This is a genomic window from Paenibacillus sp. oral taxon 786 str. D14 (assembly GCF_000159955.1).
GTDB classification, from domain to species: Bacteria; Bacillota; Bacilli; order Paenibacillales; family Paenibacillaceae; genus Fontibacillus; species Fontibacillus phoenicis.
Map to the genome: position 1 here is coordinate 1 of NZ_GG695976.1, position 42,702 is coordinate 42,702.

At 48.7% G+C, this 42,702-nt stretch carries 34 protein-coding genes and 1 CRISPR repeat array; of the genes, 3 read left to right on the top strand and 31 right to left on the bottom strand.

Annotated elements, in window-relative coordinates:
• Nucleotides 1-149: 149 nt before the first annotated feature.
• Together POTG_RS10910 and POTG_RS10915 are read right to left on the bottom strand one after the other, a co-directional pair.
• Entirely contained in the window at nucleotides 150-2,567 is a 2,418-nt protein-coding gene (locus POTG_RS10910; protein ID WP_009224883.1) for a CRISPR-associated helicase/endonuclease Cas3, read from the bottom strand.
• A gap of 348 nt (nucleotides 2,568-2,915) precedes the next feature.
• Nucleotides 2,916-4,004: direct repeats of the CRISPR family, unit length 32 nt; unit sequence ATTTCAATCCACGCACCCTTACAGGGTGCGAC.
• Nucleotides 4,005-4,441: 437 nt separating this feature from the next.
• Nucleotides 4,442-5,278: a YitT family protein gene (locus POTG_RS10915; RefSeq protein ID WP_009224885.1), complete on the bottom strand. Its 837-nt coding sequence runs from the start codon at nucleotides 5,276-5,278 to the stop codon at nucleotides 4,442-4,444.
• A 420-nt stretch (nucleotides 5,279-5,698) separates the two neighbouring features.
• Here POTG_RS10915 and POTG_RS10920 point away from each other — a divergent pair, with 420 nt between their 5' ends.
• Nucleotides 5,699-8,761: an endo-1,4-beta-xylanase gene (locus POTG_RS10920; protein WP_009224886.1), complete on the top strand. Its 3,063-nt coding sequence runs from the start codon at nucleotides 5,699-5,701 to the stop codon at nucleotides 8,759-8,761.
• A 53-nt stretch (nucleotides 8,762-8,814) separates the two neighbouring features.
• On the opposite strand, the gene POTG_RS10925 is transcribed toward POTG_RS10920, so the two are convergent.
• The 17 genes from POTG_RS10925 to POTG_RS11000 all read right to left on the bottom strand — a co-directional run bounded on the left by POTG_RS10925 (nucleotide 8,815) and on the right by POTG_RS11000 (nucleotide 25,461).
• Entirely contained in the window at nucleotides 8,815-10,335 is a 1,521-nt protein-coding gene (locus POTG_RS10925; RefSeq protein ID WP_009224887.1) for an ABC transporter substrate-binding protein, read from the bottom strand.
• A gap of 27 nt (nucleotides 10,336-10,362) precedes the next feature.
• Entirely contained in the window at nucleotides 10,363-11,124 is a 762-nt protein-coding gene (locus tag POTG_RS10930; protein WP_009224888.1) for a response regulator transcription factor, read from the bottom strand.
• Between the two features lie 7 nt (nucleotides 11,125-11,131).
• Nucleotides 11,132-12,859, bottom strand: coding sequence for a sensor histidine kinase (locus tag POTG_RS10935; protein WP_009224889.1), 1,728 nt, complete (start codon nucleotides 12,857-12,859; stop codon nucleotides 11,132-11,134).
• Nucleotides 12,860-12,994: 135 nt separating this feature from the next.
• Nucleotides 12,995-14,506: an ABC transporter substrate-binding protein gene (locus POTG_RS10940; protein ID WP_009224890.1), complete on the bottom strand. Its 1,512-nt coding sequence runs from the start codon at nucleotides 14,504-14,506 to the stop codon at nucleotides 12,995-12,997.
• Between the two features lie 64 nt (nucleotides 14,507-14,570).
• Complete coding sequence (locus tag POTG_RS10945; protein ID WP_009224891.1) at nucleotides 14,571-15,500, bottom strand: carbohydrate ABC transporter permease; 930 nt, start codon at nucleotides 15,498-15,500, stop codon at nucleotides 14,571-14,573.
• A gap of 12 nt (nucleotides 15,501-15,512) precedes the next feature.
• The gene (locus POTG_RS10950) at nucleotides 15,513-16,457 is read right to left on the bottom strand and encodes an ABC transporter permease (RefSeq protein ID WP_009224892.1); all 945 of its coding nucleotides are present in this window, start codon (nucleotides 16,455-16,457) and stop codon (nucleotides 15,513-15,515) included.
• A 170-nt stretch (nucleotides 16,458-16,627) separates the two neighbouring features.
• The gene (gene ahpF, locus POTG_RS10955; RefSeq protein ID WP_009224893.1) at nucleotides 16,628-18,157 is read right to left on the bottom strand and encodes an alkyl hydroperoxide reductase subunit F; all 1,530 of its coding nucleotides are present in this window, start codon (nucleotides 18,155-18,157) and stop codon (nucleotides 16,628-16,630) included.
• A gap of 11 nt (nucleotides 18,158-18,168) precedes the next feature.
• Nucleotides 18,169-18,732, bottom strand: coding sequence for an alkyl hydroperoxide reductase subunit C (gene ahpC / locus POTG_RS10960; RefSeq protein WP_009224894.1), 564 nt, complete (start codon nucleotides 18,730-18,732; stop codon nucleotides 18,169-18,171).
• A gap of 334 nt (nucleotides 18,733-19,066) precedes the next feature.
• Nucleotides 19,067-19,213: an HNH endonuclease gene (locus POTG_RS23190; protein ID WP_009224895.1), complete on the bottom strand. Its 147-nt coding sequence runs from the start codon at nucleotides 19,211-19,213 to the stop codon at nucleotides 19,067-19,069.
• Nucleotides 19,214-19,333: 120 nt separating this feature from the next.
• A complete protein-coding gene (locus POTG_RS10965) occupies nucleotides 19,334-19,552 on the bottom strand; it encodes a hypothetical protein (protein WP_009224896.1) in 219 nt (72 codons plus the stop codon).
• A gap of 111 nt (nucleotides 19,553-19,663) precedes the next feature.
• Nucleotides 19,664-20,077 (bottom strand): monovalent cation/H(+) antiporter subunit G, encoded by a 414-nt coding sequence (gene mnhG, locus POTG_RS10970; protein ID WP_009224897.1) that lies wholly within the window; start codon nucleotides 20,075-20,077, stop codon nucleotides 19,664-19,666.
• Nucleotides 20,061-20,342, bottom strand: a complete 282-nt coding sequence (locus POTG_RS10975; RefSeq protein WP_009224898.1) for a Na(+)/H(+) antiporter subunit F1 — start codon at nucleotides 20,340-20,342, stop codon at nucleotides 20,061-20,063. The genes mnhG and POTG_RS10975 overlap by 17 nt, the downstream gene beginning before the upstream one ends.
• Nucleotides 20,339-20,818 (bottom strand): Na+/H+ antiporter subunit E, encoded by a 480-nt coding sequence (locus POTG_RS10980; RefSeq protein WP_009224899.1) that lies wholly within the window; start codon nucleotides 20,816-20,818, stop codon nucleotides 20,339-20,341. The genes POTG_RS10975 and POTG_RS10980 overlap by 4 nt, the downstream gene beginning before the upstream one ends.
• Before the next feature lie 13 nt (nucleotides 20,819-20,831).
• Nucleotides 20,832-22,307 (bottom strand): Na+/H+ antiporter subunit D, encoded by a 1,476-nt coding sequence (locus POTG_RS10985; RefSeq protein WP_036645050.1) that lies wholly within the window; start codon nucleotides 22,305-22,307, stop codon nucleotides 20,832-20,834.
• Nucleotides 22,300-22,638, bottom strand: a complete 339-nt coding sequence (locus tag POTG_RS10990; RefSeq protein ID WP_009224901.1) for a Na(+)/H(+) antiporter subunit C — start codon at nucleotides 22,636-22,638, stop codon at nucleotides 22,300-22,302. Before POTG_RS10990 ends, POTG_RS10985 begins: the two co-directional genes overlap by 8 nt.
• 2 nt (nucleotides 22,639-22,640) lie before the next feature.
• Nucleotides 22,641-23,063 carry a Na(+)/H(+) antiporter subunit B gene (locus tag POTG_RS10995; RefSeq protein ID WP_036645051.1) on the bottom strand — a complete coding sequence of 141 codons (423 nt, stop codon included), beginning with the start codon at nucleotides 23,061-23,063 and terminating at the stop codon, nucleotides 22,641-22,643.
• The gene (locus POTG_RS11000) at nucleotides 23,050-25,461 is read right to left on the bottom strand and encodes a Na+/H+ antiporter subunit A (protein ID WP_036645054.1); all 2,412 of its coding nucleotides are present in this window, start codon (nucleotides 25,459-25,461) and stop codon (nucleotides 23,050-23,052) included. The genes POTG_RS10995 and POTG_RS11000 overlap by 14 nt, the downstream gene beginning before the upstream one ends.
• Nucleotides 25,462-25,589: 128 nt before the next feature.
• Here POTG_RS11000 and POTG_RS11005 point away from each other — a divergent pair, with 128 nt between their 5' ends.
• Nucleotides 25,590-26,276 carry a universal stress protein gene (locus tag POTG_RS11005; protein ID WP_009224904.1) on the top strand — a complete coding sequence of 229 codons (687 nt, stop codon included), beginning with the start codon at nucleotides 25,590-25,592 and terminating at the stop codon, nucleotides 26,274-26,276.
• A gap of 93 nt (nucleotides 26,277-26,369) precedes the next feature.
• On the opposite strand, the gene POTG_RS11010 is transcribed toward POTG_RS11005, so the two are convergent.
• A complete protein-coding gene (locus tag POTG_RS11010) occupies nucleotides 26,370-26,933 on the bottom strand; it encodes a tyrosine-type recombinase/integrase (protein WP_009224905.1) in 564 nt (187 codons plus the stop codon).
• Between the two features lie 250 nt (nucleotides 26,934-27,183).
• Between POTG_RS11010 and POTG_RS11015 the strand changes: the two genes are divergently transcribed.
• A complete protein-coding gene (locus tag POTG_RS11015; protein ID WP_009224906.1) occupies nucleotides 27,184-28,002 on the top strand; it encodes a helix-turn-helix transcriptional regulator in 819 nt (272 codons plus the stop codon).
• Here POTG_RS11015 and POTG_RS11020 read toward each other — a convergent pair.
• The 11 genes from POTG_RS11020 to POTG_RS11070 all read right to left on the bottom strand — a co-directional run bounded on the left by POTG_RS11020 (nucleotide 27,992) and on the right by POTG_RS11070 (nucleotide 42,416).
• The gene (locus tag POTG_RS11020; protein WP_036645055.1) at nucleotides 27,992-28,849 is read right to left on the bottom strand and encodes a carbohydrate ABC transporter permease; all 858 of its coding nucleotides are present in this window, start codon (nucleotides 28,847-28,849) and stop codon (nucleotides 27,992-27,994) included. The genes POTG_RS11015 and POTG_RS11020 overlap by 11 nt on opposite strands.
• A 16-nt stretch (nucleotides 28,850-28,865) precedes the next feature.
• The gene (locus tag POTG_RS11025; RefSeq protein WP_050769747.1) at nucleotides 28,866-29,759 is read right to left on the bottom strand and encodes a carbohydrate ABC transporter permease; all 894 of its coding nucleotides are present in this window, start codon (nucleotides 29,757-29,759) and stop codon (nucleotides 28,866-28,868) included.
• A 97-nt stretch (nucleotides 29,760-29,856) separates the two neighbouring features.
• Nucleotides 29,857-31,212, bottom strand: a complete 1,356-nt coding sequence (locus POTG_RS22720; protein WP_009224909.1) for an ABC transporter substrate-binding protein — start codon at nucleotides 31,210-31,212, stop codon at nucleotides 29,857-29,859.
• Between the two features lie 380 nt (nucleotides 31,213-31,592).
• Complete coding sequence (locus POTG_RS11035; RefSeq protein WP_009224910.1) at nucleotides 31,593-32,234, bottom strand: polysaccharide deacetylase family protein; 642 nt, start codon at nucleotides 32,232-32,234, stop codon at nucleotides 31,593-31,595.
• A 66-nt stretch (nucleotides 32,235-32,300) separates the two neighbouring features.
• Nucleotides 32,301-33,785, bottom strand: coding sequence for an alpha-N-arabinofuranosidase (locus POTG_RS11040; RefSeq protein ID WP_009224911.1), 1,485 nt, complete (start codon nucleotides 33,783-33,785; stop codon nucleotides 32,301-32,303).
• A gap of 33 nt (nucleotides 33,786-33,818) precedes the next feature.
• Nucleotides 33,819-34,676: a carbohydrate ABC transporter permease gene (locus POTG_RS11045; RefSeq protein WP_009224912.1), complete on the bottom strand. Its 858-nt coding sequence runs from the start codon at nucleotides 34,674-34,676 to the stop codon at nucleotides 33,819-33,821.
• A gap of 8 nt (nucleotides 34,677-34,684) precedes the next feature.
• Nucleotides 34,685-35,554, bottom strand: a complete 870-nt coding sequence (locus tag POTG_RS11050; RefSeq protein ID WP_009224913.1) for a carbohydrate ABC transporter permease — start codon at nucleotides 35,552-35,554, stop codon at nucleotides 34,685-34,687.
• 69 nt (nucleotides 35,555-35,623) lie between these two features.
• On the bottom strand, nucleotides 35,624-36,943 hold the full coding sequence (locus tag POTG_RS11055; RefSeq protein WP_009224914.1) for an extracellular solute-binding protein: 1,320 nt from the start codon (nucleotides 36,941-36,943) through the stop codon (nucleotides 35,624-35,626).
• Nucleotides 36,944-37,050: 107 nt separating this feature from the next.
• Entirely contained in the window at nucleotides 37,051-38,637 is a 1,587-nt protein-coding gene (locus tag POTG_RS11060; RefSeq protein WP_009224915.1) for a response regulator, read from the bottom strand.
• Entirely contained in the window at nucleotides 38,625-40,448 is a 1,824-nt protein-coding gene (locus POTG_RS11065; protein WP_009224916.1) for a cache domain-containing sensor histidine kinase, read from the bottom strand. Before POTG_RS11065 ends, POTG_RS11060 begins: the two co-directional genes overlap by 13 nt.
• A 159-nt stretch (nucleotides 40,449-40,607) precedes the next feature.
• Nucleotides 40,608-42,416, bottom strand: coding sequence for a sugar-binding protein (locus tag POTG_RS11070; RefSeq protein WP_036645057.1), 1,809 nt, complete (start codon nucleotides 42,414-42,416; stop codon nucleotides 40,608-40,610).
• Nucleotides 42,417-42,702 lie beyond the last annotated feature (286 nt).

Below are 42,702 nucleotides of genomic sequence, written 5' to 3' on the forward strand. Positions count from 1 at the left end.
TACATTAATCAAGTCCTTATGAAATTAATCCTACTGAGGAAATTAATCCTACTGAGGTTCAACATTTGATTAGACTAGAGTCGCATCCTAGACGAATGCGTGGATTGAAATAATAATGAAGTATGTCAGAAGCCTGTTTAGGGATGGACTTACCAACCTATAAAGTCCATTCCCCCCTCCCCCTTCAAGTCCACACCGTACTCATCGCTGTACCAGTTCTCTCTCACTTCATAGATCATGCCATCTAGGTGCTCTACAACGGCATTATCCCGTTTTAATTGCTCCATCTCTTGCGAGTACAGGTTCACCGTAAACTGCTGCGCTTGTTTCAAAAATTTGGTTACATCTTCAAGCCAAGCTCCGCTGTTCAATTGAGCAATCAGTTCTTTGCCTCCTCCATAAGGCACGAGGACGGAAGTCGTTTTTTGATCAATGACCTGAAAATGCTCTGCTGCTGTTTTGTAGCTGCCATTTAAAATTAATGGAAAGCTTGTCCCATGTTTCTTTCGGTAGTGAGTCACATAATCATTTTCCTGGGAGAGCGACATCAGGAGCTTGGTCATCTCTTTATCTAATTTCTTAACGTAATAGTTTAAATTGGCCTCCATTCGATTGTAGTAATAGCGGAAATACTCACTCATCGCCTTTGGCAAAAGCAAGTTTCCTTCATATTGATCCGCTTTCTTCTTAAACCGCGCTAGTACGTGGCTGGACATCTCCTTTCCGACTTTAATCTCCTTCAGCTTCGAGACGGCTTCCTCCGCATGGTTAATAATGTATACATTCTGCGATTCATCTTCTCCATGCCGGTTGCATCGTCCAGCTGCCTGGGCAATCGAGTCCAGCCCGGCCAGAGAACGAATCACACATTTAAAGCTGACGTCAACCCCAGCTTCTATCAATTGTGTAGTCACACAGATGAAAGGGACTTGCTGATCCAGCATATCTCGGATTTCTTTGAGCTGATCTTTTCGGTGTGCCGCACACATGGACGTGCTGAGATGATAGACAGGCATAGCGGCATCCTTTAGCTTTTCATATAGATCCTTGACCACCTTTTTGGTATTCAGAATGATAAGTGTGCTGCCCCATCCGTTGATTTCCGACTTCACCCAATCGGCTAACGTCTCATTCGTCATAGGTTCTTCCGTTCGGTCAATAAGTTCAACTCGCTTAAACGCCTTCGCAACTTCAGTAAGATTCGACACAATCTCCCCATCCCGCTCCTTCAAGAGGCTATGCTTCACATTCTCCAGAGTAGGTTGAGTCGCCGTGCAAAGGAGGATGCTGCAATGGGCATCTTGTTTCAAGAAATTCAACGCCTCATTAAACAGGGATATGCAATGAATGGGAACCTTCTGTACTTCATCAAACACAATCACCGAATGACTCAAATTATGCAAACGACGAGTATTGCGGTTGCCTTTGGCATAAAAGACATTGAGAAATTGGACAAGGGTCGTAAAAATGATCGGGCTATCCCAGTTGTCGCGAGCAAGCCGGAGTTTCTCTTTGTCTGTAATGAGCCCGTCATCAGCTTCATCACCCTCCTCCATATCTTTCTGTTCTTCCTCGATAACATTGGAGTGGTGTTCTAAAATATGTTCGTTGTCCTGCAGAATTTTTCTGACCTCATCCGCGTTTTGTTCGATGATTGTCGTAAATGGTACGACATAAATGATCCTCTGTTTCTCGTACTTGCAGGCATGCCTGAGAGCATATCGCAGACTAGCCAGTGTCTTGCCTCCACCCGTGGGGATAGATAACGTATAAATGCCGGACGGACGTTCAGCAGCGAATACATCGCACTGTTCCGACATTTTGGCTCTTAGCACGTTGATCGGTTCGCTTGCATTACTTTTATCTTTTAATTTAGTCAGATGATTCATTAAACGACGATAGTAGGTTTCAAATAATTGAAGATGCTGGTTGGACTCCGCTACCTCAACCTGTTCTTCAAAACAACGTGTGTCGGTCCGATCCGCATCAATTAAACAGCTGAAAATATACTTTGTAACAAAGAAACTTTGTGCAGGCGTGCGATCCCAAAATTGTTCCAGTTCATTTACGGCAGCTTGAATATAACGAATAAGCTCTTCCTCGGACATCGTGTCCTGAAAAAAACGTTCAACAGCCAAATCGTATTCAGGAAGGTCCGTATCATGTACTCTTCTTAAGTAGTCAGATTTGATTTCAGGTGAGAGATAGTCTTGGAGGTTAGAGTGATGAGATATGATAGCATTGCCGACGATTTCAGCTAATAGCTTCTCTAGGAAGGTACTTTCTTTATGATGGAGCAGCGAAAACAGTAATCTGCCTCCAGCTGTAGAGTGATCAACCTCACCGCGCTTCGGTTGAGGCCATTCAGGGTGAAAGGCAACGACGTCTATATATTCTTGGAACTTATCGCTATATTTCCCCAGATCGTGAAGCAAACCGGCTAACCCTGCGACATGTTTCAGACCCAACTTTGCCCCGAATTGTTCCGCCAGTCGTTGCACTCCAAGTAAGTGTGCTTTTAACGGTTGGATTTCTTTATCACGTTCTCGTACATGAGCAATAAACACAAGCACATCTCCTCGCACATGATCATATACAATCTAGTTCTATTTTACCGCATTGATTGTCATATTTCACCAATATTCGGGCAAAAAGTACTATGATTACAAATAAAGGAGAAGTTGAATTGATAGAATGTGGAGAATAAGAAAGAAGCTGTTTGTCTCGGGGAGGAATGTTCGTATTCCATGAAGGACAAGCTGGGATTAGGGAAAGCTTGGTGACCGCTCTCCGGTGGATACCGGGAATCGATTTTGCTTAATATACCTCTTTTCTTACTGTCTACTTGTCGGAAACCTCCCGCTCCCATATAGGGTGCGACGTTTGAGGACGTGAAAGAGAATTCCTTTGCACGAATTTCAATCCACGCACCCTTACAGGGTGCGACTGTTGTCCTGAATCCCGTACTCTTTGTTGACTTGTTATTTCAATCCACGCACCCTTACAGGGTGCGACTCATTACTCGCGTGACGGTCAGGGGTATCTCGATAATTTCAATCCACGCACCCTTACAGGGTGCGACAATTGGCGGATGGTCAAGTTTGCATCATCCCGCAATTTCAATCCACGCACCCTTACAGGGTGCGACTCTGAACTTGAGGATATGAATGCCCGTCGGATCATTTCAATCCACGCACCCTTACAGGGTGCGACCTTTTCGATATTTGCGTCGATACCTTCGAGGAGATTTCAATCCACGCACCCTTACAGGGTGCGACGACGTATCCGGGTAGTTGCCGTCTAGCACGCGAGAATTTCAATCCACGCACCCTTACAGGGTGCGACCGTCGCTACGCAGAGCGGCGACGCGGGCCGATCGATTTCAATCCACGCACCCTTACAGGGTGCGACTGAATTGAGGGACGAGAGAGCCGATCTTATGGCAATTTCAATCCACGCACCCTTACAGGGTGCGACGACGGATATCCTGTCACGCCGAGAGGACGACGACATTTCAATCCACGCACCCTTACAGGGTGCGACCAAGAGCTAGGGCCCGGATTCGTAAACAACACGCCATTTCAATCCACGCACCCTTACAGGGTGCGACTTTATTGTGTCAATGTTGATCTTCCCGCACGAGTGATTTCAATCCACGCACCCTTACAGGGTGCGACCCACCTCGCCCCCTCGTTCATAGAGCTTTCTTCTATTTCAATCCACGCACCCTTACAGGGTGCGACCGTGGTCAGCGTGGTTTCAAATGATCCGGTCGGATTTCAATCCACGCACCCTTACAGGGTGCGACTTTTATGCATCGGTAAAAGAGTTAATTATTGAGGATTTCAATCCACGCACCCTTACAGGGTGCGACAAATGATATGCAGTTAATCATGCCGTATCTGCAATTTCAATCCACGCACCCTTACAGGGTGCGACGCTCGTAAACATGCTGGACGTCCTAAAATCGGCATTTCAATCCACGCACCCTTACAGGGTGCGACTGCGATTTCACAGATATTTTCAGCTAATTATCAACAGATTGTGTAAATATTGGATTAATTTCAATCTATATAATGTTTAATATTGGTAGAAATGGCAGTTATAAAAGAAATTTGTGGTGCGAACCCCCTAGGAGAATCATGTTCACTTCATATTCGCACCAAGTTAATAACATTCATGACGAAATGCCTAAAAAATTGTTCGCCATGAATCTCCTACTGTTTCATTTCATTTTAACTGCATATTGCGAACTGAAACCAAAGAAATATAACCCCCCCTCTTCTGTGACATCCCATAAAGCAGCTTCCACAGGTAGATTCACATCACTTTTGGGCAGCCCCTATTTATATGTGCATTATAGCATGAAACCCTGCCAGTTAATCTGCGGTTTATCGTGTTGAAGTAATTGGAGAAAGATCAGCCAATCAAACAAACACTCTCACTTCGATATATCCAAAAATCCCTCCCCAAACACATCCCGCACGTCGTGGATTGTCAGGAATGCGGAGGGGTCGATGGAGCGGACGATTTTTTTCAAGGTGGATACCTCTTGCTTGCTGATAACAATATAAAGGACCTCCTTCGGGTTCTTCGTATAGTAGCCATGACCCGACAGGACGGTTACGCCACGGTCCATTTCGGTGATGACCATTTCGGCGATGTCATTCTGCTTCTCGGAAATGATGGTGACGGCTTTCTTGGGATTGAGACCTTCGATCATGAAGTCCATCACCTTCGTGCCTACATATAAGATAACGATCGTCAGCATCAGCTTCTCCGCGCCAATGATGAAATAAGAAGAGAACGCCACGATCAGGTCAAAAAACAACAGCGCGTAACTGATATTCCAATCCAGATATTTATTGGCGATCCGAGCCAGAATGACGGTTCCCGCCGTTGTCCCGCCGACCCGTACGATCAAACCGATGCCAACTCCCACGATCACGCCGGCGAACACTGCATTGATGGTTGGCTCGTGCGAATCGATCCGCCAGCTCTCCGTCAAATGCAGGAACAACGAGTTGAACGCCACCGCAATGATCGTATAGATCGTCGTCCGCCGATCCAGAAATTTGTACCCGACAATCAGCAGCACCCCGTTGATCACGATATTCACCAGCGACGGCGACCACTGGAACAGGTAGTACAAAATGATCGTGACCCCCGTAACGCCTCCCTCACCGAAATCGTTCGGAATAATAAACAAATTGACGGCCAACGCAAATAAAAAAGCCCCAACAATTAAAACCGCGATATCCGCGATATACTTCTTCATCTTCATCCTAACTTTAAACCTCTCTCCACCATGTTTCTACCATAACAACCAGAACATCGTAGCGATTCGGATTTCGAAAGTCAAGATGACTTTAACACTTTATTTCTCTAGTCCGCTCGCGTGAATGCCTCCTGTGCGGCCGCTGTTGGAAGTTCCCCCTCTGCTACACCCACAAGCCATAAGCGTCAGGGAAAAATAGGCCAGCATTGAAATGAAAAAGACACCCATCCTAGAGCTCGCTCGGCTTATTGCGGCCATGTCAATCCAATTTATATAAAAAAAGTACGATATCCCCTTTAATTTCGAGAAAGCCGAGGCTGCCGGCGGGATGGTATGATTTGTGGCAGGAAAGGAGGAGCCTTCCAATAAAAAAATGAAAGCGCTTAACAAAACTATTCCAAGACAAAGGGGAGTGAGTCAATGAATCAAACGATGAAACGTATCTTCATGCTGCTGATCGCCGCTGTTTTACTGCTGCCTGCAGGATGGCCGGCCAAGGTCACGAAGGCCGAAACCTCGGCTTCGGACGGCACGGTGACGGTGTATCATGAGGACTTCGCGAGTGGAATTGGCAAAGCGGTTCAATCGGGGGGCGCGACCCTGACAAAGGTATCCGGCAAGGTGTTTAACGGCAACGAGGACGGAGGTGCCCTTTATGTTAGCAACCGGGTCAACAACTGGGACGCCGCCGATTTCCGGTTTAGCGACATTGGCCTCACGAACGGCAAGACCTATACGGCGCACGTTACGATTTTTGTAGACGCTAACGTTAGTTTGCCAGCCGGCGCAAAAGCCGCGCTTCAAACCGTGGACAGCTATGGCAATTATGCCGAGACCGACTATGTCGCGGGGCAAGCGGTGACGCTGACGAAGGAATTCACCGTGGATACGAGCGTGGACAAGGCGCTGCGCATTAACTCCAACGCAGCTGGCGCTGCGGTTCCTTATTACATCGGAGACATTCGCATCACGGAAAAAGACGGCTCCGGCGGCGGCGAACAACCGCCAAGAGATCCGGCCTTGCCTTTCTCCACGATCACCTTTGAAGATCGGACCACCGGCGGCTTCACGGGCCGGGCGGGTACCGAAACGCTGACCGTGACGAACGAAGCGAATCATACGCCGGGCGGCGCCTATGCGCTGAAGGTAGAGGGCCGCACCAACACCTGGCACGGGCCATCGCTGCGCGTCGAGAAATACGTGGACCAGGGCGCCGAATACAAAATCTCGGCATGGGTGAAGCTGATCGATCCCGCCAGCTCGCAAATCCAGTTGTCCACGCAAATCGGTGATGGCAGCAGCGCCAATTACGTCCAACTCTCCTCCAAAACGATCAGCACCGGGGACAATTGGGTTCTGTTGGAAGGCACCTACCGCTACAACAGCGTAGGCGGCGAATTTCTAACGATCTATGTGGAGAGTTCGAACAACGCCACCGCTTCTTTTTACATTGATGACGTCACCTTCGAACGCACCGGATCCGGTCCGATTGCGATCCAGAAGGATCTAGTCCCGATCAAAACGGCTTACCAAGACGACTTCTTGATCGGCAGCGCCATCTCGGCGGAGGATCTGGAAGGCGTACGTCTGGAGCTCCTTAAGATGCACCACAATGTTACCACCGCCGGTAATGCGATGAAGCCCGATGGCCTGCAGCCAACAAAAGGCAATTTCACCTTTACCGCAGCGGATGCCTTGGTGGATCAAGTTCTTGCCGAAGGCATGCAGATGCATGGCCACGTCTTAGTATGGCATCAGCAGTCACCGGCCTGGATGAACACAACAACGGATGCGCAAGGTAACACGGTGCCTTTAAGCCGGGCAGAAGCCTTGGCTAACCTGCGCACCCATATTCAAACCGTCATGGAGCATTTCGGCGACCGCGTCATCTCCTGGGATGTCGTGAATGAAGCGATGAACGATAACCCTGGAAACCCGACGGATTGGCAAGCCTCGTTGCGGCAAACCCCATGGAAAACCGCGATCGGCGCCGATTATGTTGAGCAGGCGTTCCTCGCGGCTAGAGAAGTGCTCGACCGCCATCCGGAATGGGATATCAAGCTGTATTACAATGATTACAACGAGGACAACCAAAACAAAGCCCAGGCCATCTATCACATGGTCAAAGCACTAAACGACAAATATGCACTGACCCATCCCGGCAAACTCCTCATCGATGGCATCGGCATGCAAGGTCACTATAATGTCAACACGAATCCGGAGAATGTGCGACTCTCCTTGGAGCGCTTCATCTCCTTGGGCGTAGAAATCAGCATCACCGAGCTGGACATTCAGGCCGGCAGCAACTATGAACTGTCGGAGAAGCTGGCTAATGCGCAGGGATATTTGTACGCGCAGTTGATGCAGCTGTTCAAAGCCCATGCGGATCACATAACGCGCGTGACCTTCTGGGGATTGGATGACGGCACAAGCTGGCGCTCCTCGACCAACCCGTTGCTGTTCGACAAGAACCTGCAAGCCAAACCAGCCTATTACGGCGTAATTGACCCCGCCAAATTTATCGAAGAGCACCAGCCGGACGTGTCGGAGGCGAATCAATCCACCGCCCTCTATGGCACACCTGCCGTAGACGGAGCCGTCGACGCGATTTGGAATCAAGCGCCGGCGATGCCGATCGAGCGGTACCAGACCGCTTGGCAAGGCGCAACCGGTACGGCCAAAGCGCTCTGGGACGACCACAACCTGTACGTCCTGATCCAGGTCAATAACGCGCAGCTGGATAAGAACAGCCCCAACCCATGGGAGCAGGACTCCGTCGAGGTGTTCCTGGACGAAAATAACGCCAAAACCTCGTTCTACCAATCCGATGATGGACAATACCGCGTGAACTACGCGAATGAGACCAGCTTTAATCCGGCGTCCATCGCTGAAGGCTTCGTATCGGCGGTCCGGGTCAACGGAACGAACTATACGGTGGAAATGAAGATCCCATTGAAAACAATCACCCCGGCGAATTATGTAAAAATCGGCTTCGACGCGCAGATCAACGATGCCAAAGACGGCGCGCGCCAAAGTGTAGCCGCCTGGAACGACGCCACCGGCAACGGGTATCAGGACCCCTCCGTCTTCGGCGTGCTAACGCTGACGGGCAAAGGCCCTGTCGATACGACGCCGCCGGTCTTGAAGCTGACCGTTAGCCCGTCCGTCCTTTCCACGCCAAATCACAAGCTAGTTCCGATCAAGGTCACCTGGAAAGCCAGCGACAAAGGTTCCGGCATCGATACGATCAAGCTGGTATCCATCACCAGCAACGAGAGCGATAACGGGCTGGGCGACGGCGATACAGCAAACGACATCCAAGGCGCAGACTACGGGACAGCGGATCAAGAGTTCTTGCTTCGGGCCGAGCGTTCGGGCAAAGGGAACGGAAGAATCTACACCATCACCTACGAAGCAACCGACAAGGCTGGCAACAAGACGACGGCCCAAACCACAGTCAAAGTCCCGAAGGGGAAAAAATAACACCAAAAACGGCGGTGCAGGATTCCAACTCCTTGCACCGCCGTTTTTCAGACTCACCGCTGATTCGAAGCCCGCCAGGCGTCCAGCTGCTTCTGCACCTCGGCCCGGACCTCGTCCAGCCCCGCCTGCTTCAGCTCCTCGTTAAACTTCGGCAGCTCGGTGTCCACGTCCACGCTGCCGGTCATGAGGCTCGGATAGTATTTTTGCCACACCATCTTGATGTTCTGGATCTGGATCGGCATCATCGATAAATCCGGCGTAAACCCCAACGTGCTTGATTTCATGGCCCGGGCGTTCGAAGCGCGGAACTCCTCCCATTTGTTTAACGGCTCCGGATCTTCTCCGCCTCGCGTCTTAAGAATGAACCAGTTGCCTTGCGTATATGTCACGCCCGTATACCCCGGCAAAGCGCCCGGGATCGGGTTGCCGTCGGCATCCTTCCGGGGAATCAGCACGATTTGACCGTTCTTGTCTAGGGTGTAATGCACACCTTCGATCCCATAGTTAAACAGGTTCCGCACCTCAGAATCGGTGTTCAGCAAATTCAGGAACTTAATACATTCAACCGGGTATTTCGTATCCGCGCTCACCGCCATAACGCCTCCCCGCACGTCTTCGGTCGTCACGACCTCCGTCGTTACGGGATGCGCCACCACTTTGTACCCGCGATCCTTGCTCCAGCTATGCTCGGACAAGGGGCCGCCGCTCGACGCTTTCCAGAACACCTTCTTCCCGCGCTCCAGCTCCTGGCTCTCCCGCAAGGCCGCATCCTCGTTGATGTAGCCAGCCTGATAATAACGTCGCAGCGTATCCATCACCTGACGGGCTTCCGCCGTTTCAAAGATGTTCACGACTTGAGGGTTTGGGTCTAAGGACCGCACCATCAACGGGAGCTCCTTGTCAATGACGTACTCATACCCATATAAAGCGAAGAAGTTATGGGAGTCCTTATCCAGCTCCATCGGCAAATACTCGGGTTCCTTCTGCTGAATCATCTGCAGCAACGGCTCCAGAGATTCCAACGTGTTGTACTTCGTAATATCGATGTTATACTTGCGGACCAGCTCTTCCGGATACATCCACTGTTGGCGCACCGCGAGTTCCTTGTTGGTCGGCACCCCGTAAATCCCCCCGTCGTCCATGCGCACCCCTTCCCAAAAGATCGGGTCGATCACATCATACATATCCTTGCCCGTACTGGACAGATAGTCATCCAGCCGCAGCCAGGCCCCGCGTTTGACATAAGTCGTGAATTCAGGGGCATAGGCGATGTCAAAGGGAGTCCCTGCCGATACCATCGTGTTCAGGCGGTTTTCGTATTCCTGCCATCCGACCTTGATATAGGTGATCGTGATGCCGATTTTCTTCGCCAACACTTCATTGATTTTGTCATTCACCTTCTCCAGATCCGGATCCGGCTCTCCAATCGTATAGTAAACCAGATTGACCATGTCCTTATGGGGCGCCGTATCCCCTTTATCCGAGAAAAGGGAACAGCCGACGGCAAACAAGGCCAACAAGCCGGCGACCACCGCGCATAGGGTCAGGCGACTGAACCAAGAGGGCTGCTGCATAACATCCTCCTTTCCGCTACGAGGAGCCTAGCTTTTTTTCCGCAGATCTGAAGGGGACATGCCAAAATATCCTTGAAACTGGGTATAAAAATAATTCAAATTCGGATACCCAACACGATGCGCAATGCTGGAGATTTTCTCGTTGGTGGTCAGGATCCGTTCCTTCGCTTGCAGCATCCGGTAAGCCATCAAATACTCTGAAAATTTCATGTGCGTTTCCTTTAGAAACAGCTGTCCCAGGTACGTGCTGTTCATGCGAAAACGCTCGGCCACCGACTTCAGTGTAATGTTCTGGGCGTATTCCGCCTTCACCATCAACAAAATGCGGTTGGTCAGCTTGGACAGCTCCTCGTAAGGAATCCCCAGGATCGGATCCGTGTTCAGGTCTTTCTTGTGGACCCCGTCCAATGCCCCGTTCAGGTCCTCCACAATGATCTTCTCAATCACCTTCTGCAGCTTGGAACGATCAACGGGTTTCAGCAGATAGTCCTTCACGCCGCAACGGATCGCCGCTTGAGCATATTCGAACTCGCTGTACCCGCTCATAATGATATATTTGGTTGGAAGACGCAGCTCATTGAGCTTTTGGATAATCTCATAACCGAGATCCGGGCCGATGCGTACATCGAAGATCGCGATATCCGGCATGATCTCTACGGATTTGGCGATCGCTTCTGCTCCCGTTTCGCACGTCTCGATCAGGTGGAAGCCGTACTCTTCCCAATTCAGGGTTCGCTTCATCCCCTCCAGAATCTGCGGTTCATCATCAACGATCAGAAGTTTGTACATCCTGCAGTCACCCCTTTGAGATGATCACGGTAATCTTGACTCCTGCTTCCTCGTTATTCTCGATTTCCATCCGAAAAGCGTCCCCATAGAAAAAGCTCAGCCGAGTATACACATTCCGCAGCCCAATGCTCCGAACAGGCGCATCATCTCTGCTGTAAAGACTGCCTCTTATTTCCTCCAAGCGCGCTTCAGGTATTCTTTTGCCATTATCCACAAACTCCAGAACGAAGCGACCGTCCTCCTCCCAGCCATTCACGACGAGCAAATTAAACTCACTGCTCGGATTAAAGCCATGAACGAAGAAGTTCTCCGCCAGCGGCTGCATCCAAAATTTCACCGTGGATATGGCCAACAGCGGCTCCTCCACATCAATTTGGTAATAGAACCTTCCCGGATACTTGAGCTCCATGATGCTCAGAAATTTCTGCAGTAACTCCAGCTCTTCGCCGATGGTAATAATATTATCTTTATGGACGATATCGCGGTACAAGGAGCCTAAGGTCGCGATAGCATCCGCGGTGTCCACGTCCCGGTGCAGCAAAGCAGTAGAGCGAATCGACTCCAGCGTATTATAGAGAAAATGCGGGTTGATCTGATGCTGAAGCGCTTTCATCTCGGTTTCCTGCTGCTTTAGCTTCAGCAAATATTCGGTGCGGATATGTTTGTCCAGCTCATGAACCATATCGTCCAATTCCCGGGCAATCATCCCGTACTCGTTGCGGCGATACCGGGCGGGGGAATTCGGTGTGAAATCCGCCGTTTTCACCCGTTTGATCGAATTTATAATGTGCCTCAAAAATCTGGCGTCATCCCGCATGTTGTAGCCGATGAGCAGCAGAACACTAATCATGGCCAGCAAGACACTGCCTACGATGGTGATCAGAATGCCCGCTTTCTGACGCATCAGGTGGGACAAATCTACAAGCATCACCAAACGGTAATCGAACTTCGTGGATTGGAAGTTCATGAAGAAGACATTTTTTAATCCGCCCAGGGAGGAAAATCCGCTGCTGCGTGTCTCTTCAGCGGCGCGCAGAACCATCTCCTTCGTTCCGTGATCCATCCCGGAGATCATGTACACTTCGCCCGAACTACTTACGGCGGCAGCGATGTCCAATTTATAACCAAGAATCTTCCGGAATAAGGGTTCACTGCCGATCAAGAAGCGAAATTCCCCAATCTGGCGAGAGATCTGGTTCGGATCAGACAGCTTCTTCCGGTACACAAAGCCCTTCTCTATCTTTTCACGAAAAATCTCATCCGTATTGGGAACGCCAAACCGGAAGCTAACATTGCCGCTGTCGCTAAACCGCACGATATTGGCACCGTTCTCGGTATGCAAGCTGACTTGCGTCAGATCCCCCTTCATCGAGCTGTATAAGAAGGCCCTCATATCTTCAGGGAAGGAGACCAGCGGCTCGTTATACAAGCTATATTCCAGCCTGCTCGTCAGGTACCCTTCCGCCGTGTTCCCCAGGAAATAACGGACATCCGTCATCAAGCGGTCATTGGAATAGATGCGCTGCATATACGCCTCAATGCGATCCGTATCATACTGCAGCTCACTCTCAACCCGACCAAAGGCGCTGACCGCCTCGTTTCGGGCACTCTCAATCCACTGATAGATGAGAACCGCGCAGGTCATGAGACCAAGCACCAGACCGATCGTTACGACAAACACCGTATAGGCAATGAATTTGCTGCGATAGATTTTAATCTGCCAAAAGGAACCCATTCTCGCGCCTCCTTCACCGTTAATGTTGCGGCGCTGATTCCATTGCCCTCATCTATCCCCATTATATCATCATATGGGAAAGCCCGAACGGAGAATACCTCCTCCGTCCGGGCTAACTCAATCGGGCTTTATTTCTTATTGAAAGAAGGCATCGATTTGCTCTTGTGCAGCCTTCATGATGGTATCCATCCCGGCTTTCTTGAGTTCGTCAACAATCTTCGGTACCATCTTCTCCGGATCGGATGCACCAGTCAGCAACTCATAACGGTATTTATCCCACGTTGCTTTCACGTTCGCAACTTCCGTTTGCAGGTTGGTCGTGTCGAGCGAGAAGCCCAGCAAGGTCGAAGCCGTTGCTTGTTCGTTCAGCTTTTGAACTTGTTGCCATTGATCTTCTGGGGCCCCTTTGGTTGTCGCCATGTTGAAGAAGGTGCCTTGCGTATAGGCTGCCAGCGGCCAAGTATCCGAGATCCGTTCAACCACTTTCTCTCCGTCTACTTTCACGTAGTCTACGCCTTCTTCACCAAAGGCCAGCATGTTACGCAGCTTCGGATCGGTATTAACGAGCTCCAAGTATTTCAGAGCTTCCTTCTTATACTTCGAATTTGCCGAGATTCCGTTGAGGGAACCTTGAATCGTAGCCGTCGTGTAGAGCGGACCGTAAACCTGCGTCATATCGTACTTCTCAACGCCTTCGTTAATTTGCCAAGTGATATCCGCCCCTGGGAAGCCTTGAGCACTAAAGAATGGACGGCCTTTGTCGGCTTCAGGCTTGGTCGGAGCATCCGGATTGATAATGCCGTCTTTGTACCATTGGTGCAAAATCTTCAATTCATCCATGATATCTTGCTGTTCCAGCACGGAAACTACCTTGCGGGAAGCGTCATCCACCTTCACGCCAATCGGAGGGAAGCCCAGCGCAAGATCGTCATACCGGTTGAAGAATCCGTTAAACCCATCGCCTTGCGTCAACGGCAATGGATAGAAGCTCTTGCCTTCTCCCGCCTTCATATCGTGGAACGGTTTATCCAGATCCTTCAGCGTCTTGATGTTGTTTAAGTCGATGCCGTATTTCTCAACATATTTGTGGTCGAACACCCAGTATTGGGTCATCGAGGAGTCCTTATAGGTTGGCACGGCGTAGATCTTGCCGTCGACCTTCGTCCCATCCCATACCTTCTCCGGAATGAACTTGTACAACTCCGGCGTCTCGCTTTGCACCAGCTCAGTGATATCCGCCAGCGCTCCCATCGTCACTTGCTGATTGTATTTGGAGACGTTGGTAAACAGAATGTCGAAAGGTTCACCCGTATTTACAATCGTATTGATTTTGGTGTCCCATTCACCCCAGCTAGCTACCTTGATATCCACCTTCACGCCAATTTTCTCTGCGGTGTACTCATTCATCGCTTCGATGGCTTTCTCAAAGTTATCCGGAATTTGTCCGCCAATCGTCCACCACACCAAAGTCGGGATTTCCCCCGAATCTGTTGTCGTAGAGTTATCTGTAGAGGTGCTAGAAGAAGTGTCCGAAGTATTGCTTGCCGACGAAGAATTGGAGTTCGAACCGCCGCCGCAAGCCGCAAGAACGGACAAGAGAAGCATCACAGCACATAGAGTAGAGATGAGCTTCAAAGACCTTTTCATAGATATTTCCTCCCTTTTGAATATGCTATATTCATAAACTGAGACAAGCTCAGCTTATTTCGAATTAGCCTTTGACCGCGCCTACCGTCAAACCGGAAATGAAGTAGCGTTGGAAGAAAGGATACGCAAAGGCCACTGGAAGCACGATGACGATGGCCACCGCCATACGGGCTGACTCTTTAGGCATCGTTGCCACCAGCTCGGCGTAGCTGATCCCCAGACTTGAAGCGTTTCGAGCCAGCGCGTCCACATTGCTCATCAGGTTGTTTAACAGCGCCTGCAAGGAATACAGGTCCTGATTGTTGATGTACAACATCGATTGGAACCAGTCATTCCAGTAACCAAAGCACAGGAATAAACCAATCGTAGCGATCACCGGCAACGAGATCGGCAGGATAATCGAGAAGAAGATCCGGAGCTGACCAGCCCCGTCGATTTCGGCGGATTCGATTAACCCGTCCGGGATCGTGCTTTTGAAGAACGTTTTACAAATGATGACGTTAAAGGAGGAGACCGCCAGGGGCAGGATCAACGCCCATACCGTATCTTTCAGCCCCAGCAGATTCGCATTGATATAGTAGCTGGAAACCAAGCCGCCGTTAAAGACCATCGGAATAAAAACGACCCAAGTCAGGAACCCCTTCAGCTTATAGTTCGGCCGGGAGAGAACGTACCCCATCGAGGTGGTGAGCAGAATTCCCAGCACGGTTCCGACGATCGTAACGAAGACGGAAATCCCTAGCGCCTGCAAAATGACCGTTCCTTGCTTGGCGATATAACCGTAAGCCTCTCCCGAGAACGCCGTTGGGATCAGGTGATAACCGTTCTCCCGGATCGATTGCTCACTGGACAGCGAGATGGACAACACCACCAGCATCGGCACGACGCAAATCAAAGCCAGGAAGAAGAAGAGGAGATGAAGGAGCACGTTCACCACTTTACTTGGACGATTAAATCGGTCCAGGCCGCTTTCATACACCGTTCTTGCTGCCATATCTGCACCTCCTTAAATCATCGCGCTGTCGGGATCGATTTTGCGAACCGTCCAGTTCGCGGCCAGAATCATCAGACAGCCCAGAACCGACTGCACGAAGGCTGCTGCCGAGGCCATGCCAACGGTTGCGGTTTTCAGCTGCTTGTAAACCATTACATCAATGGTCGTGGTCACATTAAACAGGGAATTGGAATCCCGCGGCACCTGAAAGAACAGCCCGAAATCGGTATAGAAAATACGTCCCACCGCCAGGATGAACATCATCACGATGACCAGCTTCATCAAGGGCAGCGTAATGAACCGAGTCTGTTGCCAAAGGGTGGCGCCGTCGATTACGGCCGCTTCGTAGTAGGTTTTATCGATACCAGCGATGGTCGCTAAATACACAACCATGCCGTACCCGAGTCCCTTCCAAACATTCATAAAGATCAAGAAGTAAGGCCAATATTTCGGTTCCATGTACCAGTTGATCGGCTCTACTCCCCAACCTGCCAGCATTTGATTGAGAATCCCTTTATCGAAGCTCAAGAACGCCCAGCCCACGGCCGAGACCACAACCCAGGAGAGAAAGTAAGGCAGGAACATCATTGTTTGGTAAGCCTTGCCTGCTCTGCGGTTATGGAGCATTCCGATCATTAACGCTAAGGCTACGGGGATCACAATCCCAAGAACGATAAAAATAATGTTGTAGCCGATCGTATTTCGGATAATGATCCAGGCATCGTTGGACTTGAATAAGAACTCAAAGTTCTTGAGGCCTGCCCATGGGCTCTTGAACACATTGCTCAGAAAACCGCCGGTGATTTTGAAGTTCTTAAAGGCGATGATGATCCCGAACATCGGCAGGAAGCTGAACAAGATGTACCATATCGTGGTTGGCAAAGCCAACAAAGTCAGCTCCGTGTCTTGCTTGCGCCAACGCGTTCGTAAGCGCTTTCCATTTATTTTCGAGTCCATACGCGGTCACCTCTTTCCACTTCAGCTTGTTTTGTTCTGGATACCCTCATTTTATTGGAAAGATAGCGCTTTCATCTAGACAACAAACTTGAGACTATAGTCAAAAAACGTTAGATTTGCACAGCAAGAAAGCCCGCTCAAAGAGCGGGCCTTATCCATAACGCAATATATTATTGATTGCGAATCAGGTAATCAAAAGCGCCTAAAGCTGCTGTCGCGCCAGATCCCATGGAAATGATGATTTGCTTGTAAGCCGAATTCGTGCAGTCACCGGCGGCAAATACGCCTGGAACGGTTGTAGCCCCACGGTTGTCCACAATGATCTCGCCCATCCGGGTGCGCTCCAGCGTGCCTTCCAGCCATTCGGTGTTCGGTACGAGACCGATTTGAACGAATACGCCTTCCAGCTCAAGATGCTTCTCTTCGCCGCTTTCCCGGTCGATGTAGGTCAGTCCGTTCACCTTGCTGTCGCCCGTGACTTCTTTCACTTGCGCGTTCTTGATCACAGTCGCATTCGGCAAGCTGTTCAGACGTTCCTGCAGAACCGAGTCCGCTTTCAGCTCAGACATGTATTCAAGCACAGTCACATGCGAGGCGATGCCCGCCAGGTCGATGGCTGCTTCTACGCCGGAGTTTCCTCCGCCTACAACGGCCACACGTTTGCCTGCGAACAGCGGACCGTCACAGTGCGGGCAATAAGCCACGCCCTTGTTCTTGAATTCCGCTTCGCCCGGTACATTCATGTTGCGCCAACGTGCCCCCGTGGATACGATAACGGTCTTGCTCTTCAGCACGGCACCGTTCTCCAATTCCACTTCAATCAGGTCATTCTTGCGAAGACTCTTGGCCCGTTGCGACGTCATGATGTCGATGTTATATTCCTTCGCATGTTCTTCCAAGCTTACTGCCAGCTTCGGCCCCTCGGTATATTTCGTGCCGATCAGGTTCTCAATCCCCAGGGTATCGTTGACTTGGCCGCCGAAGCGTTCTGCCACGATCCCTGTACGGATGCCTTTGCGTGCAGCATAAATCGCTGCGCTGGCACCGGCAGGTCCGCCCCCGATCACAAGCACATCGAATGGTTCTTTGCCTTCAAACGCCGACGTGTCCGAGGCACCCAATTTCGCCAAAATATCCTCGACGGACATCCGGCCATTGCCAAACAACTCGCCGTTCAAGAATACCGTAGGCACTGCCATAATCTCTTTGCTCTCGACTTCATCCTTATAAGCCGCGCCGTCGATCATGGTATGGGAAATGCCAGGATTTAGTACGCTCATCAGGTTCAACGCCTGAACCACGTCCGGGCAGTTGTGGCAAGACAAGCTCACATAGGTTTCAAAGCGGTATTCGCCTTTAATCGCTTTGATTTGATCAATGATATGTTGTTCCACCTTCGGTGGTCTTCCGCTGACTTGCAACAAAGCCAGTACCAGGGAAGTAAACTCATGGCCCAGAGGAACACCGGCAAAGGTGATGCCGGTGTCTTCCCCAACGCGATTTACGCTGAAGCTTGGGGTTCTGGGTAAACTCGTTTGCTCGACGGTAATTTTATCCGACATGCTGGACAACTCGTTGACGAGGTCCATCATCTCGTTCGAAACCGTATCGGTTCCGGCACTGACTTTCAGCAGAACATTCCCTTCCAGAAGCTGAAGATATTGCTCTAATTGTTGTTTAATGTCTGCATCCAGTTTCATAATGGTTCTCCTTAGATTTTGCCAACCAAGTCAAGGCTTGGTTTCAAAGTAGCGGCGCCCTCTTTCCATTTTGCCGGGCACACTTCGCCTGGATGGTTGTGAACGTATTGAGCCGCTTTGATCTTGTCGATCAGCGTGCTTGCGTCACGTCCGATGCCACCAGCTGTAATTTCAATCGCTTGAATCACGCCGTTCGGGTCGATAATAAAGGTAGCGCGGTCAGCTACGCCTTCTTCTTCGATCAATACATCGAAGTTACGGGAAATCGTGTGAGTTGGGTCACCGATCATGATGTAAGTAACCTTGCCGATCGCTTCGGAGCTGTCATGCCATGCTTTGTGCACGAAGTGGGAGTCCGTGGAAACGGAATATACTTCAACGCCAAGCTCCTTCAGAGCAGCGTAGTGATCTTGCAAGTCTTCCAGCTCGGTTGGGCATACGAAAGTGAAGTCCGCTGGATAGAAGCAAACAACGCTCCATTTTCCTTTGAAATCTGCGTCGGAAACCTCGATGAATTTCCCGTTGTGATAGGCTTGAGCTTTAAAAGGCAATACTTCTTTTCCAATCAACGACATGATTTGAACTCTCCTTTTATCTTTTTGTTTTCTACTAGTTATTTATATTAATTATTATATGCTAATGATTCTCACTGTCAATTCAGTTCATCAAGTCTTCATAATTAATATACCCGGAATAGCCGAATATAACCCTTAGGCCGACAGACGTTCATAATCCCCCATCGCCAATCGTTTTGATAACACAATACTGATTTCCACCCAGGGCCGCGAAATCCTTTCTTTCCGACTATAGATTTATTTAATGAGATCTTGGTTTGATCCTGGAACAGCATAAAGCTATCAAAATGTGAAAACCAAGCTTGATTGGACGGGGAATGGAACGCAGCTTCTCTTATTTCCGGAACAAAAAAGGGTTGTATAACAACTGAATGGTCTGCTCATCGATCCAGACGGCACGTGACCGATTCACCTCCCGCCAAGCTCGGTCCAGTGTACAAGGGGTTAATTCCTGGCCATCCGTATTTAGTACCGTAATCATCACCAGCTCCTCCTTAACGATAAGATCTCTCCGACAGAGCCAGGCATTCCCTTATCCCCTTGGAACTTCGTTCCAAAGAAAAAAGCACCCCTGCGGGTGCTATACATCAAGCGATTTCCTTTAATCGTCATCCGGCAAGCTCTCGACTGCCGTAAAGAAAACATCGAGCAGTTCCATACCAAAGTTCGCTTTAACGTATTCAGAGATTCGGTCCAGCTCTTCCCGGCTGTCGTATTCCAGGCAGGGTCGCCCTTCGCTCCACAACACCCGGCATGTAAATAAACTCTGAACCTTTTCAATGACTACGTCTTGATCTACGGGTCCCCGATGAACAGCCATGCTACTTGCCCCTTTTTAACCAATGTGATTCCTTTGGTGTGTGCCACTTCATTATTATCTAAAATTTTAACGACTGTCATCTATGACAATCCTCACATGGTCGAAAGGCGCTTAGGGTGTACCTTGAAGCATCGTCTCCTGCTCAACCGGCTCTACCTGATCTTCTCCCTCGAAATTCTCATCCGGCTGGTAGTATTCCCTGAGCTCATCCTCGGCGGTTCCCTCCGCTAACGGCACGCAATGTCGATAGGCGGCACGGCTGATCACGTGGGCAGACACCGGGGCTGTCAGAAAGACAAAGAAGATCCCCAAGATCAGGCGAATACTGAAGTAGCCATCGGTAATGATGAAATACAACAAAGTGCCAACCATCGCGCACAGCACGCCTAGCGTCGAACTCTTCGAGGCGGCATGAGATCTTGTGTACACATCAGGCAACCGTAAATTGCCAATCGCACTGATCAAGCTAAAGACAGCACCCGCGAGGATCAGAATCGCACCAACAACTTCACCGCTTCCGCTCAATGACCGCACCCCTTTCCATAAACCGGGCAAACGCCACCGTTCCAATGAAGGATAAGATCCCAATCAGCAAAAGAAGATCAAAGAAGGCATGAGTATGCAGCAATACCGAGAACACGGCGATACTCGAAATTAAATTGATGCCGATGGAATCCAGCGCCATGACCCGGTCCGCACTGGACGGACCTTTGACGACACGGTACAAGTTAGCTAAGATCGCCGCCAGCAACAAACATAAAGCGATGATCAAGATCGTATTAAAAATCATTTTCGAGTCACATCCTTTATCGCTTTCTCGAACACGGCTTTTGACTTCAGAACGGAATCCTTCGACTCCGGCATATTCAGTCCATGTATATATAATGTCTTCGCATCCGGGGTAATCTCCATTACGACGGAGCCCGGCGTCAGGCAAATCAGCAAGGACAACAGGGTCACTTCCAGATCCCCTTCCAAATCCGTCTCCACCTTGAAAATCCCGGGCTTCACATCGACTTTGGGACGAAGCACGTGCTTCATGACCGTCATCGACGAGATAATCAACTCATGAATGAAGATAATGAGCAGCTTCCCTACCGCCGCCAACGTAAATAGATAGAACGGCTTATTAAAGAAGCGACGTATGCAAAATAGAATTAACATACCGACGAAATAACCGCCAATAAAGTTGATGATGCTGGTTTCATCCTGTAGAAACATCCACAGGTAAGCTATAAAGATGTTGAGCAGCACCTGAATGGGCATGGCTGTCCCCCCTTTAGTCCATCACAGCATGGATATATCGATTTGGATCAAGCAATTCCTGTGCTGCTTGGGCCACATACCCAGCCGCCCCTTCAGCACCCAGCCCTAAAGCCAGGCTGGCAATGGTTAACAGTGCGATTGGAAGCAGGAGCCCCTGGGTCGTCCCCTTCTCATCATCTACGCTCAGAATGGTCTCGCCCCAAAAGACGCTCATGAACAATTTGATCATGGAATACAAGATAAACAAACTGGCGGCAAGCCCGATTCCCCCAAGCCAATAATCACCGGACTCGAAGGTTCCCTGAATCGTAAATACTTTGCCGAGAAAGCCGCTGAGCGGCGGAATTCCAACCATAGATAACGCGGCGATCAGAAACATCCAACCTAATTGCGGGTGAAGCCGAATCAGACCACTGATGTCTTGTAACCTGCTGGTCCCCGTAAGATAGATCACCGTACCGCCGATGAGAAAGATCAAGGCCTTGATCAGAATATCGTGCAGTAAATAGTAGATGGAGCCCATCATGCCTTCCTGTGTCATTGAGACCAGGCCAAGCAGGATAAACCCAACGCTGATAATCACATTGTAGGTGATGATTTTCTTCAAATCCCCGAAGCCCACAGCTCCAAGTCCTCCAAGAATCATCGTTGCAGCCGCCAATATTCCAATAATTAAATGAGTGATCTGCGGTTCATGATAGAAGATGAGCGTAAACATCCGAAAGATCGCGTAGATCCCCACCTTGGTGAGCAGCGCCGCAAAGATGGCCGCAATGGCAGTAGGTGGAACGCTATACGAGCCTGGCAACCAGAAGAAGAGCAATAATCCGGCCTTTAATGCGAACACGATCAGGAACAGCAAGGCTACCGTGGTGATCAACCCGTCCTGGCCTACCTCTGCGATCCGAATGGATAAGTGAGCGAGGTTCAACGTGCCTGTGATCGAATATAAATAGGCGACCCCCATCAGGAAGAACGCAGAGGCGATAATGTTCGTGAAAATATATTTTAACGCCTCGCGAAACTGCTGCCGTGCCCCGCCCATCGTGATCAATACATACGAAGCGACGAGAAATACTTCGAAGAAGACATATAAGTTAAATAAGTCCCCTGTCAGAAACGAGCCGTTCACCCCTGTAATCAAGAACAAAAACAACGGATAAAAGTAAAGCTTCTCCTGTTTCCGTCCGATCGACGGGAAGGCATACAGCAAACAGCCAATCGAAACCACCGAGGTTGCGAGCAACAGCAACGCGCTGAACATATCACCGACGAAGCTAATGCCGTAAGGGGCTTCCCAGCCGCCTAGCTGCAACGTCTGAATACCACCCGCATTGATCTGGTGAATGAGTAGAATGGAAACCAAGCACGTTGCCAACAGGGCAAGCAAGCTAAGGATCCGCTGAAGCCGGAGGTTTTGCTGAAAAACAATGAGAACCATCCCCATCATCAGGGGAATAATCACCGGACCGATCAACCAATTATTCATGCTCATGTCCCCTTAACTGCTCCATGTCATCCGTCCCAAAATGCTGATAGGCCCGATAACATAAAACTAAAACTAGTGCCGTCACGGCAAAGTTGATTACAATAGCCGTCAGGATCAAAGCCTGAGGCATCGCATCCGTAAAACCGGCTTGCTTCTCGCCCAGCAGGGGGGCGCTCCCCCGCTTCAGCCCGCCGGAGGTGATCAGCAATAAATTCACGGCATGACTCACAATAGACGCTCCCAGCACGATGCGAAGCAATTGCTTGGATAAGATCAAATAGGTGCCGATCGATACGAATATCCCGACGAGTATGACGATGAGTGTCTCCATATTTATCGATCCTCACTTATGCTTAGAATGATATTTACCGCCGTACCTATGACCGCCAGGGCAACCCCCGTATCAAAAATAAGAGCGGAGGCAAGCTCAGTATCCCCGAATACCGGTAACTCGACGTGGCCAAAGGTTTGGGTCAGAAATGGCTCTCCGAACACAACCCCGGCCATTCCGGTGACCACCGCGATCAGCACCCCAATCGCCGCGAGCTTCTTAAAATCCATGCGAATGTTCTCTCTCACCTTCTCGATCCCGTAGGACAGGTACAATAGAACAATTGCGGATGCCGTGCTCAGCCCGCCGATAAATCCGCCCCCCGGATGATGGTGGCCGTTCATGAACAGGTATATCGAAAAGGTCAAAATAATCACGGCGGCCACGCGGGTGACGCTTTTTAAGATCACATCATTCGTTTTCATTTGGTTCCCTCCTTTTGGAACGCTGATGAACCAAGAGATAGACGCCCAGCCCGGCAATCGTCAGCACGGATATTTCCAGCATGGTGTCAAAGCCGCGGAAATCCACAAGGATGGCGTTGACGATGTTTTTTGCCCCGGCCAGTTCATAGGCATTTTCAAAAAAAGAGGTAATTGGCGCGAACAGCTTATGTCCGTTCGCAGCTAGAGCCAGGAGACTTACCGTTAATCCCATCGCGATGGAAATGATGAGATTGGTCAGCTTAAACGATAGGCGTTCGATGCTCTTCTTCAGCTTCGGTAAATGGTAGAAGCACAGCAAGAACAGGACCGTTGTCACCGTCTCCACCACCATTTGCGTTAATGCCAAATCAGGAGCCCTGAAGATGACGAAGAACATCGAAATCATATAACCTATCGCCCCCAAAGCCACAATGGCGACGATACGATTCGGGGCGAACAAGACGACAAAGGCAGCGATGATCATCGCAACCACCAGTCCAGCTTCGAAGATCCCGATAGGAGCGTCCTTCGAGAAATCGAGTTGCAGGCCATGGAACCCTAACAGTGAAGCCATCAGCACAATCACAAAGAATGAAAAAGTGTAGATGAGGTAATGTCTCAGCGAACCTGTCATATATCGATTAGTCAGCGATCGCGAGAGCTTCTCGGTTCCATCCAGCCCTTGATTAAACCAGTGATTTAGCGTCAGCCTCTGCGGAAAGCTCCGAATCGGCGGAACCCAACGCTTCGCTGTCCGAAAGAGCAATAACCCAAAGAGGATGACGCCCACGGTCATCAGCAATTCGAGGTTCGGGCCATGCCACGCGCTGATTTTGAGATCATAGGCAGTCACGGACATCATCGGCAAAACCGCGTTCAAAGCGGGAGTTAGAATATATTTCCCAAGTACATTCGGGAAGAAGAAAATGAGAATCACGAGCACACCCAAAACGATAGGGGAGATCAACATCCCCAGAGGGGCTTCATGCACTTCTTTCATCAATCTTTCCGGGCGGAAGCTGCCTCCGAAGGTTTTGAAGATAAAGAGCATGCAATACACAAAGGTGAATATGCTCGCTACCCAAGCCAGGAGCGGGAAGATGAAGCCGATGTTGCTGAGCCCGAAGATTCCCGCTTGGGTAACTTCATTGACCGCAGCAAAAAACATCTCTTTACTCAAAAAGCCGTTAAACGGCGGCAACCCGGCCATCGATAAACCGCCGACCAAGGCGACCGTAAACGTCACCGGCATCACCTGCAGTAAACCGCCCAAATAGCGAATATCCCGCCGACCTGTCTCATGGTCAATAATTCCCACGACCATAAACAAGCTGCCTTTAAACGTGGAGTGGTTAAATAGATGAAACAGGGCGGCGAAGGTCGCTACCGTAAAGACTGTGCCGCTCTCACCGGGCCCAAAATAAACCGCCAGCGAGCCGATGCCAAGCAAACACATGATCAATCCTAATTGGCTGATCGTAGAATAAGCTAAGAGCGCTTTTAGATCTGTCTGTCTGAGCGCACTCAAGGAACCGTAAAGCAATGTAATCAGCCCCACACCGGCGACCAGCCAGAACCAAACCGAGCTGCCGCCGAAGATCGGCGTCATTCGCGCCACCAAGTAAATGCCAGCTTTCACCATCGTTGCGGAATGGAGGTAGCTGCTGACCGGGGTTGGTGCTTCCATCGCATCCGGCAGCCAAATGCTAAAGGGGAACTGTGCCGATTTCGTAAATGCACCCAATAACACGCATAGCATCGCCGGGATAAACAACACGTGATTTTGAATAATGCCCACATTCGTAATCAATTCTCGAATGCTATAGGTATCCGCCATAATGATCAACATAATAAATCCAGCTAACATGGCAAATCCGCCAAACACAGTAATCAGCATTGCCTTTAACGCGCCTTGCCGGGAGCTTCGCCGCTCAAACCAATAAGAGATCAATAAAAACGAAGACACGCTGGTTAACTCCCAGAAGCCGTAGAAGACCAGGAGATGATCAGAAAATACGACGCCTAGCATCGCACCCATGAACATGAGCAAATAGATATAGAAGTTATGGAGAGCCTCCCGCTCCTTGGACATGTAGAAGACGGAATAAAGGATCACCAGGGACCCCACACCCGAAATCAGAAGCCCGAATAAGAGACCCAGTCCATCCACATAAGAGGTCAACTGGATATCTAGCGTCGGAATCCACGGCAGCGTATAGACATAGGTTTTCCCGCCCGCAACATCGGGTATATATTGTAATAAATAGACGAAGATGGATAGGGGTATAATTAGCACAAACCATCCTGTATGGACTTGACGATTCAAGTACTTATACAGAAATGGTACGAGTATAGCACTTAACAACGGAAGAAAAATGAAGGTATAGAATGTAACCAAGCGCAATCCTCCTTACTTGAGAATCATTCTGTCGATAACACGATTTGACTGGAGATAAAACATCAATTATAGTCGTACGTAGTTTATTTAAGTGCTCTATTATTATCCTTTGAGGTGAATAATGTAAAATGGATAATCCATGCAATGAAAGTGTTCTGGTTTGCGTTTATTATGGTCCGAACGGGGAACGACTAATCAAACGCGGTTGCAAAATCGCTAACTTGATGAAGGCCCCGCTGTATATACTGACTGTGGATCCCAAACCTTTCGACGAATTGGATGCAGATAAAGTATTTCATATCGAACAGTGGAAAGAGTATGCCAATTCCCACCCGACAGCACAATTTATTATGAAGGACAATGAAAGCCGCCCTGTTTATAAGGTCATTGCTGAAGTCGCTAGGGAGAAGAACATTACTCAAATCATCCTTGGACAGACGGCCCAGAGCCGTTGGGAGCAAATGACGAAAGGGTCCATTATCAATGCCTTGATCCGGGAGATCCCCTTTGTGGACCTGCATCTTATTTCAGTTGCCCGTTATATTCCTGACGAGGAAGGGATTTACGAAAAGGGAGTTCGTGCTTACTTGATCAAGGACGGTGATCATTATACCTTAAGCTTTAACCACCTCAAGGATGCCGAATATGAAGGGATCTTCTTCAAAGAAGCCAATACGGATTTCGATAATGGCATTTTCCGCTTTATGAAGGACGCTGAAACGCTTCAGGTCCTGGTTAAGGACGGAATCGTCACCGAACTCAGAAATGTGGACATTCAAACCGCGATGAATCGGGTAGCCGCTGAAGAATCATAGGAAATGTGAATATCAACGAATGATGGAATGAACAGACTCTCCGCATGCTTCATGTGGAGAGTTTTTTTGTTTGTCATGTGCTAAATAGGAAATTTACAAATTGACGTCCACCTTGATCGGCAACCTTTCATTTTTATCAATCCCTAAATACTTTAAGGTTTCGGCGGTAGAGTGATGATGCAAGATCGATTTAATGATCGAGATGGCAACCCCTTTATAGTAGGCATGGTAACCGAAGGTCTTGCGCAACGTATGCGTTCCGATCTTCTCCGAAATACCAACCTCTCTGGCCGAACGATTAATAATGCGATAGGCCTGCTGGCGGGTAATCGGCCGGCAATCCTTCTTGGACTTGAACAAGTAGTCCCCTGGTTGCCAATCGATCATGCTCAAATACTCCTTCAAGATTTCCCCAATATTGCAGTTGAGATAATGCGCCTGGTCTTCCCCTGTTCGTTCATTCTTCACGTATAGGAACTGCTTCGGTTTCTCGCCGTCCCACACATCCTCGACAGTAAGACTTAGTAAATCAATTAAACTAATGCCGGTATTAATCCCCAGCACGAAAAGTAATAAGTCTCGAACCGAATGTTTACGCAACTCCTCCTTCATCGCCTGAATGGTTTCAAGGTCTCGAATCGGATTAACAAACTCCACAGAGAATCCCTCCGCATAATGTTACATAATTTAATACTAACATACATTAAGTAACATCTCAATGAATGAGTGACTCAGATTCACCACGCTGCCTATACCTTTAAAACAGGTTTAGACAAAAATGAAAGAGGCCCCTCCATGTTTCAGAAATGGCCTCAAAAAAGACAACGAACCGTTATTCATATTTCAATAGTTGTCCAAAAGTTGTCCCTTTATAATAGATAAAAACAAAATCACGAAGGTGAAAAGGATGACAAACATTTTTTATGTCGAGTACGATGCAACACATAACAGCCAGTTTGTCTTTGACATTCCGAATGGACATGATTGTTGGCTATTAGTCATCACGCAAACTCCCGCTCTCTTTTGGGTAGAGGGAAGTTTGAAGGAATACCCGCCTCACTGCGCAGTGCTTTATAAGCCGCATCAAAAAATATATTACCGGGCTTGTGCTGAACAATATATCAATGATTGGATCCGCTTTGAGACCGATGAACCCTACGTGATCGAATCCTCTTTACCCTTTGGAATTCCCTTCCCATTAGATGACCCTGAATATTGTCACAAGCTGTTCCAGCTGCTGGTCATCGAGAACACATTCAACAAAGACTACAGGAGATCGTCCATTGATCATCTGCTCCGAACGCTGTTTAATAAATTGCTGGAGTCTTACTTCCGCGAAGACATTGTTCCTCAGCACTATAACCTGATCAAGCTGCGGGCAGCTATTCATAATAACCCTGCCCACCCCTGGACCGTGTCAGAAATGGCTGAAATTTTGAGCATCAGCCCTGGGTATCTTCAAGTCATCTACAAGAAGACCTTCGGACTTTCTTGTATGGATGATGTGATTCAATGTCGAATTCGCTTAGCTAAAGAATACCTCATACATAGTCACTACACAGTTGCAGAGATTGCATACCGGTGCGGATATCGAAATGTAGAGCACTTCTGCAGACAATTCAAGCAAATGACCGGTACCTCGCCAAGGAAATATCCCAAGCTCAATACCGGTCCAGATATAAATAGAGATAATGATAAGACCAAATCATTGGAAATTAACCTTTGATGCCGGTCATGGTGATCCCTTGAACAAAATACTTTTGCCCGATAAAGAATAAAATGAGTACGGGAATAACCGTAATTAAGGATACCGCCATCAGCATCTGAATCTGTGAGGAACCGAAGGAATTCTGGAAAAATTGCAAACCGATTGCCAGTGTAAAGTTATGATCACTGTTTAAATAGATCAGCGGAGACATGTAGTCATTCCAATGGAAGGTCACCGACATGAGACCCACCGTAATCAAAGCTGGTTTGATAGCAGGCAGCAATATTTTGTAATAGATCTGAAAAGCATTAGCGCCGTCAATATATGCGGCTTCATCTAGGTCTTTCGGAATCGTCTTGAAGAATTGCCGCAGCAGAAAGATATTAAACGCACCTCCACCAAAAAAGGAGGGAATAATCAAAGGCATTAACGTGTCCAACCAGCCCAGCTTGGTAAACAAGAGGTAGGTCGGAACCAGAGTCACCTGACTGGGGAGCATCATCGTCGCAAGCACGACAGTAAACAGTACACCGTTAAACCGGGATTTAAATCGTGCAAAGCCATAAGCGACCAAAGAAGCCGAAATAACGGTTCCTAGCGTGGCAAGCACCGTTACGGTTAGGGTGTTCAATGTATACCGGGTGAAATCCGCATACTGCCAACCTTCAACGAAGTTATTCCATGTGAACGTCTTCGGAATGATTTTGGGAGGCAGGGTATAAGCTTCTGAAGGAATTTTAAGAGCAGTGGAAATCATCCATATAAATGGGAAGATAAAAATAACAGCTATGACCGTTAACACCAAATAACTTAAGACGGTGGTAATCCGGTCGGTGGTTTTTTTACTTCTATAATAAGCCTCCATGGCTGCACCTCTCATATTAGTTATCGTAATATACCCAGTGTCTGGAGGTCCGGTTTACGATTTGAGTAATGATCATGATGACGATAAACAATAACCAGGCCAAGGTCGAAGCGTAACCCATCTCGTAATATTTAAAGCCGCTGTTGTAAATATGCATCATATACGTATAGGTCGCATAGCTGGGACCGCCTTCGGTCAAAATGTAAGGCTGCATAAAAATTTGGAAGCCGCCGATGATCCCCATGACCAGGTTGAAATAAAGCGTTGGCGTTACCAACGGCAAAGTAATCCGGGTGATTTTAATGAAACTGCTGGCCCCATCTATTTCAGCACTTTCATACAGGGCTTCCGGTATATCCTGCAGTCCTGCGAGAGTAATGATAATGGAATTGCCGATCGTCCAAATCCCCATAATGATAATCGCCGGCATCGCCCATCTGGTATCGCTTAACCAGCTAGGCCCAGTGATGCTGAACAGAGATAGAAAATAATTCACAAGTCCAAATTGGGAGTTGAAAATCCATCCCCAGAGCAGCGTCACCGCAACACCAGAGGTGATATAGGGAATGTAGAAGCTGGTTCGAAAGAAGCCCACTCCCTTTAGCTTTTGATTCAGCAACAGGGCAATTCCAAAAGCTGCAAACAAGCTGAGCGGAACCGAAACGAGCACAAAGTAAAGCGTATTTACCAATGAACGGTAAAACAGAGTGTCCTCCTTGAAGGCCCTGATTAGATTAGCCAAGCCGATGAATCGGCCGGATCCGGTCATATCCATATTGGTGAACACTAAGATAATGGAGAAAACCATGGGATATAGGGTAAAGATCAAAAAACCCAAAAGCCATGGCGAAGTGAAGAGAAAGAAGTGCTTCTCCTCTCTTTTGGGGATTCTAATTTTTTGCACCTTCATTCTTTCGCCTCCGTGACTGCCTTCGCTTGAGATTATAGGAAGGGAGGATTCACGAATCCTCCCTTTCATCAACAGTTCATTCTTCTTTTGCTATGAATTATTTACTTTGATGGATCGAGTCAAAAGCGGCCTGGATTTGTGAAGCAAAGGCTCCTGCTGCTTCCTCTGCAGATTTTCCCTGAACCGTAACCTCCTGCCAGACCTGCTCATACAGATCGCCAGCTTTAGCGATGGATCCGCCCCAAGGGAACGTTATCGCATCCTGCAACCCCGTCACAAAATCCAACATGGAGATATCCGTTCCTTCAATCTTCAAGTTAGCGAATGTAGTATCGGCCGACTCCTTAAGTGCCGGAAGATTCACCTTACTGTACAGATCGCCTACCTCTTTATTGAGGGAAACCGTTTTAATATAAGCCCATGCAGCTTCTTTGTTCTTGGAGTCTTTGTTCATCGCAAATCCCGTTTGGAATTTAATGTTAACCGTTTTTCCGGACGGATCCTTTGGCGGCATGACAATTCCCCATTCGAAGTTGGATCCGATATTTTTAGCAATCGTCGAGGCTTCAAAGAGACCAAGTGGATACATCGCTGCTTTCCCCGCCGCGAACATCTGATCCATCGGCATACTCTTGGCGGCAGCATCATCCGGCATCGCTTTAGCTTTCACGAGGTCGCCAAACAATTGGTATCCCTTCAGTGTATTTTCATCATCCAGTGTCTGCTTGGTCCAATCTTCATTATACGGCGCTCCGCCGTAGACAAATGGGGCAAAGCTTTGCAAGATCCAGTGAGATACAATCCCATAAATTCGATTGGCTCCTTCACCTGAAGAAACCTGTTTTGCGATATTCGCAAAGTCATCCCAAGTCCAGTCGTTTGTCGGGTACGGAACACCTGCTTTGTCAAAAATTTCTTTATTATAGGCAATCATAAAGTCCGAAGCAGTTGCCGGCATGCCTTCGCGTTTTCCATCCGGATCCACATATCCTCCGTCAACGCCTTCTGTAAACAGGGCCTCAAGATCTAGCTGATCCCTTTCAATGTATGGGTTCAGATCTTCAAACCACTTGGTCCGCAGCCCCTTCCAGTCTGGAGACATCATGATCACATCACCGGCATTTCCTGCGGCCAGGGCTGCATCCAGCTTCACATCAACATTGTCCGCCGGAAGCCATACTTCATTCACCTTCACTTTAGGATATAGCTTCTTGAAGACCTTCGTAGCATCTTTTCGAGATTGAAGCTCCTCTCCGCCGCCCCATCCGAATACTGTAATTTCTCCGGAAATTTCTTGCTCTGAATTAGCACCATTCCCTGCAGCAGAGTCATTTCCTGTAGCCGTGTCACTTCCTGCAGCAGTGTTCCCCGCCTGATTACTGTTGCCGCCTCCGCAGGCGGTGAGTCCAGTCATGAAGACGACGATGAATAAAATGAGCAAATATTTTTTCATATGCAGATCCCCCTTTGCCGGATTCACGGATATGTGTTTCAAACGACAAATGAACATTAAGCCCTAAGTGGATTCCCTTGCATGATAATTGATCTATTCTTATTCCAGTACATTTAGCCTACGCCCCCGACCCAGCAGACACCTCCCATTTCATTAACTTGGTTATCCTTTTGCACTGATAGCGCTTCCAATGCTATTTAAAAAATAAAGCTTTTGCCTATTCGAAAACAATGATCTATCCTTATTGATTTTTGATATATAATCATATTTAAAATTTTACATTAATAGCAGCATTTCGGTTTTTTATAAAAAAGACGCCTCCGTTTCAGCAATATCTGCTGATCGAAGACGTCTATTTGAAGCAACTCAATTATCAAAATCTAGTTTAGCAAGCTGTTGCCAGCTAACTCCATTAACTCACGGATTGTCACAAACCGATACCCCTGGTCAGCCAATTCCGCAACAAGCACCCGAACGGCCTCAACTGTCTGAGTACGATCGCCATACCCGTCATGGAACAGGAAGATGCTGCCGTTATCAACAGTCGCCTTCGTCTGCTCCAAGATGTACTCTACGCCGGGTTGGGGCTGTTCCCAGTCCTTGGCCTCGCCATTGACGCAACCAATCACATCGTATCCGAACTCAGCTGCAAGCGAGAACACATCCTCATTCACGGCAAAATACGGTGGTCTGAAACTCGAGGGATGACGCCCGGTCACACGTCGAATCCGCTCGCTCGCCTGTTTGATTTCCCCGCGCGCTTCCCCTTGAGTCAACAGCGTTAAATCAGGATGCGAATACGTGTGGTTCCCAATCTCATGCCCAGCGGCATGAACTTCCTTGGCGAGTTCTTCAAACGCATCCATCTCTTGACCAATCATGAAAAATGTCGCCTTCCCATTCACCTTCCGGAAAATATCCAGCACTTGTCTCGTAAATACGGGATGGGGCCCATCGTCGAACGTAAAGGCGACGACCTTCTCTCGGGTGGGGACCCGATGCACCAACGAACCATTGGACATGATGGTATTCCTCCAATTATCCGCGTTTTAACTCGCTTAATGCCTTCTAACCTCTCTCATTTCTCTCTAGGAAAACGACAACACCACCACCGACATCGGCGGCAATTTGACCGACAAGCTGCCTTCATTTACGTCAGTAAACCCGTCAAAATCTTGCGGCTTCACCGTCTCTGGCTGATCAAAGGTATTGTGGGCATTCATATCCGTGTGGGTTAGGATGCGGCCCGTGACCTTCTTGGCCTCTCCCAATCCGCGCAACCGCAGCGTGACATCTGCCTGCTGATGCGGGTGAACGTTGCACAGACTGATGTCGATGGTGCCGTCTGCCCGTTTAGAGGCCGAACCGCTAACTTGAGGGATGGTATCCTCACCCATACGGTACTCATCTGTCTCAAGGTGAAGCGCGAGGGCTTCCGCATCCTGATGGACCTTGAACATTTCAAAGACATGGTAGGTCGGAGTCAGTAACATCTTCTCGCCTTCGGTTAAGATCATCGCCTGCAGGACGTTTAGGGTCTGGGCAATGTTCGCCATATGGACGCGATCGCAGTGACGATGGAAGATGTGAAAATGCAAGCCGGCGACGAGCGCATCCCGCATGGAGTTTTGCTGGTACAGGAAGCCGGGATTCGTGCCTGGCTCAACCTGGAACCAATTCCCCCATTCATCAATAATCAGCCCAATTCGTTTCTGCGGATCATATTGGTCCATAATCGCCGAATGGCGCTTGATTAACTCGTCCATATGAAGCGCCAGCTTCATCGTCTCAAACCATTCGGCCTCATCGAAGCCCAGCGCAGGGCGTTTGACCTCAAATCCACCCGGCACGGTATAGTTGTGCAAGCTGAGTCCATCCATCATCGGACCAGCTAGACGCATTAGCGTTTCCGTCCAATGGTAGTCATCGACATTGGCGCCCCCGGCTATTTTATAGATCCGGTTCTTCCCATAATTTCGGACATACGTTTGATACCGGCGATATTCGTCAGCGTAATACTCCGCCCGCATATTGCCGCCGCAGCCCCAGTTCTCGTTGCCGACGCCAAAGTACTTCAATTTCCACGGCTTCTCCCGCCCGTTTTCTCGGCGCCAGTTGGCCATTGGCGATTCACCATCGAAGGTCATATACTCGACCCACTCTTGCATCTCTTGCACGGTGCCGTTCCCGACATTGCCGCAAATATAAGGCTCTGCACCAAGCAGTTCACACAAATCAAAAAATTCATGCGTTCCGAAGTGGTTATTCTCCACCACGCCGCCCCAGTGGGTGTTCACCATCCGCTTGCGTTGCTCTCGCGGGCCGACGCCGTCCTTCCAGTGGTACTCATCGGCAAAGCAGCCGCCCGGCCAGCGAAGCACCGGGATGTTCAAACCACGTAATGCCTCCACCACATCGTTCCGGATGCCTCGGGTATTCGGAATCGGCGAATCCTCACCAACCCAGATCCCTTCATATATACAACGGCCGAGATGCTCAGCGAAATGTCCGTAGATATGGCGGCTGATCGTTCCAACGGCCTGGTCAGCACTTACCGTCATCGTTGCCTTCATCGCAAGTTTCTCCCTTCACGCCTGTAATTGTCCTTATCCTTTCACTGCACCTGCAATCATGCTCTGTTGTACTTGCTTGTTTAAGAGCAAATAAATGATCACCGTTGGGATGGTTGTGATCATAAGCCCGGCCCCAATAATGCCCCACTGCGTAATGTAGGTTCCGACCATCGACATCATTCCCACCGTCAATGTTTGATAATGTGTGTCATTAATGAATGTCACCGCAAACATCAGTTCATTCCAGCAGGAAAGGAAGGTAAAGATCGATACGGTGGCAATCGCCGGACGAATCAACGGAAGAATAATGGAGAAGTACGTTCTGTAGACACCGCATCCGTCCATCACCGCAGATTCTTCGAGTTCGCGAGGGACGCCTTTGAAGAAGCTTCCCAGAATGAACACCGCCATGGGAATCCCGAACGCCACATACGGGATAATCAGCGACCAGTAAGTATTCAGCAAGTGCAAGCTCTTCAACACCATGAACAGCGGCAGCAATGCCGCATGAATGGGAACCATCATCCCAAGCAGAATCAAGGTCATCGTTGCGTTGCTAAGCTTCCAATTCATTCTCGTGATGGCGTAAGCGGCCATCGAGGAGAGAATCAGCACCAGGATGATTGAGGCCGCAGTGACCAACACGCTGTTGCCGAAATAATTCATCACATTACCGTCAGATAACGCTTTGGTATAGTTACTCCATAGAAGCTTCTTCGGGAAACCCGCGACATCGCCGCTGAAGATTTCACTATTGTCTTTCAACGAGAAGAACGCCAGCCAAATAAGGGGATAGACCTGAACGAACGCTACGATGATGAGAAAAAATTGCAACAGGAATTTTCCCAAGAAGACTCGCTTGGGCAACCTTACTTCTGCAGTATTCAACATGCTCCCCCCTATTCGGTCTTGAAGAATTTATTAATCAGGATTGTAAACACCAAGCATTCTAGAATAATAAAGACAGACACCGCGCTGCCATATCCATATCTGTACGTATTAAAAATAGTCGTGTACATCAACGTGCTTGGTACCTCAGTAGCAAACAGCGGCCCGCCGCCCGTAAGTACATACACCAGATCAAAGACTTTGAAGGCTCCGATAATGGAGAAGACAAGACATACTTTCAATATAGGCTTCATCAGCGGGATTGTAATGGAGAAGGCCGTCCGAATACGGGAAGCCCCGTCCATTTTCGCCGCTTCGAAGATTTCCTGCGAGATCGATTTCGCTCCGGCATACATCAGGAGCATATGATAACCGACATACTGCCAGAGGGTTGGAATGAAAGAAGCCGCGAGTGCGGTCTTCTTCTGACCGAGCCAGTCCTGGGCTAATTCAGACAAACCAATATTCTCAAGCAATGTATTTAAAAGGCCGTAATCCGCATTGTAGATTTTGGACCATAATTGCGCGATCACAACGGTGGAGATCAGTACCGGAATGAAGTACACCGTTCTATAAAAGCCCTCGCCTTTGACCGAAGATGCCAAAATCAAGGCAAGCAACAGAGAAATCGGCAATTGAATGAAAACAGACGCTGCCGCAAACAGGAAGGAGTTCCGGATCGACAGTAAAGCCCGGGAATCCGTAAACATCTCCACATAATTATCTAGTCCAACAAACGTTCCCTTACCGACGCCATTCCAATCCAGTACGCTATAATAACTCGATACGAAAATCGGAATTAAGACGATCCCGCAAAAAATGAGAAGTGTAGGAAGCACAAATATCGCGATCGCTTTCTTATTGGAAAAAACTGTGTTCATGTGAGTTCTCCTCTCAAAGATGTGGTCAGGGATCCCCCTGACCACATCTGGTTTGAGATTATTCTAGAATCAAAGTTTGAGTTCCGTCGGTTGGAGCTGCGCCATCTGTTTACAGAACTCTTCCGGCGTAATGTCACCAGCAAGAAGCGATGCAATCAAGTTCTTATGCGTTTCCGCAGATTCGGCAGGGAGAATATTATCCCACCAGGTAATAAACGAAGTCGCTGTCGACATAATCTCGGCAGCCGAACGATCCAGCGAAGAGAGACTCGATGTGTCTAGTCCATCGATTTTCCAGCTTGGGAGACCCGCTCCGGCCAGATAGCCTTGCGTTCCGAGCTGTTCACTCAAATACATCAAGAAATCAACGGCTTCTTTAGGATGCTTCGTGTTGCTGCTGATGTAGAAACCATCCACCGCTCCGCCAAAAATCTCAGTAACCTTACCTTTACCATCTTCAAATACAGGGAATGGAACGACTTGAACCTTGCCTTTTGTCGCCGAGGACGGATCCTCAATGCCTGCATTTACCCAGTTCGCCTGGAACATCATCGCACCGCTGCCCGCATTAAATGCCCCCAGCATCTCGTCATAGCTCATGCTCAACATGCTGCTGTTGAATGCCCCAACCTTCGCGAGTTCCTGCATTTTGGCAGCTGCAGCGACGAAATCTGGCGAATCCCATTTGGATGGATCTTTGAAGGCTTCGATCACCGCATCATATCCTGCCTGACGCATCGCGATAATGTCATACCAATACATCCCCGGCCAGCGGTCTTTCTCGCCGATCAACGCCGGTGTAATTCCTGCTGCCTTCAATTTTTCTACCGCATCCAGCAGTTCGGTATAAGTGGTTGGAATTTTGGCTCCCGCTTTATCGAACAGCTCAGTATTCACATAGAGATTGGCAATATGGGTGTAAACGGGGAGAGTATAAATTTTGCCGTCGGTTTCAATCGCTTCGGCCATCCCCGGCCCCATCTTGGACTTGATTTCATCTGTCAAATAACTGGAGATTTCCAGCACGTTGCCGGATTCAATGTAAGGCTGCATGAAGCTTCCGCCGCCCATACCGTAAAAGAGGTCAGGTGCTTCGTTGGCCGCCAGCGATGTTTTGATTTTCGTCTTATACTGCTCGCCTGTCGTACCTGTTCGTTCAACCTGGATGTTGGGATGCTCTTTGTTCCACTTCTCAACAATTTCCGGCAGCAATTTTGCCGATGGATCCGTATTTCCTACGGATTGATCCCAAAGCGTCAACTTAATGGAATCGCTTCCACTTCCGCCCGAAGATTTCTCTCCGGAGGAATTGGATGAGCACGCTGCTAAGCTTCCTGCGAGACCTACTGCTAAAACGATACTCATGGATCTTTTTAATAACGCTTTCATCTCTTTGACCTCCCAATAGAATTCGATGCATCTAAAGCCATTTTAGGGAAGTCGGCGGGAATCCTCCATTCACAAAACGCACATCCCCTTATAAAATTCGATCATCCTTATTGGCATTTTCCAACCCGATACTCGTTCATTGATCTGCCCATGGCCTTCTTAAATAAGATGCTAAAATAATGTGGGTCCGTAATCCCCACCTGTGCCCCAATCTCGTAACCTTTTAAATCGGTTGTTTTGAGAAGCGTCTCCGCCTTCTTCATACGCAGGTTCGTCAAGTACTCGACGAAGGTCTGCCCCGTCTCCTTCTTCATCAACCGTCCCAAATGACCCGGACTCACAAAGAAGGCTGCCGCGGTACTAGCCAACCCCACCTCCGGATCTCCCAGATTTTCTTCCAGGTAGGCTTTCACCTGACTGATCAGGTTCCCTTCCTTGTCTTGCCTCTTCGACAAAATTGCCTCCGAAACCACAACGACGTAGCGCTCCAAGGTTTGGACTAGTTCCGGCAAATTGTCGGCTGTCATGACAGCGAGCATCGTTTCTTTAAGTAGCCCCTGTTCTTCCTCAATCCCTTGCTCTGTGATCGCACGCTGGCATTCATGGATCACATCCAACGCGGCCATACGGAAATCCGATTCACTTGAGAATGACAGATCAAAAATCTGGCTTAGCAGCTGCACTGCACGTTCGGACGATCCGACGCTAACATAAAACTGGAGCTGTCGCAGAAGCTCTGGATCGGATTGGTACGTCTCTTCCCGGTTCCCGATCATTTCTTCATAACATACGACTTGATTATTCCCGACGAAGGCTTTGTAGCGGATGGCTCGGCAGGCCTCTTGATAGCTCAGACGTGCGTCTTGCACATTCTCACGCTTTCGGCCGACTCCAATGTTGACCAAACATTGAGTGGAAGCGAGGAGATAAGCCATCAGTGATTCACAAGTCTCCGCGAGCTCTCTCCCCGGATAAAATGAGACGAGGATGAATTGATTACGGGTCTCGGATAAGATCTCAACCAGCGGATCGTTCTGGAAAAACAGCTCGATCTGATGCTTGCACACCAGCCCTAGCATAATCAGCTGCTCCTCAGTGTGTTTCTCAGAGACCGGAGCGATCTCGACAACCGCAACCTGAAACCCGCTGCTCTGCCGGAATGCAGGTAATTTGAAGTAATCGGCCTGCTCGACTATTTCCTCCCGGGACAACGCGCCGTTCAACCACTGAAATAGAAATCTTTCGCGCAGATAGGGCAAGTTCCGCTCCAGCTCTTCCTTCATCTTTGAGATTTCCTTGGCCCGTGTTCGCTCTTCATGAATTTTCTGCTTGAGATTCCCCGCAACATGAAGCAGGTCCGAGGCTCGGATGGGCTTCAATAGGAAGTCGAAGATCCCAATTTTGATGCCCTGCTGTGCGTATTCGAACTCGTCATGACCGCTCACAACCACGATTTTGATGTGCGGATACCTCTCAAGCACTCTTCGGCTAAGCTCAATCCCATCCATATTGGGCATATAAATATCGGTAAAGATAATATCTGGATTCTGCTCCTCCACCAGCTCCAGCGCTTCTTGGGCATTGGAGGCTTCCCCCGTAATCTCGAAGCCCTCCTGTTCCCAATCAATACGCAAACGAATCAAATTCCGGATCAAATGTTCATCATCAACGATCAAAACCTTTAATTTTTCCATGGCGAATCTACTCCAATCGGTAAGGTTAAAGTCATCGTCGTTCCGACTCCAGGTTCACTATCAATATGTAAGACATCTCGATCATCGTAAAAGATCCGCAATCGTTCCTTGGTTCCCCAAAGCCCAAAGCTCTTGATCTGACCTTGTCTTTCCGTAAGTAAGATTTCCTCGATTTCCTCCTTCGACATCCCCACGCCGTCATCTGAAATGGTGATGACCACAGCAGAGTCTGCGGATTTCGCGCTGATGCGTATGATCCCTTTGGCACCTTTCGGTCTAATGCCATGATACAGCGAGTTCTCAACCAACGGCTGCAGCACCAGCTTGGGAATCGGGATCATGGCACATTCCCTATCTACCTCGAACTGAGCCTCGAAGACATTGTCGTACCGTACGCTCTGGATCTTCAAATAATTGCGGACCATCTCGATTTCTTCCGAAACGGTAATGACGTCCTGACCTTTGCTAACACTTAAGCGATAGTAGGTTCCCAACGCCTCGATCAGCTCACATACCTGCTCGTTGTCTCCGGATAGTGCCAATGAAGTAATGGAGTCCAACGTGTTGTATAGAAAATGAGGTTTGATCTGAGACTGAAGCGCATTGAGTTCTGCTCTGCGTATTGTCTTCTGTTCTTCGATGACGCGCTTTAACAGTTGATCAATTTGCTCAATCATCTGATTATATCCGTGGTACAACTGTTCCATCTCGAAGCTGTTTCGCTCAGCGCTGACCTTCATGAAGTTCCCGCTTGGTGCTCGATTCATAGCCCGCAGCAGCTTCTGAATCGGCTTAATAATGCTGCGCGAGATGATAAAGGAGCTAACGAAGAAAATCGTTCCGTTGATAAGCAACAGCCCGAAAGCCAATAGGACCAAAGATTGATTTCGGAACTCCATGTTCTTATGCGGCGAGAGGCTCACGAACTTCCAGTTATAAGCCCCGCCCGACAAATAAGTTACCGTATATTTCAGGGAGCCTAAATGGACGGTTAAATTCCCTGAGTCACTTTGCTGAAATCGATCCTCTAGTAATGCTAGGTTTGTATTCAACAGCTCAAATATAGCCGATTTCCCGGGCTCATCCGTGGAATCAGCAACAATGGTCTGATTATTCTCATCCAAAATGGCAATTTGCAACGAAGTTTCACTAAGCAGATTCGAATAGGCTTGTACCAACGCATCATCCTTGATCTCGATGACCAATACCCCAAGGGGGGCTGTGTTATCGAGATCCCGAATCAATCGGATGAAGGAGACGATATTCCCGCCGGATGTCCCCTCCCCGCCTCTACGATCCAGTCTCAGAATATATTTGCCGTTATTGCTCAATACCTGTTCGTACCAAGGGGCGTCCTTGATGTTTACCTCCATGTACGTTGGCAGCTCCTGGGTGGCAACTGAAAAACGATGTCCTCCATTATCGTAAATATGTACCGAGTCGATAATCGGAACCGCTTGCATTAAATTGTATAAATAAGAGCTGACCTTCGATTGGGTTTGAAGGTTAGCATACACATCCCCTTGCCGAAGCAAGTTCTGCAGATTGCGGTCCGAGAAAATCATCTTCGAATAGTTGTTCACATTCTCGATCATCAGGTCTATGTTCGTTCGAATCGATGTAATCGTTTGCAAAGATGCTTCGTTAATTTTCTTCTGGGCGGAGTTCGCCGCGATTTGGCTCAATACCAAGTAGCTGAAGCCTACGGTCAGCAGTATGACCAAGAAATAGGCAGACGGGATCTTAAATGCGAGTTTCTTTGGTTTTCCGTAGCTTATAGTTCTTAAGGTATCCCTAAGTTGTGCCCTCATTTCATCGGCCTCCTGCTTCTGATGCAAATATCTATAACCCCCATTATATAACGACCGTCTCTCCTATGGGACATAGCCGATTTCATTCTACCTTAAGGCCATCTGTCACCTCAGTGACAAATGGCCTTGGAATTGAACAAGTATGAGGATGTAGGGGGGCTAGTGGAACAGATCCGGCAGAATATCATAAATGTACTGATTCACCCAATGCCAAGCATGCGTACCGCCGTCGCCTACAATGAAATAGAAGTTCCCTTTAGTCGTATCCGATGAGTAGATAAAAGTGTCCGTGAGTTGCTTCATCGCATCAATCTGCGGTTTTAAATTCGGATAAGCAATATCCAGGTTGCCGGTGGCACTGAAAATATAATAATCCTGCGGTTGATAGCCCGCATCTTTCACAACTTTGGCCAGATATTCCGCGGTTTCCTTCGGTTTGCTGCCCCCGGCTCCCTGGCCTAACACCCAACTATCACCGCTTAACGGCAGGTAATACTTAAAGTAGTCAAGCTTATGAATAAAAGTATACCAAGTTGTAACGGATCCCATAGAGAAGCCGCCGAACGCCCGATGCTCCCGGGAAGCCTTCAAATCTTCCGGGCTAGCCGATTGGGCATAGGTATGATATTGGGTCTCTACCAATGGAAGAATGATATTGGTCAATTCCTCGTGGAATAGGGCGGTATCATTCTTCCCGCCATAGAAGGTTGGCGTAACCACAATCAACGGCTCGATATCCCCGTTTGCGATCATATTGTCCAAGATTTTCGCGAGCTCCTTGCTTTGCCCTGGTCCGCCAAAGAGCAGGTCTTCATTTTCCCCGCCGCCGTGCATCAGGTATAGAACATTATATTTCTTCGCGGGATCGGAAGGGTCATAGCCATAAGGAAGATAGACATTCAACTTCTTCTCGTCCATTCCGTTCGTTACATTCGGTGCCAAGTATGTGAGTCTCTCGATGGTGCCTGGTTGATCGCTGGCCATCCGATAGGCATCCGGAACCGGCTTGAAATATTTCTCATTGGCCGCTTCTTCCGTCATTTCCAATTGGTCCACCGCAGCTTGGATCATGGCAATCTGTTCGTCTATCTGTTGTTGGGTGACTTTTTTATCGTTTAACACGTTAGCCGCGACAACCTTCGTGAGAGCTTCCGTAACGACATCGGGGTTTTTATATAGCTTGAAGTCAAGCTTGAGTGTGCTTCGGAACAAGTTGAGAAGATCATAAGGATTTACTCCGCTAATGTCGCCCTTCCCCTTGCCGTTTAGAACCAGTTCCCCGAACTTTCCCGTGTCATTCCAGGCATTGCCTGTGGCATCAAAGACGTTAAGCGTACCCGCTCTCGTTGATCCTTTGGCATCGTTGATTTGCAGCTCGAAGCCTACAACCTTGTTGTTTTCGGGTTTGGATTTCAAAGCAATTCGGGCTTCGATTACATATCCGCCGTCCACTCGTTTCGCAGCCGTATAAAACCGCTGCACATCCCCGTTGTCTACCGACTGGTTATTCTCATAATTGACGCGAAAATGCACATCGTCTACACCATATTCCAAGGTCTTGTCATGGTTCTCATCAAGAAACAACTCCAAGGAATCTTGCATGTACGGGTTTACGGAGGCAACGGATAGGTGCGGGTCCTTGACTTCAGCCAGAACATAGAGAGCCTGGTCATCCCATAGCGCTCTTAAAACAGCAGAGGCCTCCACCTCGCCCGACACATGTTGGGGTGACACCGGCTGCGCCTTGCTCCATACCTTATCCACGTTACCATCGATCACAGGCGACCCGAATTTCGCGACCATTCTGCCTTGAGGATCGAATCCGTTCTTGACTCCCGGATCAGGATGACCTGGACCCGCAGCTGCAGCAGCCTCTGCTCCCGAATAGGAAGCATTCGTTAGCATTAAGGATACACTGATCAACAACATCATCATGGATTGCAGGAATAGCCTTATTCTTCTCTTCATGAAAGAATCCCTCCTACGATCGTCATGTTCTCTTGGTTTTGCTCGCGAGTCTCCCATCCATCCCAGGTTGTGAACTTACTATCTGCTAACCGATTCCAACGATAACTGAAGTAACACTTCTATCAGATGCTAATAGAAGCGCTTTCATAAATTCCCTCCTTTAAGTTCATTTAGTTTGTTGCACCCATATTTTAGAAAAAATTACACAGCGACTACATTCAAAATTTGAACCATCCCTTTCAATTTTCAAACATTCCTAGAGGCAAATGACATAGTGAACAATAAG

Bases quoted from the DNA above. Each gene is read 5' to 3' on its own strand.
- POTG_RS10915 (WP_009224885.1), bottom strand. From the start codon at position 5,278: ATGAAGAAGTATATCGCGGATATCGCGGTTTTAATTGTTGGGGCTTTT.
- POTG_RS10920 (WP_009224886.1), top strand. From the start codon at position 5,699: ATGAATCAAACGATGAAACGTATCTTCATGCTGCTGATCGCCGCTGTT.
- POTG_RS10925 (WP_009224887.1), bottom strand. From the start codon at position 10,335: ATGCAGCAGCCCTCTTGGTTCAGTCGCCTGACCCTATGCGCGGTGGTC.
- POTG_RS10930 (WP_009224888.1), bottom strand. From the start codon at position 11,124: ATGTACAAACTTCTGATCGTTGATGATGAACCGCAGATTCTGGAGGGG.
- POTG_RS10935 (WP_009224889.1), bottom strand. From the start codon at position 12,859: ATGGGTTCCTTTTGGCAGATTAAAATCTATCGCAGCAAATTCATTGCC.
- POTG_RS10940 (WP_009224890.1), bottom strand. From the start codon at position 14,506: ATGAAAAGGTCTTTGAAGCTCATCTCTACTCTATGTGCTGTGATGCTT.
- POTG_RS10945 (WP_009224891.1), bottom strand. From the start codon at position 15,500: ATGGCAGCAAGAACGGTGTATGAAAGCGGCCTGGACCGATTTAATCGT.
- POTG_RS10950 (WP_009224892.1), bottom strand. From the start codon at position 16,457: ATGGACTCGAAAATAAATGGAAAGCGCTTACGAACGCGTTGGCGCAAG.
- ahpF (WP_009224893.1), bottom strand. From the start codon at position 18,157: ATGAAACTGGATGCAGACATTAAACAACAATTAGAGCAATATCTTCAG.
- ahpC (WP_009224894.1), bottom strand. From the start codon at position 18,732: ATGTCGTTGATTGGAAAAGAAGTATTGCCTTTTAAAGCTCAAGCCTAT.
- POTG_RS23190 (WP_009224895.1), bottom strand. From the start codon at position 19,213: ATGATTACGGTACTAAATACGGATGGCCAGGAATTAACCCCTTGTACA.
- POTG_RS10965 (WP_009224896.1), bottom strand. From the start codon at position 19,552: ATGGCTGTTCATCGGGGACCCGTAGATCAAGACGTAGTCATTGAAAAG.
- POTG_RS10975 (WP_009224898.1), bottom strand. From the start codon at position 20,342: ATGATTTTTAATACGATCTTGATCATCGCTTTATGTTTGTTGCTGGCG.
- POTG_RS10980 (WP_009224899.1), bottom strand. From the start codon at position 20,818: ATGCCCATTCAGGTGCTGCTCAACATCTTTATAGCTTACCTGTGGATG.
- POTG_RS10985 (WP_036645050.1), bottom strand. From the start codon at position 22,307: ATGAATAATTGGTTGATCGGTCCGGTGATTATTCCCCTGATGATGGGG.
- POTG_RS10990 (WP_009224901.1), bottom strand. From the start codon at position 22,638: ATGGAGACACTCATCGTCATACTCGTCGGGATATTCGTATCGATCGGC.
- POTG_RS10995 (WP_036645051.1), bottom strand. From the start codon at position 23,063: ATGAAAACGAATGATGTGATCTTAAAAAGCGTCACCCGCGTGGCCGCC.
- POTG_RS11005 (WP_009224904.1), top strand. From the start codon at position 25,590: ATGGATAATCCATGCAATGAAAGTGTTCTGGTTTGCGTTTATTATGGT.
- POTG_RS11015 (WP_009224906.1), top strand. From the start codon at position 27,184: ATGACAAACATTTTTTATGTCGAGTACGATGCAACACATAACAGCCAG.
- POTG_RS11020 (WP_036645055.1), bottom strand. From the start codon at position 28,849: ATGGAGGCTTATTATAGAAGTAAAAAAACCACCGACCGGATTACCACC.
- POTG_RS11025 (WP_050769747.1), bottom strand. From the start codon at position 29,759: ATGAAGGTGCAAAAAATTAGAATCCCCAAAAGAGAGGAGAAGCACTTC.
- POTG_RS22720 (WP_009224909.1), bottom strand. From the start codon at position 31,212: ATGAAAAAATATTTGCTCATTTTATTCATCGTCGTCTTCATGACTGGA.
- POTG_RS11035 (WP_009224910.1), bottom strand. From the start codon at position 32,234: ATGTCCAATGGTTCGTTGGTGCATCGGGTCCCCACCCGAGAGAAGGTC.
- POTG_RS11040 (WP_009224911.1), bottom strand. From the start codon at position 33,785: ATGAAGGCAACGATGACGGTAAGTGCTGACCAGGCCGTTGGAACGATC.
- POTG_RS11045 (WP_009224912.1), bottom strand. From the start codon at position 34,676: ATGTTGAATACTGCAGAAGTAAGGTTGCCCAAGCGAGTCTTCTTGGGA.
- POTG_RS11050 (WP_009224913.1), bottom strand. From the start codon at position 35,554: ATGAACACAGTTTTTTCCAATAAGAAAGCGATCGCGATATTTGTGCTT.
- POTG_RS11055 (WP_009224914.1), bottom strand. From the start codon at position 36,943: ATGAAAGCGTTATTAAAAAGATCCATGAGTATCGTTTTAGCAGTAGGT.
- POTG_RS11060 (WP_009224915.1), bottom strand. From the start codon at position 38,637: ATGGAAAAATTAAAGGTTTTGATCGTTGATGATGAACATTTGATCCGG.
- POTG_RS11065 (WP_009224916.1), bottom strand. From the start codon at position 40,448: ATGAGGGCACAACTTAGGGATACCTTAAGAACTATAAGCTACGGAAAA.
- POTG_RS11070 (WP_036645057.1), bottom strand. From the start codon at position 42,416: ATGAAGAGAAGAATAAGGCTATTCCTGCAATCCATGATGATGTTGTTG.